55 protein-coding genes and 2 pseudogenes (1 of these 57 cut by a window edge) are annotated in these 56,269 nt (G+C 60.1%); 30 read left to right on the top strand and 27 right to left on the bottom strand.

What is annotated here, in order from left to right; translation table 11 throughout:
• Both RT21_RS13295 and RT21_RS13290 read left to right on the top strand, forming a co-directional pair.
• On the top strand, positions 1–709 hold the 3' portion of the coding sequence (locus RT21_RS13295; protein WP_046163102.1) for an alkaline phosphatase D family protein. Its footprint begins 872 nt before the window's first position; the window shows 709 of its 1,581 coding nt (coding positions 873–1,581); its start codon lies beyond the left edge, outside the window; the stop codon is at positions 707–709.
• 18 nt (positions 710–727) lie between these two features.
• Complete coding sequence (locus RT21_RS13290) at positions 728–3,064, top strand: ExeM/NucH family extracellular endonuclease (protein ID WP_046163101.1); 2,337 nt, start codon at positions 728–730, stop codon at positions 3,062–3,064.
• Between the two features lie 248 nt (positions 3,065–3,312).
• On the opposite strand, the gene RT21_RS13285 is transcribed toward RT21_RS13290, so the two are convergent.
• Together RT21_RS13285 and RT21_RS13280 are read right to left on the bottom strand one after the other, a co-directional pair.
• On the bottom strand, positions 3,313–3,780 hold the full coding sequence (locus tag RT21_RS13285; protein WP_046163100.1) for an REP-associated tyrosine transposase: 468 nt from the start codon (positions 3,778–3,780) through the stop codon (positions 3,313–3,315).
• 181 nt (positions 3,781–3,961) lie between these two features.
• On the bottom strand, positions 3,962–5,545 hold the full coding sequence (locus RT21_RS13280) for a peptide chain release factor 3 (protein WP_045424651.1): 1,584 nt from the start codon (positions 5,543–5,545) through the stop codon (positions 3,962–3,964).
• Positions 5,546–6,017: 472 nt separating this feature from the next.
• Between RT21_RS13280 and RT21_RS13275 the strand changes: the two genes are divergently transcribed.
• Positions 6,018–7,181, top strand: a complete 1,164-nt coding sequence (locus RT21_RS13275; protein WP_045424653.1) for a type III PLP-dependent enzyme — start codon at positions 6,018–6,020, stop codon at positions 7,179–7,181.
• Positions 7,182–7,347: 166 nt separating this feature from the next.
• On the opposite strand, the gene RT21_RS13270 is transcribed toward RT21_RS13275, so the two are convergent.
• On the bottom strand, positions 7,348–8,043 hold the full coding sequence (locus RT21_RS13270) for an SIMPL domain-containing protein (RefSeq protein ID WP_046163099.1): 696 nt from the start codon (positions 8,041–8,043) through the stop codon (positions 7,348–7,350).
• Positions 8,044–8,193: 150 nt separating this feature from the next.
• On the opposite strand from RT21_RS13270, the gene RT21_RS13265 reads away from it, so the two are divergent.
• The 3 genes from RT21_RS13265 (at position 8,194) to RT21_RS13255 (ending at position 11,123) form a co-directional block, all read left to right on the top strand.
• Entirely contained in the window at positions 8,194–9,450 is a 1,257-nt protein-coding gene (locus RT21_RS13265; protein WP_045424657.1) for an ATP-binding protein, read from the top strand.
• Positions 9,451–9,482: 32 nt separating this feature from the next.
• Positions 9,483–10,043: a response regulator transcription factor gene (locus tag RT21_RS13260; protein ID WP_045424659.1), complete on the top strand. Its 561-nt coding sequence runs from the start codon at positions 9,483–9,485 to the stop codon at positions 10,041–10,043.
• 138 nt (positions 10,044–10,181) lie between these two features.
• Positions 10,182–11,123, top strand: a complete 942-nt coding sequence (locus RT21_RS13255; protein ID WP_046163098.1) for an AEC family transporter — start codon at positions 10,182–10,184, stop codon at positions 11,121–11,123.
• Positions 11,124–11,139: 16 nt separating this feature from the next.
• On the opposite strand, the gene RT21_RS13250 is transcribed toward RT21_RS13255, so the two are convergent.
• From RT21_RS13250 to gatC, 6 genes are all read right to left on the bottom strand, one after another.
• Positions 11,140–12,231 (bottom strand): calcium/sodium antiporter, encoded by a 1,092-nt coding sequence (locus RT21_RS13250; RefSeq protein ID WP_046163097.1) that lies wholly within the window; start codon positions 12,229–12,231, stop codon positions 11,140–11,142.
• A 34-nt stretch (positions 12,232–12,265) separates the two neighbouring features.
• On the bottom strand, positions 12,266–13,348 hold the full coding sequence (locus tag RT21_RS13245; protein WP_046163096.1) for a calcium/sodium antiporter: 1,083 nt from the start codon (positions 13,346–13,348) through the stop codon (positions 12,266–12,268).
• A gap of 29 nt (positions 13,349–13,377) precedes the next feature.
• Entirely contained in the window at positions 13,378–13,758 is a 381-nt protein-coding gene (locus RT21_RS13240) for a septal ring lytic transglycosylase RlpA family protein (RefSeq protein ID WP_046163095.1), read from the bottom strand.
• Between the two features lie 152 nt (positions 13,759–13,910).
• A complete protein-coding gene (gene gatB / locus RT21_RS13235; RefSeq protein WP_046163094.1) occupies positions 13,911–15,356 on the bottom strand; it encodes an Asp-tRNA(Asn)/Glu-tRNA(Gln) amidotransferase subunit GatB in 1,446 nt (481 codons plus the stop codon).
• Positions 15,357–15,366: 10 nt separating this feature from the next.
• Positions 15,367–16,818, bottom strand: a complete 1,452-nt coding sequence (gatA, locus tag RT21_RS13230) for an Asp-tRNA(Asn)/Glu-tRNA(Gln) amidotransferase subunit GatA (RefSeq protein WP_045431598.1) — start codon at positions 16,816–16,818, stop codon at positions 15,367–15,369.
• 14 nt (positions 16,819–16,832) lie between these two features.
• Positions 16,833–17,120 (bottom strand): Asp-tRNA(Asn)/Glu-tRNA(Gln) amidotransferase subunit GatC, encoded by a 288-nt coding sequence (gene gatC / locus RT21_RS13225; RefSeq protein ID WP_045424670.1) that lies wholly within the window; start codon positions 17,118–17,120, stop codon positions 16,833–16,835.
• 302 nt (positions 17,121–17,422) lie between these two features.
• Between gatC and mreB the strand changes: the two genes are divergently transcribed.
• The 8 genes from mreB (at position 17,423) to tldD (ending at position 28,443) form a co-directional block, all read left to right on the top strand.
• The gene (mreB, locus tag RT21_RS13220) at positions 17,423–18,460 is read left to right on the top strand and encodes a rod shape-determining protein MreB (RefSeq protein ID WP_045424672.1); all 1,038 of its coding nucleotides are present in this window, start codon (positions 17,423–17,425) and stop codon (positions 18,458–18,460) included.
• Positions 18,461–18,581: 121 nt separating this feature from the next.
• Positions 18,582–19,565 (top strand): rod shape-determining protein MreC, encoded by a 984-nt coding sequence (gene mreC / locus RT21_RS13215; protein WP_046163093.1) that lies wholly within the window; start codon positions 18,582–18,584, stop codon positions 19,563–19,565.
• Positions 19,562–20,050 (top strand): rod shape-determining protein MreD, encoded by a 489-nt coding sequence (mreD, locus tag RT21_RS13210; RefSeq protein ID WP_045424678.1) that lies wholly within the window; start codon positions 19,562–19,564, stop codon positions 20,048–20,050. Before mreC ends, mreD begins: the two co-directional genes overlap by 4 nt.
• A gap of 69 nt (positions 20,051–20,119) precedes the next feature.
• On the top strand, positions 20,120–20,710 hold the full coding sequence (locus RT21_RS13205) for a Maf family protein (RefSeq protein WP_046163092.1): 591 nt from the start codon (positions 20,120–20,122) through the stop codon (positions 20,708–20,710).
• Between the two features lie 89 nt (positions 20,711–20,799).
• Positions 20,800–22,257, top strand: a complete 1,458-nt coding sequence (rng, locus tag RT21_RS13200) for a ribonuclease G (RefSeq protein ID WP_045424684.1) — start codon at positions 20,800–20,802, stop codon at positions 22,255–22,257.
• A gap of 49 nt (positions 22,258–22,306) precedes the next feature.
• A complete protein-coding gene (locus tag RT21_RS13195; RefSeq protein ID WP_046163221.1) occupies positions 22,307–26,107 on the top strand; it encodes a YhdP family protein in 3,801 nt (1,266 codons plus the stop codon).
• Positions 26,108–26,152: 45 nt separating this feature from the next.
• On the top strand, positions 26,153–26,998 hold the full coding sequence (locus RT21_RS13190) for a carbon-nitrogen hydrolase family protein (protein ID WP_046163091.1): 846 nt from the start codon (positions 26,153–26,155) through the stop codon (positions 26,996–26,998).
• A 2-nt stretch (positions 26,999–27,000) separates the two neighbouring features.
• Positions 27,001–28,443 carry a metalloprotease TldD gene (gene tldD / locus RT21_RS13185; RefSeq protein ID WP_046163090.1) on the top strand — a complete coding sequence of 481 codons (1,443 nt, stop codon included), beginning with the start codon at positions 27,001–27,003 and terminating at the stop codon, positions 28,441–28,443.
• 67 nt (positions 28,444–28,510) lie between these two features.
• Here tldD and yjgA read toward each other — a convergent pair whose 3' ends face one another.
• The gene (yjgA, locus tag RT21_RS13180; RefSeq protein ID WP_046163089.1) at positions 28,511–29,032 is read right to left on the bottom strand and encodes a ribosome biogenesis factor YjgA; all 522 of its coding nucleotides are present in this window, start codon (positions 29,030–29,032) and stop codon (positions 28,511–28,513) included.
• A 106-nt stretch (positions 29,033–29,138) separates the two neighbouring features.
• Here yjgA and pmbA point away from each other — a divergent pair, with 106 nt between their 5' ends.
• Entirely contained in the window at positions 29,139–30,485 is a 1,347-nt protein-coding gene (gene pmbA / locus RT21_RS13175) for a metalloprotease PmbA (RefSeq protein ID WP_046163088.1), read from the top strand.
• A gap of 95 nt (positions 30,486–30,580) precedes the next feature.
• Here pmbA and RT21_RS13170 read toward each other — a convergent pair whose 3' ends face one another.
• The 10 genes from RT21_RS13170 to RT21_RS13125 all read right to left on the bottom strand — a co-directional run bounded on the left by RT21_RS13170 (position 30,581) and on the right by RT21_RS13125 (position 37,907).
• Positions 30,581–30,853, bottom strand: coding sequence for an HPr family phosphocarrier protein (locus tag RT21_RS13170; protein ID WP_046163087.1), 273 nt, complete (start codon positions 30,851–30,853; stop codon positions 30,581–30,583).
• Positions 30,854–30,861: 8 nt separating this feature from the next.
• Complete coding sequence (gene rapZ, locus RT21_RS13165; RefSeq protein WP_046163086.1) at positions 30,862–31,719, bottom strand: RNase adapter RapZ; 858 nt, start codon at positions 31,717–31,719, stop codon at positions 30,862–30,864.
• A 329-nt stretch (positions 31,720–32,048) separates the two neighbouring features.
• The gene (gene ptsN / locus RT21_RS13160; protein WP_046163085.1) at positions 32,049–32,513 is read right to left on the bottom strand and encodes a PTS IIA-like nitrogen regulatory protein PtsN; all 465 of its coding nucleotides are present in this window, start codon (positions 32,511–32,513) and stop codon (positions 32,049–32,051) included.
• Positions 32,514–32,519: 6 nt separating this feature from the next.
• On the bottom strand, positions 32,520–32,828 hold the full coding sequence (gene hpf / locus RT21_RS13155; protein ID WP_046163084.1) for a ribosome hibernation-promoting factor, HPF/YfiA family: 309 nt from the start codon (positions 32,826–32,828) through the stop codon (positions 32,520–32,522).
• Positions 32,829–32,906: 78 nt separating this feature from the next.
• Positions 32,907–34,424 carry an RNA polymerase factor sigma-54 gene (locus RT21_RS13150; protein WP_046163083.1) on the bottom strand — a complete coding sequence of 506 codons (1,518 nt, stop codon included), beginning with the start codon at positions 34,422–34,424 and terminating at the stop codon, positions 32,907–32,909.
• A 145-nt stretch (positions 34,425–34,569) separates the two neighbouring features.
• A complete protein-coding gene (gene lptB / locus RT21_RS13145) occupies positions 34,570–35,295 on the bottom strand; it encodes an LPS export ABC transporter ATP-binding protein (RefSeq protein WP_045424713.1) in 726 nt (241 codons plus the stop codon).
• Entirely contained in the window at positions 35,295–35,843 is a 549-nt protein-coding gene (gene lptA / locus RT21_RS13140; RefSeq protein WP_046163082.1) for a lipopolysaccharide transport periplasmic protein LptA, read from the bottom strand. Before lptA ends, lptB begins: the two co-directional genes overlap by 1 nt.
• Positions 35,830–36,402: an LPS export ABC transporter periplasmic protein LptC gene (gene lptC, locus RT21_RS13135; protein ID WP_046163081.1), complete on the bottom strand. Its 573-nt coding sequence runs from the start codon at positions 36,400–36,402 to the stop codon at positions 35,830–35,832. Before lptC ends, lptA begins: the two co-directional genes overlap by 14 nt.
• Before the next feature lie 8 nt (positions 36,403–36,410).
• A complete protein-coding gene (locus RT21_RS13130) occupies positions 36,411–36,932 on the bottom strand; it encodes a KdsC family phosphatase (RefSeq protein WP_046163080.1) in 522 nt (173 codons plus the stop codon).
• Positions 36,933–37,907 (bottom strand): KpsF/GutQ family sugar-phosphate isomerase, encoded by a 975-nt coding sequence (locus tag RT21_RS13125; protein ID WP_046163079.1) that lies wholly within the window; start codon positions 37,905–37,907, stop codon positions 36,933–36,935.
• A 260-nt stretch (positions 37,908–38,167) separates the two neighbouring features.
• Between RT21_RS13125 and RT21_RS13120 the strand changes: the two genes are divergently transcribed.
• From RT21_RS13120 to hisC, 12 genes and pseudogenes are all read left to right on the top strand, one after another.
• On the top strand, positions 38,168–38,983 hold the full coding sequence (locus RT21_RS13120; RefSeq protein ID WP_046163078.1) for an ATP-binding cassette domain-containing protein: 816 nt from the start codon (positions 38,168–38,170) through the stop codon (positions 38,981–38,983).
• Positions 38,976–39,773: a lipid asymmetry maintenance ABC transporter permease subunit MlaE gene (mlaE, locus tag RT21_RS13115; protein WP_045424727.1), complete on the top strand. Its 798-nt coding sequence runs from the start codon at positions 38,976–38,978 to the stop codon at positions 39,771–39,773. Before RT21_RS13120 ends, mlaE begins: the two co-directional genes overlap by 8 nt.
• Positions 39,773–40,231: an outer membrane lipid asymmetry maintenance protein MlaD gene (gene mlaD / locus RT21_RS13110; RefSeq protein WP_046163077.1), complete on the top strand. Its 459-nt coding sequence runs from the start codon at positions 39,773–39,775 to the stop codon at positions 40,229–40,231. The genes mlaE and mlaD overlap by 1 nt, the downstream gene beginning before the upstream one ends.
• A 10-nt stretch (positions 40,232–40,241) precedes the next feature.
• On the top strand, positions 40,242–40,892 hold the full coding sequence (locus RT21_RS13105; RefSeq protein WP_046163220.1) for an MlaC/ttg2D family ABC transporter substrate-binding protein: 651 nt from the start codon (positions 40,242–40,244) through the stop codon (positions 40,890–40,892).
• Positions 40,885–41,211 (top strand): STAS domain-containing protein, encoded by a 327-nt coding sequence (locus RT21_RS13100; RefSeq protein WP_046163076.1) that lies wholly within the window; start codon positions 40,885–40,887, stop codon positions 41,209–41,211. Before RT21_RS13105 ends, RT21_RS13100 begins: the two co-directional genes overlap by 8 nt.
• Positions 41,211–41,693, top strand: coding sequence for a phosphate-starvation-inducible protein PsiE (locus RT21_RS13095; protein ID WP_045424739.1), 483 nt, complete (start codon positions 41,211–41,213; stop codon positions 41,691–41,693). The genes RT21_RS13100 and RT21_RS13095 overlap by 1 nt, the downstream gene beginning before the upstream one ends.
• A 99-nt stretch (positions 41,694–41,792) precedes the next feature.
• Complete coding sequence (locus RT21_RS13090) at positions 41,793–42,032, top strand: BolA family protein (RefSeq protein WP_045424742.1); 240 nt, start codon at positions 41,793–41,795, stop codon at positions 42,030–42,032.
• Between the two features lie 102 nt (positions 42,033–42,134).
• Complete coding sequence (gene murA, locus RT21_RS13085) at positions 42,135–43,400, top strand: UDP-N-acetylglucosamine 1-carboxyvinyltransferase (RefSeq protein ID WP_046163075.1); 1,266 nt, start codon at positions 42,135–42,137, stop codon at positions 43,398–43,400.
• A gap of 116 nt (positions 43,401–43,516) precedes the next feature.
• Positions 43,517–43,724, top strand: a pseudogene (gene hisG / locus RT21_RS24165) (ATP phosphoribosyltransferase); the annotation flags it as partial.
• A gap of 1 nt (position 43,725) precedes the next feature.
• On the top strand, positions 43,726–44,108 hold a 383-nt coding region (hisG, locus tag RT21_RS24160; protein ID WP_256203890.1), incomplete at its 5' end, for an ATP phosphoribosyltransferase.
• Positions 44,109–44,239: 131 nt separating this feature from the next.
• Positions 44,240–45,550 (top strand): histidinol dehydrogenase, encoded by a 1,311-nt coding sequence (gene hisD, locus RT21_RS13075; RefSeq protein WP_046163074.1) that lies wholly within the window; start codon positions 44,240–44,242, stop codon positions 45,548–45,550.
• A gap of 118 nt (positions 45,551–45,668) precedes the next feature.
• Positions 45,669–46,724, top strand: coding sequence for a histidinol-phosphate transaminase (gene hisC, locus RT21_RS13070; RefSeq protein WP_046163073.1), 1,056 nt, complete (start codon positions 45,669–45,671; stop codon positions 46,722–46,724).
• A 255-nt stretch (positions 46,725–46,979) separates the two neighbouring features.
• On the opposite strand, the gene algW is transcribed toward hisC, so the two are convergent.
• Positions 46,980–48,137 carry a Do family serine endopeptidase AlgW gene (algW, locus tag RT21_RS13065; RefSeq protein WP_045424755.1) on the bottom strand — a complete coding sequence of 386 codons (1,158 nt, stop codon included), beginning with the start codon at positions 48,135–48,137 and terminating at the stop codon, positions 46,980–46,982.
• 214 nt (positions 48,138–48,351) lie between these two features.
• On the opposite strand from algW, the gene RT21_RS13060 reads away from it, so the two are divergent.
• From RT21_RS13060 to cysN, 3 genes are all read left to right on the top strand, one after another.
• Positions 48,352–49,110, top strand: coding sequence for a Nif3-like dinuclear metal center hexameric protein (locus RT21_RS13060; protein ID WP_046163072.1), 759 nt, complete (start codon positions 48,352–48,354; stop codon positions 49,108–49,110).
• A gap of 182 nt (positions 49,111–49,292) precedes the next feature.
• On the top strand, positions 49,293–50,210 hold the full coding sequence (cysD, locus tag RT21_RS13055) for a sulfate adenylyltransferase subunit CysD (RefSeq protein WP_046163071.1): 918 nt from the start codon (positions 49,293–49,295) through the stop codon (positions 50,208–50,210).
• 12 nt (positions 50,211–50,222) lie between these two features.
• Complete coding sequence (gene cysN, locus RT21_RS13050; protein ID WP_046163070.1) at positions 50,223–52,121, top strand: sulfate adenylyltransferase subunit CysN; 1,899 nt, start codon at positions 50,223–50,225, stop codon at positions 52,119–52,121.
• A gap of 153 nt (positions 52,122–52,274) precedes the next feature.
• Here the strand turns inward: cysN and RT21_RS13045 are convergent, their stop codons facing one another.
• The 6 genes and pseudogenes from RT21_RS13045 to RT21_RS24155 all read right to left on the bottom strand — a co-directional run.
• Positions 52,275–52,712 (bottom strand): YtoQ family protein, encoded by a 438-nt coding sequence (locus RT21_RS13045; RefSeq protein WP_046163069.1) that lies wholly within the window; start codon positions 52,710–52,712, stop codon positions 52,275–52,277.
• Positions 52,713–53,058: 346 nt separating this feature from the next.
• Positions 53,059–53,946: an ABC transporter ATP-binding protein gene (locus RT21_RS13040; protein ID WP_046163068.1), complete on the bottom strand. Its 888-nt coding sequence runs from the start codon at positions 53,944–53,946 to the stop codon at positions 53,059–53,061.
• Positions 53,933–54,766 (bottom strand): hypothetical protein, encoded by an 834-nt coding sequence (locus RT21_RS23045; protein WP_052724752.1) that lies wholly within the window; start codon positions 54,764–54,766, stop codon positions 53,933–53,935. Before RT21_RS23045 ends, RT21_RS13040 begins: the two co-directional genes overlap by 14 nt.
• Positions 54,763–55,566, bottom strand: coding sequence for an ABC transporter permease subunit (locus RT21_RS13030; protein ID WP_336511857.1), 804 nt, complete (start codon positions 55,564–55,566; stop codon positions 54,763–54,765). Before RT21_RS13030 ends, RT21_RS23045 begins: the two co-directional genes overlap by 4 nt.
• A gap of 54 nt (positions 55,567–55,620) precedes the next feature.
• On the bottom strand, positions 55,621–56,061 hold the full coding sequence (locus RT21_RS23595; protein ID WP_156155718.1) for a hypothetical protein: 441 nt from the start codon (positions 56,059–56,061) through the stop codon (positions 55,621–55,623).
• An 86-nt stretch (positions 56,062–56,147) separates the two neighbouring features.
• Positions 56,148–56,217 (bottom strand): annotated as a pseudogene (locus RT21_RS24155) (Tfp structural protein); the annotation flags it as partial.
• Between the last annotated feature and the right edge of the window lie 52 nt (positions 56,218–56,269).

The following is a 56,269-nucleotide window of genomic DNA, read 5'->3' as shown; positions in this document are numbered from 1 at the left end:
GCGCATCACCGGCCGCGACGCGACGGGCCGTGTCTACCGCAAGATCGCCTACGGCCCGCAGCTGGACGTGTTCGTGCTGGACATGCGCAGCTATCGCGGCCCCAACACCCACAATCTGCAACCCGAGCAAGGGCCGGATACGACCTTCCTTGGCCGGGAACAGCTGGCTTGGCTAAAGCGCGAGCTGCGCCGCTCACGCGCCACCTGGAAGGTGATCGCAGCCGACATGCCCATTGGCTTGCACGTACCAGACGGTAAGGACGCGGCCGGCAGGGCGCGCTGGGAGGCGATCGCCAACGGACAGGACGGGCCGGCAGCCGGGCGCGAGCTGGAAATCGCCGAACTGCTGGGTTACCTGCGCAAATACCGCGTGCGCAACACTGTCTGGCTGACTGCTGACGTTCACTATTGCGCAGCCCACCACTACCATCCAAACCGCGCGCTATTTCAGGATTTCGATCCGTTCTGGGAGTTCGTTGCCGGGCCCCTCAATGCGGGCAGCTTCGGCCCCAATCCGCTGGATGCCACCTTTGGCCCCGAGCTGGTGTTCCAGAAAGCACCCGCTTATGCCAACGCATCGCCCTACGCCGGTTTTCAGTTCTTCGGTGAAGTGGAGATCGATTCACGCAGCGGCGCCCTGAGCGTCACCCTTCGCGATATCGACGGTGCGTCTGTCTTTTCCAAAACCCTCGAACCCCAACACGCCTGATACCAGGGAGCGACATCCATGCGCCGCAACGACCGCTTCAAGCCGCACCCGCTCACCGCCGCCCTGCTGGCAATCGCCGCGATGGGCGTGCACTCCATGGCATCCGCCGAGCTGCTGATTTCCGAGTACGTAGAGGGCAGCGGCAATAACAAAGCGCTGGAGTTCTACAACGCTGGCGAGACGGCGATTGCCCTCGACGGCTACCGTGTCGACTTCTACTTCAATGGCTCGACCAGCAGCGGCCGGAGCATCAGCCTGGCGGGCGAGGTGGCGCCGGGTGGCGTGCATGTCCTGGCGCACGAGAGCGGCGTCCCTGAGTTGCAGGCCACGGCGAACCAGCGCGGTAGCGGCAGTTGGTACAACGGCGACGATGCGATTGTGCTGCGCGGGCCGTCCGGTGAGATTCTCGACAGCTTCGGCCAGCTCGGCGTCGATCCGGGCAGCAAGTGGGGCTCCGGGCAGACGCAGACGGCTGATCGCACGCTGACCCGCAAAACGTCGGTCCGGGTCGGCGATCAGGACCCCAGTGATGCCTTCGATCCGGCCACCGAATGGCTGGGCTATGCGGCCAACACCTTCGCCCAGCTTGGCCAGTACGGCGAAGGTGAACCGGGTGGAGACGACGCAGGCCGGCGTTCCATTGCCGAAGTGCAAGGCGCTGGCGACCTCAGCCCGCTGATCAACCAGCGCGTCACGGTGGAAGGCGTCGTGGTCGCCGACTTCCAGGGTGAGAGCGAACTGGGCGGCTTCTTCATCCAGGCGCCGGACAGCGAGACCGATGGCGACCCGCTCACCTCCGAAGGTCTGTTCGTCTACGGCACCGGCAACGGTGTCGATGTAACGGTGGGCGATCGCGTTCAGGTACGCGCGATGGTCGCCGAATACAACGGCCTCACCGAGCTGACCGCGCCTCAGGTCAGTGTTCTGGCCCGCGCGCAGCCCCTGCCAAGCATGGTGCAGATCAGCTTGCCGCTGTCGGCGCCCGATGCACTGGAGCGTTACGAGGGCATGCAGGTCCGCTTCGCCCAGCCGCTTACGGTCAGCGAGGTCTACAACCTGGGACGTTACGGCGAGCTGGTGCTGTCGTCCGGTGGACGGCTGTGGATTCCCACCAACAAGGTCTCGCCCGGCGAGCCGGCGCGACAGCTACAGGCACAGAACGACCTCAACCGGATCGTTCTGGATGACGGCCGCAGCGGTCAGAATCCCGACCCGGTCCGCTACCCCTCACCGGAACTCGACGCCTACCGCACGCTGCGTGTGGGCTATGAAGTCACTGACGTGCAGGGTGTGCTGCATTACCTGGCCGGAAGCTATCGCGTCCAGCCGACCCAGGCTCCGAACTTCGTTGCGGCAAACCCCAGGCCGGAGGCGCCAAAGCCCATCGAAGGTCGCTTGCGTGTAGCGAGTTTCAACGTCCTCAACTACTTCAACGGCGACGGTCGTGGCGCAGGTTTCCCCACCTCGCGGGGCGCGGATACCCGTGAAGAGTTCAACCGCCAGCGCGACAAGATCATTGCGGCGATTCTGGGTGCCGATGCCCACATCATCGGGCTGATGGAAATCGAGAATGACGGATATGGCGAGCACAGCGCCATCGTCGATCTGGTGGCCGGCCTCAATGCGGCGTCACGGAGCGGGGACCGCTACGCGTTCATCGATCCGAAACGCGAACGGCTCGGCACCGATGCAATTGCCGTCGGCCTGATCTACCGCCAAGACATGGTCAGCCCGCACAAGGATGCGGCGGTGCTGGATGGTTCGGTCGACCCGCGCTTCAACGACACGCGCAATCGCCCGGTGCTGGCGCAGACCTTCCGTGAACGCCGTACGGGTGAGCGTTTGACGGTGGCGGTCAATCACCTCAAATCCAAGGGCTCCAGCTGCGACGACCTGGGTGACAAGGACATGGGTGACGGCCAGGGCAACTGCAACCTGACCCGTGTCAAAGCCGCCCAGGCGCTGGTCGCCTGGTTGGGCCGCGATCCTACGCGCTCCTACGATCCGGACCGGCTGATCATCGGCGACCTGAACGCCTATGCGAAGGAGGATCCGATCAATGTGATCAGGGCGTCCGGTTACACTGATCTGCTGGCCACCTTCGGTGGCGGAGACGCGTATTCCTACGTGTTCTCCGGCGAGTCCGGCTACCTCGACCACGGCCTGGCCAGCGCCAGCCTGACCCCGCAGGTGCGCGGCGCAACCGAATGGCACATCAACGCCGATGAGCCGCGGGTGCTCGATTACAACCTCGAGTTCAAGACGCCACGCCAGCAATCGATGCTGTACAGCACCGAGCCATACCGGGCGTCTGACCACGATCCGCTGGTGATTGGGGTTGATTTGGGGCGGTAGTAACGGCTTCCGATAGGCTTGTCGCCCTTGACGTCTCGGTTGTACGAGACGTTTGGGATCGCCAGCAAGCTGGCTCCTACAAGGTGAATGCAATCGCCTTAGCTTTCCGCAGGAGCCAGCTCGCTGGCGATCATGGATCACTCCCACTGGATGCGTCTTTATAGTGGCTTCAGGCTAGAAGAGCCGCGCAACTAGGTAAAACATCTGCTTTCGTAGGAGCCAGCTTGCTGGCGATCATAGCTACGGGATTACAACCAAACCGCATCCCACCATGGATAATCGCCAATCCGGTTCACCAATCCCGCTCGCAATGGATTAGCGACGACATACCGCGCAGTGGCGATCAAATCCTCCTCCTGGCGCAGCGCACGATCGTGAAACCCCCGCTGCCAAATCCGTGTGCCCGTTTCGCCTGTAATTCGATTAATGGCCACCGCGCTGCGGGACTTGAAACGCTGGACCACTTTTGGCAACGGCGCCGAACCCAGTTCGATCAGCCAGTGAACATGATCCGGCATGACGACCCAGGCCAGAGATTCGACGTGGCGTTCGTCATGGAGGTGGCGCATTTCCCTCACCAGCACTCGGGCTAGCAGCGGGTCGGTGAAGACGGCTTTGCGTCGCTCTGTAACTGCGGTCACCAAGTAAACCTGACCCAGCTCGGAATGCCTGCCGCGACGCAGTGCATGGCCGCGGTGGTTGAATTTGCTTGGCATATCCACCTCCATGTGGATCCAGCTATTCAGTCGTGCGTTGAGGTGGCCCGGTTCGCCAGCAAGCTGGCTCCTACGAAAAGCCAGCGTGGTCACATCCTGTAGGAGCCAGCTTGCTGGCGATCATGGGGATACCGAAGCGCTCATGATCCCGGACGAAGCCGCCCCGGCAAAACCGGTCCCCTTAATGATGCTCGCGCGTCGCTCTGAATTTCACATCCGGCCAGCGTTCTTCCATTAGGCTCAGGTTGACCCGCGTCGGCGCCAGGTAGGTCAGGTGACCGCCGCCGTCGAGGGCTAGGTTTTCGTAGGCCTTGTCGCTGAATTCCTTCAGCTTCTTCTCGTTATCGCATTCGATCCAGCGCGCTGACCAGACGTTGATCGCCTCGTAGGCGCACTCGACTTTGTATTCCTCTTTCAGGCGGCTGGCGACGACGTCGAACTGCAGCACGCCCACCGCGCCAAGGATGATGTCGTTGTTGCGCTCGGGGAAGAACACCTGGGTGGCGCCTTCCTCGGCCAGCTCCTGCAAGCCCTGGCGCAGCTGCTTGGATTTCAGCGGGTCCTTCAGACGCACGCGCCGGAACAATTCCGGGGCGAAGTGCGGGATCCCGGTGAAGCCGAGGTTCTCGCCTTCGGTGAAGGTGTCGCCGATCTGGATGGTGCCGTGGTTGTGCAAGCCGATGATGTCGCCGGCCCAGGCTTCTTCCAGCTGTTCACGTTCGCTGGAGAAGAAGGTCAGGGCGTCGGCGATGCGGATGTCCTTGCCGATGCGCGCGTGGCGCAGCTTCATGCCTTTCTCGTACTTGCCCGAGCAGATGCGCATGAAGGCGATGCGGTCGCGGTGCTTGGGGTCCATGTTCGCCTGGATCTTGAAGACGAAGCCGGTGAATTTTTCTTCAACCGGCTCGACCACGCGCTCGTTGGCCGCGCGCGGCAGCGGGCGCGGGGCCCAGTCGACGACCGCATCGAGCACGTGGTCGACGCCGAAGTTGCCCAGCGCGGTGCCGAAGAACACCGGGGTCAGCTGGCCCTTGATGAACTCGTCCTGGTCGAACTCGTGGCAGGCACCCTGGACCAGCTCTAGCTGTTCGACGAAGCGGTCGTACTCGTCGCCGATGTGCTGGCGCGCTTCGTCTGAATCCAGGTTCTGGATGATCTTGACGTCGGTGCGTTCGTGGCCGTGGCCTGGCGTGTAGACGATGATGTAGTCATCAGCCAGGTGATACACGCCTTTGAAGTCACGGTAGCAACCAATCGGCCAGGTGATTGGCGCGGCCTTGATCTTGAGCACCGCCTCGATCTCGTCGAGCAGTTCAATGGGGTCGCGGATGTCGCGGTCGAGCTTGTTGATGAAGCTGACGATGGGCGTGTCGCGCAGGCGACAGACGTCCATCAGCGCGATGGTGCGCGGCTCGACGCCTTTACCACCGTCGAGGACCATCAGTGCCGAGTCCACCGCGGTCAGGGTGCGGTAGGTGTCTTCCGAGAAGTCTTCGTGGCCGGGGGTGTCGAGCAGGTTGATCATGTGCTCGCGGTAGGGGAACTGCATCACCGAGGTGGTGATGGAGATGCCGCGCTGCTTTTCCATTTCCATCCAGTCGGAGGTCGCGTGACGGTCGGATTTGCGCGACTTCACGGTACCGGCCACGGCAATGGCCTTGCCCATCAGCAGCAGCTTCTCGGTGATGGTGGTCTTGCCCGCGTCGGGGTGGGAAATGATGGCGAAGGTGCGGCGCTTCGCGACTTCGGCGGCCTGAGAGGTCATGGCGGTCCCGGTATAGAAAGCGTGTCGGAAAAAGCCGGCGATTATAGCGCAAAGGGCGCCTGAGGACTGCCGCGGCCGTGGCGCGGTTAGTCGCGACGGGACGAGACGAACGGAACATCCCCGCTGCGTATCTGTCGGTTTGAATACGGTAGGTTTGCCGAGCGGATAAAAAAGGAGCTGAGTGCGGATTTTTCATTGATCTCAACCAGCTGTGGTTCTAAAGTTCGCGCCCGAACGTCCATGCTGGCAACGATCCATCCGGCTCAAGTACTGACGACGAGAGATCAGGATTCACCAGGTCGCCGCCCCGTTGCGATGACCTGGCCGATACTCGGCGACATGCCTTGGGAAGTAGGCGAACCAAAGTGGGGAAACTGATCAGGCGTTCTTGTTAGGTCTGTCCGCTTCGCAGTGAAGCCGCGCAGAAGCTAGTCCCCAATCCGACTTTACGTTTCCCGATTTGGAGCCATGCATGTCGATCAAGATCGAAGATTACTATTCCCGATCCACCTTCCAGAAGATGAAGGCCTTCGCTGACCAGCACGAAACACCGTTCGTTGTCATCGATACCGAAACCATCGACAAGGCGTACGACGATCTGCGCGCCGGTTTCGATTTCGCCAAGGTCTACTACGCGGTGAAGGCCAACCCTGCGGTCGAAATCATCGATCTGCTGCGCGACAAGGGCTCGAGCTTCGACATCGCTTCTATCTATGAGCTGGACAAGGTGATGTCCCGCGGTGTCGGCCCGGAGCGCATCAGCTACGGCAACACCATCAAGAAAGCCAAGGACATTCGCTACTTCTACGAAAAGGGTGTGCGCATGTTCGCCACCGACTCGGAAGCCGACCTGCGCAACATCGCCAAGGCCGCACCGGGTTCGAAAGTCTATGTGCGCATCCTGACCGAAGGTTCGACTACCGCCGATTGGCCCTTGTCGCGCAAGTTCGGCTGCCAGACCGACATGGCGATGGATCTGTTGATTCTGGCCCGTCAGCTGAAGCTCGAGCCCTACGGCATCTCCTTCCACGTCGGTTCGCAGCAGCGCGACATTTCCGTATGGGACGCCGCGATTGCCAAGGTCAAGGTGATCTTCGAGCGTCTGAAAGAAGAAGACGGCATCGAGCTGAAGATGATCAACATGGGTGGCGGCTTCCCGGCCAACTACATTACCCGTACCAACAGCCTGGAAACCTACGCCGAGGAAATCATCCGCTTCCTCAAGGAAGACTTCGGCGACGAGTTGCCGGAAATCATTCTCGAACCGGGCCGCTCGCTGATTGCCAACGCCGGCATTCTGGTCAGCGAAGTGGTGCTGGTGGCGCGTAAGTCGCGTACTGCCGTTGAACGCTGGGTCTACACCGACGTCGGCATGTTCTCCGGCCTGATCGAAACCATGGGCGAAGCCATCAAGTTCCCGATCTGGACCGAGAAGAAGGGCGAGATGGAAGAGGTGGTCATCGCCGGCCCGACTTGCGACAGCGCCGACATCATGTACGAGAACTACAAGTACGGCCTGCCGCTGAACCTGGCCATCGGGGATCGCATGTACTGGCTGTCCACCGGTGCTTACACCACCAGCTACAGCGCCGTGGAGTTCAATGGCTTCCCGCCGCTGAAGGCCTACTACATCTAAGCGTCATCGCCATGCAAAACGCCGCGAAGTTCGCGGCGTTTTTGTGTCTGGCATCAGGCTGGTTCTAGCGTTTTATCAACGTGGTCTGGTGACCATCCCCGACGTTTGTTGCTAGCCGTAATGTCTGGTTAAAGACGCGGCCCATTGTGGGCCGCGCGGCATGGCTTCAGGGCATCCGCACTTCGATCACACCGTCGGCATTGATACTGATCTGCCGGGTGCCGGCTTCTACATCCGGCGTAGGCATGGCGTCCATGCTCTTCATCGACACGCTGCGCATCATCTCCGGCTGAAAATTGCCGGCGCTAGTGAGGTTGAGGCTGACGATCTTGTAGTCGTTGCCGCCCAGCGCCTCGGTCGCCAGCTGCGCGCGGGCGCGGAAGGCGGTTACCGCATCTTTGAGCAAGGCGTCTTCGTTCTGTTGGCGGATCGAGTCAGACACGCTGAAATACATGCTGCCCATCTTCAGGTCTTGCATCAGCTCTCCGGTGAGCTTGGAGAGCGCGGCGAAGTCTCCACTTTCCAGGCGCAGTTCGGCGCGTTCACGCCAAGCGGTGATCTGCTGACCCTTTTCCTCATAGACGGGGTAACTGCTGCGGCTGCCCTGACTGACTTCGACCTCTTTCGCCTGCCGGGCGCGTTGCAGTGCCTTGTTCATCGTCCTAGTCGTCTGCGCTGCTAGCTGCGCCGGGTCCTCGTGTTGCGACTCGGTGAAAAGCGTTACATGCATGCGGTCCTGGGCGACCTCGCTGCTGGCCTCGGCGCGCAGGGAAATCTGATTGTAATGTTGCTCGTCGGCTACAGCGGGAAGGCAGGCTATGCAGGCCAACAGCGCAATGCTGCGCAGAACGGAAACGAACATGGAAACTCCTGAATTCGAGGGCACCAACGGTGCGGCGCAAAGACTTTAGCCCTTTGCTCGCCAGTGCGCAGTTTTTCCGTGCGGCGCGTTGCCGCAGACAGGCTGTGTTTCGGGCGGCTTGGTTATACTCGTCGCTCCTTTGGAGACCCCATGTACGCATCCGTTCACCTGCTGTCTGCCAGCCGCCAGAATCTCCGTCTGCTTACCCTGATCCGCGTCCTCGTGCTGGCTGCCCAGGCCGGTGCGGTAGGGCTCGCCTACGCCACCCAGCTGTTCGGTCTGCCGTGGTTTCACCTGGGGGTCACGCTTGGTGTTTCAGCGCTGATCTGTCTGGGTACGGCGTTGCGGCTGCGCGGACCTTGGCCGGTGACGGAGCTTGAATATGCCGGGCACCTGGCGACCGATCTGTTGATTCACAGCGCCCTGCTGTATTACTCCGGCGGCTCGACCAATCCGTTCGTTTCTTACTACCTGGTGCCGCTTACCATTGCGGCGGCAACGTTGCCGTGGCTGTATTCGGTGGCGTTGTCTGGACTCGCGCTGGCTGGATACACCTTGATGCTGGTGTGGTACGACCCGGTCATCGTGCCACCGGTCGATCGCACCACGTTGCTGGTCTATGGCATGTGGCTGAGTTTCGCGCTGGCGGCGGCGCTGATCACTTTTTTCGTGGCGCGCATGGCCGAACAACTGCGCCGTCAGGAGCAGCTTCAAGCTCAGCGTCGTGAAGAAAGCATGCGCGACCAGCAGCTGTTGGCCGTGGCGACACAGGCCGCGGGAGCCGCTCATGAACTGGGCACGCCATTGGCGACCATGAGTGTGCTGCTCAAGGAGTTGCGTCAGGATTACAAGGAGCCTGCGGAGCTCAGCGAGGACTTGGCATTGCTGCAATCGCAGGTTCAGTTGTGCAAGGACAGCCTGCGCCAGCTGGTCCGTGCGGCTGAAGCCGATCGTCGTCAGGCCATCGTCGAACAGACCGTACGTGAATGGGTCGAGTCGGTGTTGCAGCGCTGGCATCTGATGCATCCGGAAGCCACCTATCGTTTCCAGTGTCTGGGCAAAGGCACTCCGCCGCGCCTGATGCCCCCGGCGGATCTAGGGCAATCGCTGCTCAACCTGTTGAACAACGCCACCGATGCCAGCCCGGACAACCTGGACATTCGTCTGGATTGGGACGCACAGTGGATCAGATTGACCATCCGCGACCACGGCGCGGGTGTACCGCTGGCGATCGCCGAACAGATCGGCAGGCCGTTCATCACAACCAAGGGCAAGGGGTTTGGTCTTGGCCTGTTCCTGAGTCAGGCGAGCGTTACGCGCGCCGGTGGCACTGTGAAGCTTTACAATCACGAAGAGGGTGGCACCCTGACCGAGCTGCGTCTGCCGCATGGCTCGGTTCGGGCCTGACCAGACGTGATCATTACGCGAGGAATGCAAACATGACCGAAGAGTTGCAGCACGAAGGCGAAGAACAGCCTCATCTGCTGCTGGTAGACGACGACCCGACCTTTACTCGCGTCATGGCACGCGCCATGAGCCGCCGCGGTCTGCACGTCAGCATTGCCGGGTCGGCGGAAGAAGGCCTGGAGATGGCCAAGCAGGAGCTACCTGATTACGCGGTGCTGGACCTGAAAATGGAGGGGGACTCCGGGCTGGTGCTGCTCCCTAAGCTTCTCGAGCTGGACCCGGAAATGAAGGTGCTGATCCTGACCGGGTATTCGAGCATCGCCACTGCCGTGGAAGCGATCAAGCGTGGGGCATGCAACTACCTGTGCAAGCCCGCCGACGCAGACGACGTGCTGGCGGCATTGCTCTCCAAACATGCCGATCTGGATACGCTGGTGCCGGAAAACCCCATGTCGGTGGATCGCCTGCAGTGGGAGCACATCCAGCGAGTGCTTGCCGAGCACGACGGCAATATTTCCGCTACCGCTCGCGCGCTAGGGATGCACCGTCGCACCCTGCAGCGCAAACTGCAGAAGCGCCCCGTGCGCCGCTGATCGCCATACAAGCCAGCGCCAATGGTTTCTCCCTTGGCGCAGCGCTCGTTCAATGCCGGATCGATAGCTGGCCATGGCTCGATCCGGCATGTTCATTCCCGTATCGTCCCGTCCTGACTCTACTTTTCGAGCCTCGCCATGCTGCCCATGGTTCTGCAGACCCTGAGCGTGACCGCTCCGGTATTCGTGATGCTGTTCATCGGCGTCGCATTGATGCGTCTGCGCTTGATCGATGGCGCGTTCATTCACACCGCATCGACGCTGGTGTTCAAGGCCACGATGCCAACCCTGCTGTTCCTTTCGGTCATCAAGGCTGACCTTAGCGCCGCGCTTCAGCCAACACTGCTCGTCTATTACGTTGCCGCTACGGTGGGAGGATTTCTGCTGGCGTGGGCCTGGGCGCTTTGGCGCTGCCCGGTCGCCGACCGCGGCGTCTATGTACAAGGCGCCTTCCGCGGCAACAATGGGGTGGTAGGGTTGGCGTTGGCGACCAGCCTCTACGGAGACTACGGGCTGTCACTAGGCGGTGTGCTGGCTGGTTTGGTAATCCTCTTGTACAACAGCCTGTCCGCGGTGGTGCTGGCCATCTATAGCCCGGATGGCCAGGCCGATGCCGGGGCGATCATTCGCAGCATCTTGCGCAACCCGCTGATTATCGGGGTGACTTCGGCAATCCCTTTCGCCTACTGGCAAATCGCATTGCCCGACTGGCTGATGACATCAGGTCAGTATTTCGCCCAGCTGACGTTGCCGCTGGCTCTGATCTGCATCGGCGGCACCCTGTCGATTTCGGTGTTGCGCGAAAGCAGCAGCGTCGCGATGAGCTCAAGCCTGATGAAGATGGTCTGGTTTCCGGCGTTGGCGACGCTAGGCGCCTGGCTATGCGGCTTTCGCGGCGCTGAACTGGGGATTCTGTTTCTCTACTTCGGCTGCCCGACGGCATCGTCCAGCTTCGTTATGGCGCGGGCGGTTAATTCCAACCATCAGCTGGCCGCTACCATCATCGTCATCACCACGCTTGGCGCGGCGTTGACGATCAATGTCGGGTTGTTCCTCCTGGGCTGGGCCGGCTGGATCTGACCAGCCGGCGTGAGCATCAGGCGCGCTGGGCCTTCCAGGCCCGACCGGCTATTACCACCAGGGTCACCGCAGTCAGTGGCAGCACATAGCCGATCATGGCGTCGCCGAACACCTCGGCCAACGGGCGGCCGGTGCTGACCAGCACAAGATAGACCGTATAGGCCACGTAGTAGGCGAGGAAGAGCAGACCTTCCCAACGTTTGATGGTGTAACCGCTGAAGAAGATCGGCAGACAGGCCAGGGCAACGGCAATCATGACCGGGAAGTCGAATGCCAATGCGTTGGCGGCCACGCTGATCGCGTCCGGTGATACCAGCGAGGCCAGCCCCAGCACGCACAGTAGGTTGAAGATATTGCTGCCGACGATGTTGCCGACCGCGATATCCCGTTCGCCGCGTATGGCAGCGAGGATGGAAGTGGCCAGCTCGGGGAGCGACGTGCCGACGGCGATGACCGTCAGGCCGATAACCAGTTCCGATAGGCCCAGCGCGCGAGCCAGGGACACGGCACCTTCCACCAGAAAATTCGAGCCGGTCACCAGCAGAACCAGGCCGGCAACCACCAGGCCTGCGTTAATCAGAGAGGCATAACGCTTGGGTGTTTCGTCGAGACCGAACTCCTTGGCGAACTCGTCGTCGGCAGTGGCCGCAGCAGTGGCACGACGGCTGCTAATGATCAGAAACAGCGTGTAGGCGATCACCGCTGAAAACAGCAGTGCACCGTCAAGGCGGCTAAGCGAGCCGTCCCACGCCAGGGCGTAGGTGACCAGGCTGGCACCAATCATGATGGGCACGTCGAGTCGAATCAGCTGGCGGGAGACGATCAGCGGTGCGACCAGCGACGTCACGCCGAGAATCAGCAGAACGTTGGCGATGTTGCTGCCCAGTACGTTGCCGATGGCGATGTCGCCGCTGCCGTTGAGAGCAGCCTGCACGCTAACTGCGGTTTCCGGTGCGCTGGTGCCAAAGGCGACCACGGTGAGACCGATGATCAGCGGTGGGATACCGAACTGAGCGGCCAGTTTGGCAGCGCCCCGCACCAACACCTCGGCCCCGGCTACGAGAAGTACCAGACCGGCTATCAGATAAACAAAGGTCATTGCGGACACGAAAATAAGGCTCCAGAAGGGGGAGGAATGTTGCTCAGCGCTGGCGTTTCCAGGCGCGCAGGAAGATCACCAAAAGCGTGATGGCGGTCAAGGGCAATACGTACCAAGTCATTGCATGGCGCAGCAGATTGATCGCCGGTAGCCCAGTGGAAAACATGATCAGGTAGAGCGTATAGGCGACGTAATAGCCAAAGAACATGGTGCCTTCCCACCGATTGATGCGGTACCCGGAAAAGAAGATCGGCAGGCAGGCTGCGAACACGGCAAGCATCACGGGCAGGTCGAACGCTAAGGCATTTGGCGAAATGGAAAGGCCTTCGGGCGAAATCGCAGCTCCGGCACCCAGCACCAACAACAGGTTGAAGATGCAACTGCCGACGATATTGCCCACGGCGATGTCCCGTTCGCCGCGGTAGACCGCCAGCAGCGAGGTGGCGAGTTCGGGCATGGATGTTCCGACGGCGATGACGGTCAGGCCAATGACCAGCTCCGACAATCCCAGCGTTCGAGCCAGGGCCACCGCGCCTTCGATGAGCAGGTTGGAGCCCAGAATCAGCAAACCGAGGCCGAGCAGCACCAAAGTCAATTGGAGAATCCACCCGAGCGGCTTGGCGCTACGGTCTGCGCCGTATTCATCGCGGAACTCATCGGACGGCAGGCGCGCTTCTCGCTTGCTTGCGACCACGAGAAAGCCCGTATAGACCAGCAGCAGCGCGAGCAGGATCAGGCCGTCTATCTGGCTGATGCGGCCATTCCACGCCAGCGCGAAGGTCAGCAGACCTGCACCGATCATTACCGGTACGTCGAGGCGTACCAATTGGCGAGACACAACCAGCGGCGCTATCAGGGCCGACAGGCCGAGAATGAGCAGAATGTTGGCGATGTTGCTGCCGATCACATTGCCGACGGCGATATCCCCGTTGCCATTCAGAGAGGCTTGGATGCTCACCGCCGTTTCCGGTGCGCTGGTGCCGAACGCAACCACGGTCAGGCCGATGATCAGTGGCGAAACGCCGAAGCGTGCAGCCAGTTTGGAGGCGCCACGTACCAGCGCTTCAGCGCCAACGACCAGCAGCACAAGGCCGCCGATCAGGTAGGCCAGGGTCATCAAACTCATCTGTGTTCCTTTGAAGGCAATCCGGGCAATCAGTCCAGCGTTTCGATCTTCACCGGGGCGATGCCCTCGTCGAGCAGATCGATTCGATTCGCCGCCACTCGTGACAGATCGATGATTCGGCCCGGCTTGAAAGGTCCGCGGTCATTGATTCGCACGGTGACTTGCTTGCCATTTTCCAGGTTAGTGACTTGCACACGCGTGTCGAAGGGCAGCGTTTTGTGTGCGGCCACCAATTCGTTCTGGTTGAACGTTTCTCCGCTGGCCGTTTCTTTCCCTTGGAAGCTGCGGGCGTAATACGACGCCTTGCCCTTCTGGGTGACGGTGCTTTCGGTGGCGTCTGCCTCTGGCGACTCGGTACAGCCGGCGGCAAAGGCAAGCAGGATCGGGACGGTCAGTATTCGGGTTTGCATAAGCAATCCTTCCTGAACGGATCAGGCTGCGGTTACTGGTTCGGTCTTGTCAGCTTTGGATCGCCGACCTGCGCCACCGTTCACTCGACAATGAGGTTGCAGTGGCCAAGGTGGGCTTCAACAAGGAACGGGCCCTGTCGGGCCCGTGTCGGTCAGCCTTCCAGTTTGCTCTTGAGCAACTGGTTGACCTGAGCGGGGTTGGCCTTGCCCTTTGAGGCTTTCATGGCCTGGCCGACGAAGAAGCCGAACATCTTGCCGCGCTTGGCCTCGTCGCTGGCGCGGTACTGCTCGACCTGCTCGGCGTTGGCGGCTAGCACCTCGTCCAACATCTTTTCGATGGCACCGGAATCGGTGACCTGCTTGAGGCCTTTCTTCTCGATGATCTCGTCCGCCGAGCCTTCGCCGGCGGCCATCGCTTCGAAGACCATCTTGGCGATTTTGCCGCTGATGGTGTTGTCCTTGATGCGCTGGATCATGCCACCCAGTTGCTTGGCCGATACCGGAGACTGCTCGATGTCCAGCCCTTCCTTGTTCAGCAAGCTGGACAGCTCGCCCATGACCCAGTTGGCTGACAGCTTGGCGTCACCACAGGTCTTCTGCACCGCTTCGAAGTAGTCGGCCATCTCGCGGCTGGCCGCCAGCACGTCGGCGTCGTAAGTGGACAGGCCGAACTCGCGCTCGAAACGCTCGCGCTTCTGCACCGGCAGTTCCGGCAGACTGGCACGAATTTCATCGAGAAAGCTCTGTTCGATCACGACCGGTAGCAGGTCGGGGCAGGGGAAGTAGCGGTAGTCGTTGGCTTCTTCCTTGCTGCGCATGGAGCGCGTCTCGTCCTTGTTCGGGTCGTACAGGCGGGTTTCCTGGACCACCTTGCCGCCGTCTTCGATCAACTCGATTTGACGCTGCACTTCGTGGTTGATCGCCTTTTCGATGAAGCGGAAGGAGTTGACGTTCTTGATCTCGGCGCGCGTGCCGAACTCGGCTTGGCCTTTCGGGCGCACCGAAACGTTGCAGTCGCAGCGCAGCGAGCCTTCGGCCATGTTGCCGTCGCAGATGCCGAGGTAGCGCACCAGGGCGTGAATGGCTTTGACATAGGCCACCGCTTCCTTGGCCGAACGAATGTCCGGCTCGGAAACGATTTCCAGCAGTGGCGTGCCGGCGCGGTTCAGGTCGATGCCACTCATGCCCTGGAAGTCTTCGTGCAGGCTCTTGCCGGCGTCTTCTTCCAGGTGGGCACGGGTGATGCCGATACGGCGGGTGGTGCCATCTTCCAGGGTAATGTCCAGATAACCCTTGCCGACGATGGGGTGATCCATCTGGCTGGTCTGGTAGCCCTTGGGAAGATCCGGGTAGAAGTAGTTCTTGCGCGCAAAGACGTTCTTGTCGGCGATCTCGGCATCAATCGCCAAGCCGAACTTGCAGGCCATGCGCACCGCTTCTGCGTTGAGCACCGGCAAGGTGCCGGGCATGCCTAGGTCGATCAGGCTGGCCTGGGTGTTGGGCTCGGCACCAAAGGTGGTGGCGCTGCCGGAAAAGATCTTCGATTGAGTCGCGAGCTGTGCGTGGATTTCCAGCCCGATCACGGTTTCCCATTGCATGTGTTCGTCCTCAGAATCCGCTCGGTGCTTGTTTATGCCACTCGGTGACCTGCTGGTACTGGTGAGCAACGTTGAGCAGGCGGCTTTCCTGGAAATATGGGGCCAGCAACTGCACGCCCACCGGCAGGCCGTCGATGAAGCCAGCCGGCATCGAGAGGCCGGGGATGCCCGCAAGGTTGGCGGTGATGGTGTAGATGTCTTCGAGGTAGGCCGAGACCGGGTCGTTGTTCTTCTCGCCAAGCTTCCATGCCAGATTCGGTGTGGTCGGACCGAGGATCACATCCACCTCATCGAAGGCGCTGACGAAGTCGTTCTTGATCAGGCGGCGGATCTTCTGTGCCTTCAAGTAGTAGGCGTCGTAATAGCCCGCTGAAAGCGCATAGGTGCCGACCATGATGCGGCGGCGGACTTCGTCACCGAAGCCTTCGGCGCGGGAGCGCTTGTAGAGGTCGGTCAGGTCGACCGGGTTCTCGCAGCGATAGCCGAAGCGCACGCCGTCGAAGCGGGACAGGTTAGAGCTGGCCTCGGCTGGCGCGATCACGTAGTAAGACGGGATCGCGTGCTGCATGTTCGGCAGGCTGATCTCCTTCACCGTGGCACCGAGCTTCTTCAGCTCCTCGACCGCCACCATTACCGCGTCGGCGATCTTGCTATCGAGACCATCACCGAAATACTCCTTCGGCAGGCCGACACGCAGGCCGGTCAACGGCTTGGTCAGTGCGCCGAGATAGTCGTCCAGAGGCTGGTCGACACTGGTTGAATCCTTCGGGTCGAAACCCGCCATGGCGCCGAGCATCAAAGCGCAGTCTTCAGCCGTGCGGGCAATTGGGCCGCCTTGGTCGAGGCTGGAGGCGTAGGCGATCATGCCCCAGCGTGAAACACGTCCGTAGGTTGGCTTGAGGCCGGTCAGGTTGGTCAGCGCAGCCGGTTGACGAATCGAGCCGCCGGTATCGCTGCCGGTCGCCGCAGGCAGCAAGCGCGCCGCGACGGCTGCAGCGGAACCACCGGACGAGCCGCCGGGTACGCGGCTCGTGTCCCAAGGGTTCTTCACGGCGCCGTAGTAGCTCGACTCGTTGGCCGAGCCCATGGCGAATTCATCCATGTTCAGCTTGCCCAGCGAGACTGCGCCAGCAGCAGAGAGACGTTCGACGACCGTGGCGTCGTAGGGTGCTTGAAAATTGTCGAGAATCTTCGAGCCGCAACTGGTGCGAATGCCCTGGGTGCAGAACAGGTCTTTATGGCCGATCGGTGCGCCAAGCAGCGCGCCGTTCTCGCCATTGGCACGGCGCGCATCGGCTGCCTTGGCCTGGTCAAACGCCCGCTCTTCGGTCACGGTGATGAAACTGTTCAGTTGCGGATCGAGCTGCTGGATGCGTGCCAGCAGCGAGCGGGTCAGCTCCTCGGCGGAGAACTGCTTGTCTGTCAGCGCGCGGGCGATCTCGGCGAGGGTCAGTTGATGCATGTCGGCGTCCTTCATTACTCGATCACCCGCGGAACCAGATACAGACCGTCTTCTACGGCTGGGGCGATGGCCTGGTAGGCGTCGCGCTGATTGGTCTCGGTGACCGCGTCGGCACGCAGACGCTGGCTGGTTTCCAGTGGGTGGGCCAAGGGCTCGACGCCCGTGGTGTCCACGGCTTGCATGCGATCGATCAGGCCGAGGATGTTGTTCAGGGTCTCGGTGGTGCGGGGCAGGTCGTCTTCATTCAGACCCAGGCGGGCCAGATGAGCGATCTTTTCCACCTCGGAGCGTTCAAGCGCCATCGGGATTCTCCAGCGGGAAGCGAGTCGGGTGCGCCTTTCGTCGGCAAAGCACGACGAGGGGCGGCGGGTTCGAGCCGCAGCAGTGGGCATTCGAGCCCGGAAAAGCCGTCAATCTTACATGCCTGGGGGGCTTCTCGGTAGCATGGCTGCGCCTTGCGGGGTTTTTCCGGGGCGCATGCATTTCGCGCAATGGCTCACGTATGGCCCGATAACCACGGACTCTCGCCTTGCCCTAACTTCGCACCATTGTTAGAGTTTGCGGCACTTTTTTCCCCACGCGTTTGCCCCAGGGCCCTTTACCCATGTTCAAGAAACTGCGTGGCATGTTTTCCAGCGATTTGTCGATCGACCTGGGCACTGCCAATACCCTTATTTATGTGCGCGATCGCGGCATCGTCTTGAACGAGCCCTCGGTCGTTGCCATCCGTACCCATGGCAACCAGAAGAGTGTTGTCGCCGTGGGTACCGACGCCAAGCGCATGCTTGGTCGCACGCCAGGTAACATCAACGCCATCCGCCCGATGAAAGATGGCGTCATCGCCGACTTCAGCGTCTGCGAAAAGATGCTTCAGTACTTTATCAACAAGGTTCACGAAAACAGCTTTCTGCAGCCCAGCCCACGGGTGTTGATCTGCGTGCCCTGCAAGTCCACGCAAGTTGAGCGTCGTGCGATCCGCGAGTCCGCCTTGGGTGCGGGCGCGCGTGAAGTGTTCCTGATCGAAGAGCCCATGGCCGCCGCTATCGGTGCCGGCCTGCCAGTAGACGAAGCGCGCGGCTCCATGGTCGTGGATATCGGTGGCGGCACCACCGAAATCGCCCTGATTTCGCTGAATGGCGTGGTCTACGCTGAATCCGTTCGCGTCGGTGGTGACCGTTTCGACGAATCCATCGTGACCTACGTGCGCCGTAACTACGGCAGCCTGATCGGCGAGTCCACTGCCGAGCGCATCAAGCAGGAAATCGGTACCGCATTTCCAAGCAGCGATATCCGAGAAGTCGACGTACGTGGCCGCAATCTGGCCGAAGGCGTACCGCGCAGCTTTACCCTCAATTCCAATGAAGTGCTCGAGGCGCTGCAAGAGTCCCTGGCCACCATCGTTCAGGCGGTCAAGAGTGCGCTGGAGCAGTCTCCACCAGAACTCGCTTCCGATATCGCCGAGCGCGGCCTGGTCCTGACTGGCGGCGGCGCCCTGCTGCGTGACCTGGACAAGCTGCTGGCGCAGGAAACCGGCTTGCCGGTCATCGTCGCTGAAGAGCCGCTGACCTGCGTCGCGCGCGGCGGCGGCCGTGCACTGGAAATGATGGACCGTCACGCCATGGATTTGCTGTCCACGGAGTGAGCTAACAGGCTCTAATTACAAGCCGATGACAGGGCCTGCCCTGCTCTCGGCTTTTCGCGTTTAGTGTGAAGCCTGCAGCTGCGAGGACCCGCCCATCAAACCGCTTTTCGCCAAAGGACCCTTGCTCGGTGTGCGCCTGCTGGTGCTCTCCGTGCTCTGTGTCGTGCTGATGGTGGTGGATGCGCGTTTCGAGACGCTGAAGCCTTTGCGTAGCCAGATGGGGCTGGTGCTCACCCCCTTTTACTGGCTGGCTGATTTACCGGTTCGCACCTGGCAGCGGGCGACCGAACAGATCAGCAGCAGCACCAGCCTGGTAGCCGAAAACGAAAAATTGAAGGCCGAAGCATTGCTCATGCAGCGGCGCCTGCAAAAGCTGGCGATGCTGACGGAGCAGAATGTGCGCCTGCGCGAATTGCTCAACTCTGCCGCGCTGGTTGACGACAAGGTGATCGTCAGCGAGCTGATCGGGCTGGACCCGAATCCTTTCACCCACCGCATCCTGATTGACAAGGGTGAGCGCGACGGCGTGTTTCTCGGCCAGCCAGTGCTCGACGCCAGCGGGCTGATGGGCCAGGTCGTCGAGGTCATGCCCTACGCCGCACGCGTGCTGCTGTTGACAGACGTCACGCATAGCATTCCGGTGCAGGTCAATCGCAATGGGTTGCGCGCCATTGCAGTAGGCACCGGGAGCCCGGATTATCTCGAGTTACGCCATGTCGCCGAGACGGCGGACATCAAGGAAGGCGATCTTTTGGTCAGTTCCGGTTTAGGGCAACGCTTTCCCAGTGGCTATCCGGTTGCCCAAGTCACGGAGGTGGTTCGCGGCTCCGGTCAGCCCTTCCTGATCGTTCGTGCCATTCCAACCGCCATGCTCAATCGTAGCCGTTACCTGTTGCTGGTCTTCAGCGATTCAAGGACGCCTGAAGAGCGAGCGACTGCTGCGGCCCAGGCCCAGGAGTCCGCCGACCGCAAGGCGGAAGAGGCAACGGTTGGCGACAGTGCGGTTTCGGAGCAGCCGGCGCCCACCGCGCCCGCTGCACCAACAGCGTCCGATACGCCACCGCCACCGCCACCGCCATCCCCGGAACCGGAGGAGCGACCATGATTCATGGTCGTTCAAACAATGGCTGGGTTATCTGGCTGTCGCTGTTGCTGGCGCTGCTGCTCAGCGTGGCCCCCATGCCCCAGAGTTTCGGCCTGGCGCGTCCGCTCTGGCTCGGCATGTTCATCGCCTACTGGGCAATTGCCCTGCCGCATCGTGGAGGGATGGCAGCGGCCTTCTTCTTTGGGCTGATGCTGGATGTATTGTCGGGCACTTTGCTTGGGCAGAACGGCTTACCACTGCTGCTGATTACCTTTCTGGTGCTGAGCCTGCAACAGCGCCTGCGTATGTTCCCGTTGCTTCAGCAAAGCCTGGTGCTGCTGGTGATTCTAGGGATCGGGCAACTGGTGCAGTTGTGGCTCAATACACTGACCGGCAACCGTCCACCGACACTGTTGTTTCTGGTCCCCGTGCCGGTCAGTGCACTCTTTTGGCCCTGGGTGTTTGTCGGGCTGGAATGGGCGCGGCGGCGCTTCAACGTCTATTGAGCCTCCAGACGGCTTTCGATCGTTGTTCGGATGTGTGAATCTGCTGCGCTCGCCCACCAAGGAGCCGGCATGCCCATTTTGTTTCTTGCCTCCGCGTCGCCACGACGCCGCGAATTGCTGACTCAGATCGGCGTTCCATTCTCTCTTCTTTCCGTTGCTATCGACGAAACGCCCGGCGCGGCGGAAGCGCCTGACGTCTATGTCCAGCGCCTGGCGCGGGAGAAGGCCCTGGCTGGCCTGTCGCTCGTCAGCGACGACTCGGCCTGCGTGATGGGCGCAGACACGACGGTTGTGCTGGATCAGCAAATTCTGGGCAAGCCTGCCGATAAGGTAAATGCGCTGGCGATGCTGCGCGCCCTCTCTGGGCGTGAGCACGAGGTGATGACGGCCGTTGCATTGGCTAACCGGTCGGGTTGCGAGGTGCGTCTGGTTACCAGTCGGGTGCGCTTCCGTCCGATCAGTGTCGACGAAGCCGAAGCCTACTGGGCCAGCGGCGAGCCGCAGGACAAGGCTGGCAGTTACGCGATTCAGGGCTGGGGTGCGGTCTTCGTAAGCGCGCTGGAAGGCAGCTATTCGGCAGTGGTTGGGCTGCCGTTGTGTGAAACGGCCCAGCTGCTCGACGCGTATGGGCTCCGTTACTGGTGTAAAAGCTCGGTATAGAGCCTGGGGCTTGGCGGCTTATGCCGTTAGAATCGAGCCAACTCGTCAGCTTCGGCTGCTATACCCACCGCCATCGGCCGAGAACAATAATGAGCGAAGAAATCCTGATGAACATCACCCCCATGGAGTCGCGGGTGGCGGTGGTGGAAAACGGTGTCCTGCAGGAAGTGCACGTTGAGCGCACCCAGCGTCGGGGCATCGTCGGCAACATCTACAAAGGCAAGGTGGTGCGGGTCCTGCCCGGCATGCAGGCAGCTTTCGTCGACATCGGGCTGGAACGAGCGGCTTTCATCCATGCCTCGGAGATCTCCAGCCGTGAAGGCAATGCTGTCGAACCGATCAGCGCCTTGGTCCATGATGGGCAGGCTCTGATCGTGCAGGTGACCAAGGACCCGATCGGCACCAAGGGCGCGCGGCTGACGACTCAGTTATCGATACCTTCGCGCTACCTCGTGTACATGCCCAAAACCAGCCATGTCGGAATTTCTCTGCGCATCGAGGATGAGGGCGAGCGCGAGCGACTCAAGCAAGTAGTGGCTGAGTGCGTTGCAGCAGAAGGCATCAAGGAAACCGGTGGCTTCATTCTGCGCACCGCAGCGGAGGGCGCCGGCAGCGATGAGATTCTGATGGACATCCGCTACTTGCGCCGCTTATGGGAGCAAATCGACGGACAAATGAAAACGGCCGGCGCGCCCTCGGTCATCTACGAGGACTTGTCTCTGGCCATGCGCACCCTGCGTGATCTGGTCAATCCGCGTATCGAGAAGATTCGCATCGACTCGCGGGAGAACTTTCAGAAAGTCAGCCAGTTCGTCGGTGAGCTGATGCCCGAGCTCGGCGAGCACCTTGAGCATTACCCCGGTGAGCGGCCGATCTTCGACCTGTACAGCGTTGAGGACGAGATCCAGAAAGCGCTCGAGCGCAAGGTCATGCTCAAGTCTGGCGGTTATCTGATCATTGATCCGGCCGAAGCGATGACCACCATCGACGTCAACACCGGTGCCTTCGTCGGTCATCGCACCCTCGAAGAAACCATTTTCAAGACCAACCTCGAGTCGGCCACCGCGATTGCACGCCAGCTGCGACTGCGCAACATCGGCGGCATCATCATCATCGATTTCATCGACATGGAAGATGAAGAACACCGGCGCCAGGTTTTGCGTACGCTGGAAAAGCAGCTTGAACGCGATCACGCCAAAACCAACATCATCGGCATTACCGAGCTGGGCCTGGTGCAGATGACCCGCAAACGCACCCGCGAAAGCCTTGAGCAGGTGTTGTGCGAGCCCTGCATGTGTTGCCAAGGACGGGGCAAATTGAAAACCCCGGAAACTGTCTGCTACGAGATCTTCCGGGAAATCCTCCGTGAAGCGCGCGCGTACCAGCCTGAAGGCTATAGGGTACTGGCGAATCAGAAGGTCATTGATCGGCTGCTGGACGAGGAGTCGGGCAACGTCGCTGACCTCGAGAGCTTCATCGGCCGCTCGATCAAATTCCAGGTGGAAACCATGTATTCCCAGGAACAGTACGACGTGGTGCTGCTCTGAATAGATGCAAGCCTGGCCGCTCGGGCCTGGGCGTGCGGGGCGTATCCGTATGAGTCGGCTCTTGGCTATCGTACTGGCCGTTTTGCGCCGCAGCCTCTGGCTGGGTGCAATGGGCCTGATATTGCTTGCGCTCTATGTGAGCCTTGGGCGGCAGTTGGTGCCGCTAGTGGCTGAATATCGCCTTGAGGTTCAGGACAAAGCGCGCGACCTGCTCAATATGCCGGTTACGCTCGGCCAGCTGGAAGGCCGCTGGGAGGGTTTCGCTCCCCAACTGGTGGCCCTCAACGTGATTCTTGGTGAGGGCGACGGGGCGGTGCGCCTGGATCGTCTGGCTCTGGTGCCTGACGTTTCGGGCAGTCTTCTGGCGCGGCAGCTAAAACTGAATACCGTTGAATTGGCCGGCCTACACCTCGGTCTGGTGCAGACGGCTGAAGGTAAATGGCGCGTCGATGGCCTGCCCGAGCGTGCTGACCAACCGCCTCTGAACCTGTCGAAGTTGATAACTCGATTACAAAGTATCGGGCATCTTCGGTTGCTGGATAGCCAGATTACCGTTGAGGCGCTCGACGAAGCGCCTCTGACGTTGACCTATGCCAATCTCGAATTGCACAGCCTGGGACAGCGTCTAGCGCTGGATGGTCGCCTGTTGCTTCCCGATGGGCAGCCGCTGAGCCTGCATGCCGAGGCGCAGGTGCAGCCGACGGATTGGCTGGCCAGCGACGCTGAGCTGTACCTCAGCTTGCCGCAAAGTGACTGGGCGGCCTGGTTGCCTGCAAGCCTGACTGGAAGCTGGAACCTCGAGCAGCTCCAGGCGGGCGGCGAGGTGTGGCTCGACTGGCGCGAGCGCGGACTGTTTCGAGCAGTTGCTCGGCTGAATGCGCCCGCGGTGCGGTTGGGCCGGCAGCCCGATGGTCCGCTAACGATCGAGGATCTCGTGGTAAATGCCTACCTTGACCGAGCGAGCGAGGGCTACCGGCTCCAGCTCGACGGGCTGGCGTTCACCTTCGATGATGATCGTTGGCGGGATACAACACTGGTTGCTCAGCAGAATCTTGCTGAAGAGAGCTGGCGATTGCAGGCTGATCGCATCGCTGTCGCGCCGGTGGCAAAACTGGTTGAGGCGATACTGCCACTGCCCGAGTTGGCCAGCGAGTATCTGCGAGGTCTGGCTCCCAGCGGAACGCTGCGCAATCTGCAAGTCGATTACCGGCCCGCGGCGACCAGTGACGAGCGCCTGGCCTTCACTGCCAACCTCGATGCAGTCAGCATCGCTGCTCATCAGTGGGTGCCGGCTGTGCGCAACGTCAGCGGCGCGGTGCGGGGCAATCTGGGCGGGGGCGAGCTGCGCTTCGACAATCGGGATTTCGCGCTGCATCTGGCTAAACTGTTTCCGCGCCCCTGGGATTATCAGCGTGCCCGTGGAAGCCTGCGTTGGACCCTCGACGATCAGGCGTTCACCCTCGCCGCGCCCTACCTGCAGGTGGAAGGCGAGGAGGGCCATATCGCTGGCGATTTCCTCATCCGTCTGATGCGCGATCCAGCGGCTGAGGACTACATGGATTTGCGTGTTGGCCTCTCAGATGGGGACGCGCGCTACACGGAGAAGTATTTACCAACACGCTCGCCAGCACTGAGCCCGGCATTGACCGAGTGGCTGAACACCGCGATTCGCGGCGGCACCGTCGAGCAGGGTTATTTTCAGTATCAGGGCTCGCTGAACAAGGACGCTGCGGTTACAGCACGCAGCCTGAGCCTGTACTTCAAGGTGAAAGATGCCGAGTTAGCGTTCCAGCCGGGCTGGCCGGTGTTGCGTGAAGGTCGCGCAGAGGTGCTCATCGAGAACAGCGGGGTACGCGTGCGCCTGGCCGATGCACGGATGCTCGACAGCCGTGTGCACGACGCGACGGCTGAGATCCTTCGCAACCACGATGCCCAGGCGCCAATGCTAAAAATCAACGGGCAGGTCGACGGCTATGTTCGGGATGTATTGACCCTGATGCAGGTAGCGCCAATCGGCACGAATACATTATTCGCCGGCTGGCACGGCGATGGGCCGTTGAGCGGCACGCTCAGGCTGGGCATTCCTCTAGCCAAAGGCGGGCAGCCTCAGGTCGATGCCGAGTTTTCGACGGCTGATGCTTCTCTATTCATCGCACAGGCGGATCTGCAAATCGGGGCGCTGGAAGGCGCCTTTCGCTACGACAGCGAACGTGGCTTCAGTGCAAAGGCTTTTGAGGGCCGCTCGCTGGGCAGTGCGATCAAGGGGCGGGCATTTGCGTCCGGCGAACCGGGCAGACCATCCACGCGGATCGAAGCGACTGGGACGGTCGGCGTGTCTCCACTTCTGGCCTGGCGCAACATTGAACAACCCTTGCCTGCCTCAGGGACGCTGCCCCTGCGGCTGAGCCTTTTTCTGAGCAGTACGGACAACCACCTGCAGGTGGACTCTTCGCTGTTGGGTACCACGTTGGCGCTTCCTGCGCCGTTCGGCAAAACGGCCGGGGAGCGGCGCGACACGACGTTACGTATGACTTTCGGTGGTGAGCGGCAGCGCTATACGCTCCGATATGACGCGCTGGCAGCACTGACCTTCGTCGCGCCGAACAACGACTGGCGCGAGGGCGGCGGTGAGTTGGTGCTCGGTGGCGCTGCGGCGAACCTGCGCACCGATGAGGGCTTCTATGTGCGCGGCAGCGTGCCGCGCTTCGATCTGAGCGAGTGGCAGACCTTGCTGGACCAATATGGCGGAGCGGCAACGGCTCCAGGCGGTTCGATGTTACGGCGCGCTCAACTCGAAATCGGTGTCTTTTCTGGGCTTGGTACAGAGGTCGAAAATATTCACGTCGACCTGCAGCGCCGGCGAGCAGGCTGGCGGCTTGGCTTGCAGAGCGACACGGTGGCGGGGACCGTTCGCTTGCCAGATGCCGAGGGCGAGCCGATCGCGGTTGACCTGTCGCGCTTGCGCTTTCCGGGCGCCGAACCAAAGGACCCTGAGGCGCCGCTTCAGGATCCCCTGGCTGGCGTCGATCCGAAGGCTCTGCCTGCGGTTGATATTGCCGTAGCCGAACTGCTGCGGGGCGATGAGCTGCTGGGAGCGGGCGCATTGAAGATGCGACCCAGCGCAGAGGGCGTCACATTCCTTGACCTCGACCTGAATCTCAAGGGGCTGAAGATCGGTGGTACTGGCGGATGGAACGGTTCGCGGACCTGGTACAAGGGTCGGTTGGAGGGTAAGGATCTTGCCGATGTTTTGCTGGCCTGGGGCTTCGCGCCCTCGACCACCAGCGAGGATTTCCGGCTGGACGTGGATGGCGGCTGGTCGGGCTCACCGGCGGTCTTCGCGCTAAATCGGTTCTCCGGCCGGCTCGACGCTCGGTTACGCAAGGGCCAGCTCCGTGAAGTAGACGGCGGCGCGCAGGCGCTACGGGTATTTGGCTTGCTGAATTTCGATTCGATTGGGCGGCGGCTGCGGCTGGATTTTTCGGACCTGTTCAGCAAGGGCCTGAGCTACGACCGAATCAAGGCCGAGTTGCGTGCGACGAACGGCGTCTACGTGACGACCGAGCCGCTGACAGTCGCAGGGCCCTCCAGCAACCTCGAGCTGGATGGCCGCCTGGATCTGGTCGAGGATCGCATCGACGCCAAGCTGTTGGTGACGCTCCCAGTGAGCAACAACTTACCGTTGGCCGCGCTGATTGTCGGCGCACCGGCCATCGGTGGCGCCCTGTTCGTCGTCGATAAATTGTTGGGCGACAAGGTCGCACGCTTTGCGACTGTTCAATACAGCGTCGAGGGGCCTTGGCAGGCACCGAAAATCAGTTTCGATAAGCCCTTCGAAAAGCCCAACTGATCCGCGTTCCGACAGATGGAAGCGTGCTGCAGAGAGAGTCCCAATGTGACCCTAGCGGTAATTCAGATGGCCAGCCAGGCCGACATCCTGGCGAACCTCGCTAACGCCAGACGGCTGCTGGAGCGAGCCGCTGAGGCGGGCGCACAGCTTGCGGTGCTGCCAGAGAACTTCGCAGCCATGGGCCGCACCGATCTGCCGGCAGTCGGGCGTGCCGAAGCCGAAGGGATCGGGCCGATACTGCCCTGGTTGAAACGGACTGCCATCGACCTCAGGTTATGGATAGTTGCCGGCACGCTACCGCTGCCGGCGGATCGTCAGCCGCAGTCCAAGGTTCGGGCTTGCTCGCTGCTGGTGGATGATCAGGGGCAGCGAGTAGCACGCTACGACAAGTTGCATCTGTTCGATGCGCAAGTCAGCGATGCGCGTGGCCGCTATCAGGAGTCGAATGACTATGCGGCGGGCGACCGCTTGGTGGTCGTCGACACGCCGGTTGGTCGGCTGGGCATGAGTGTCTGTTACGACCTGCGATTCGCTGAGTTGTACACGGCTCTGCGCCTGGCTGGAGCCGAGCTGATCAGTGTTCCGTCGGCATTTACTGAAGTGACCGGCCAGGCGCATTGGGAGATGTTGTTGCGCGCGCGGGCCATCGAGACGCAATGCTATATGCTGGCGGCAGCGCAGGGTGGCGAACACCCAGGCGGGCGGTTGACCCACGGCCATTCATCTATTGTTGATTACTGGGGGCGAGTGATGCGCGAGCAAACCACCGGCGAGGCTGCATTGGTCGTTGAGCGAGACACGGCTGGTCAGGCCGAGACGCGCCAACGTATGCCGGTGCTGGATCATCGTCGTTTTACCGCGCCCCGTATCGTTTCGGGGACATTGGAGTAGATATGAGTGAACTGTTGTTACCTGTCACCGAGCGTTTGCTAACCCCGGGCGGGTTGGGCCTCGATGACTTGCCTGAGTTGCTTGGCGAGTTGGCGGGCCCCGGGATCGATGCCGCCGACCTTTATTTCCAAGATCAGGTGACCGAGTCCTGGGTGTTGGAAGATGGGATCGTCAAGGAAGGCGGTTTCCATCTGGAGCAAGGCGTAGGTGTCCGCGCGCTGTCCGGTGAAAAGACCGGCTTCGCCTACAGCAATGCGATCACTGCCGAGGCGCTACGCCAGGCCGCCGAAGCGGCTCGTTCGATTGCCAGAAACGGCCAGCATGGGCGTGTCAAAGTGCTGTCCAAAGCAGCTTTTTCGCCGCTGTACGGTCAGGACAATCCACTGGACGGGCTCGGTCGAGCAGAAAAGGTCGAGCTGCTCAAGCGTATCGATGTCGCCACACGGGCGCTGGATCCGCGTATCAAGCAAGTCACCGTAAGCCTGGCGGGCGTATGGGAACACATTCTGGTGGCTGGCCTGGATGGCGGAATGGCGGCCGACATACGTCCGTTGGTGCGCTTCAACGTCAGCGTTATCGTTGAGCAGAACGGGCGTCGTGAGCGCGGTGGCCAGGGCGGCGGCGGACGTACCGGTTACGAGTATTTTCTCAGCGAGGACCGGGCAATGGGCTATGCCCGCGAGGCCTTGCGTCAAGCGCTGGTGAATCTGGATGCCGTTGCCGCTCCCGCCGGGACGCTCCCGGTAGTGTTGGCGCCGGGCTGGTCGGGCGTATTGCTGCACGAGGCAGTCGGACATGGCCTGGAAGGCGACTTCAATCGCAAGGGTAGCTCGGCCTACAGCGGCCGGATAGGTCAGCAGGTCGCCTCCAAGCTGTGCACCATCGTCGATGACGGCACACTGGCCAATCGGCGTGGCTCATTGAGCGTTGATGACGAGGGCACGCCGACGCAGTGCACTACGCTGATCGAGAACGGAATACTCAAGGGCTACATTCAGGACAAGCTCAACGCACGCTTGATGGGGGTTGCACCCACCGGCAACGGACGGCGCGAATCCTATGCTCACCTGCCAATGCCGCGGATGACCAATACCTACATGTTGGCGGGCGAAAGCGACCCCGAGGAAATCATTCGCTCGGTAAAGAAGGGTATCTACTGCGCGAGCCTCGGTGGTGGGCAGGTGGACATCACCAGCGGTAAGTTCGTGTTCTCGACCAGCGAGGCGTATCTGATCGAGGACGGCAAGATTACCGCGCCAGTGAAGGGGGCGACCCTGATCGGTAGCGGGCCGGAGGTGATGAATAGAGTGTCGATGGTAGGTACCGATCTGGCCCTGGACAGCGGCGTCGGTACCTGTGGAAAGGATGGCCAGTCGGTCCCGGTCGGCGTAGGTCAGCCGACCGTGAAAATCGACGGGATTACGGTCGGAGGAACCGGGGCCTGAAGGCAGCCGCAGGCTAGAGACCTGCGGCGCGGTGCTTATGGATTGGGGTTGCGGCCTGCAGCTTGGTTTAACGCAATCCCCGTTGGGTTTCGTCCAGCTCGCGGATGTACTTGAAGATCTTGCGGCTGGCGGCCGGCGGCTTGTCCCGCGCAGCTTCGTGTTGGGCATGGCGGATCAGGCCGCGCAGGTGCTGACGGTCTGTTTCGGGATATTCGATGATGAAGGCTTCGAGTGTCTCGTCATTGCCAGCGATCAAGCGGTCGCGCCAGCGCTCTAAAGCGTGGAAGCGTTCGTTGTACTGGCGGGTCGAGGCATCGAGCTGGTCGACCAGGGCGAGGATGGCATCGACATCCTGATCACGCATCAGTTTGCCGATGTATTGCAGGTGGCGTTTGCGCGCGATATGAGCAGTGTGTTTCGGTGCGTCGGCAAGCGCCTTGCGCAGTGCATCGGTAAGTGGCAGGCGGTCTAGCACATCGGGTTTTAAGGTAGCGAGGCGTTCACCCAGATCCTGGAGAGCATGCAGTTCGCGCTTGACCTGGGTTTTGCTTTTTTCCTCGAAACCGTCGAGATCGGAAATATCAGACATGGGGCTGGTCCAGTAGGTAATGCCGCCATGATAACAGTAGCCTAGCGACGGAGCTCAGCCGAGCACCGCTGGCTGCAACTTGATCGAATCAGTTGTTGGAGTATGTATGAGTGAAGTCGAGGGGATCGGTCCGCATGCGTTGCCAGGCTTGCGCGAAAAGGTCGCGAGGATCTTAGAGGAGGCCAGCCGACAGGGTGCCAGTGCCTGCGAAGTCTCCGTCTCGATGGAGCAGGGCCTGTCCACAACGGTCCGCCAGCGGGAAGTGGAAACGGTCGAATTCAATCGCGATCAGGGCTTCGGCATCACGCTTTACGTCGGCCAGCGCAAAGGCTCGGCGAGCACGACTGGCAGCGGCGACGAAGCGGTCCGCGAAACCGTAGCGGCCGCTTTGGCGATCGCCAAACACGCGTCTGCCGACGAGTTTGCCGGGCTTGCTGATCCGGCGTTGATGGCGAAGGACGTGCCGGACCTGGATCTCTATCATCCTTGGGGGATCTCTCCTGACGAAGCGATTGAGGTGGCGCTCAGTTGCGAAGCGGCGGCTTTCGCTACGGACAAACGCATTCTCAACGCCGACGGCACCAGCCTGAGCACCCACCAGGGGTGCCGTGGTTATGGCAACAGCAATGGCTTCATCGGTGCTTACTGCAGTTCTCGTCACAGCCTCAGCAGCGTGATGATTGCCGAGGCCGACGGGCAGATGCAGCGGGATTATCACTACGATGTCTCGCGTGTGGCAGCTGACCTGGCCTCTGCTGAGTCGATTGGCCGGCGTGCCGCTGAGCGTGCCGTTCGCCGACTGGGTGCGCGCCCTGTACCGACCTGCGATGTGCCAGTGTTGTTTTCTGCGGACCTCGCGACGGGGCTATTTGGACATTTTCTCGCGGCGATCTCCGGTGGGAATCTCTATCGGAACTCGTCCTATCTAGAAGGCGCACTGGGGCAGACGCTGTTTCCGGAATGGCTGAATCTCGATGAACGTCCGCATCTGCCTCGCGGGCTGGCCAGTTCGGCTTATGACGGCGATGGCCTGGCGACCTATGCCAAGCCGTTCGTCGAGAATGGCAAACTGGTCTCTTATGTGCTTGGCACCTATTCCGGGCGCAAGCTGGGTATGCCCAGCACTGCCAATGCGGGTGGGGTACACAACCTCTTCGTGAGCCAAGGTGATGAAGACCAGGCCGCATTGATCCGCCGTATGGGGCGCGGGCTATTGGTCACCGAACTGATGGGGCAGGGCTTGAACCTGGTGACTGGTGACTATTCGCGCGGCGCCGGGGGTTATTGGGTCGAGAACGGCGAGATTCAGTTTCCGGTGCAGGAGGTCACCATCGCGGGAAACCTGCGGGACATGTTCCGGCAGATCGTTGCGGTTGGCTGTGATGTTGAGTCGCGCAGCAGCATTCACACTGGGTCGGTGCTGATCGAGCGCATGAAGGTGGCGGGTCAGTAGGTAATCAGTAGCAAGCAAAGCGGAAAGATAACGTACAGGGAAACACTTGGCGTTATCTGGACTGAAGCCCCTTTTTCGGCCGCGCTTGCCGCTTGCTATTCGCCTTCTTCGAAATAGTCTTCGATCAGGGCGATCAGCGCCTGGAGCGCTTCATGCTCCTGCTCGCCCTCTGTCTGCATGTGCAAACGGGTGCCTTTGCTGGCAGCGAGCATCATCACCGCCATGATGCTTTTGCCATCTATGAGGCTGGACGGGCAGCGCCCCAACCGGATGTCGCAAGGGAAGCGATTAGCGACTCCGACAAACTTGGCAGCTGCCCGGGCATGCAGACCGAGCTTGTTGATGATGGTGATCTCGCACGACGGCATGTGTATTCCTAAGCCAGGTCGCGGTGGCGGACCTGGACGTTCTTTAGAGGTTCGCGCAGCGCATGACCGAGCCGCTCAGCCAGATAGACCGAGCGGTGGTGTCCACCGGTGCAGCCAATGGCGACTGTGACATAGGCGCGGTTGCTGGCGGCGAAGCGGGGAAGCCATTTGCTCAAGTAGGCCAGGATGTCTTGGAACATTTCCTCGACGTCCGTTTGTGCGGCGAGATAATCGACAACAGGCTGATCCAGTCCGGAGAAATCGCGCAGATCGGCCTTCCAGTAGGGGTTGGGCAGGCAGCGCACATCGAATACCAGATCGGCGTCCACCGGCATACCACGTTTAAAGCCAAAGGACTCGAAGAGAAAAGCCGTACCCGGCTCTGGCTTGTCCAGCAGGCGCAGCTTCAGGGTGTCTCGTAGCTGATAAAGATTCAGGTGTGTGGTGTCGATCTTCAGGTCGGCGTGATCGATGATAGGCGCTAGAAGCAGTTCTTCGTCACGGATGGCTTCGGCCAGGGAGCGGTTCTGGTTGGTCAGCGGATGCCGCCTACGGGTCTCCGAAAAGCGCTTGAGCAATGTCTCGTCGGCGGCATCGAGATACAGTACATCGCACTGGATATATCGGGCACGGACATCTTCGAGCAGCTCGGGAAAGCGTTTTAGTTGACTCGGCAGGTTGCGCGCATCGATAGATACCGCGACTTGTGGCTGCAGCAGTTCTGTGTGCAACAGTGCCCTTTCTGCCAGCTCTGGCAGAAGGCCGGCGGGAAGGTTGTCGATACAGTAGAAACCATTGTCTTCAAGGACATTTAGCGCAGTGCTCTTGCCCGATCCAGAGCGCCCACTGACGATGATTAACCGCATCGAGCTTTACCATTCAGCAGGGCTTGGCCTTGAACACCTTTTTTCGCGTCGCGCCGGCAGGGTGTGTTTTGGCAGATAAGGGGCACGTTTCTTCCTCACTCAGCGTAGGGCGACAGAATATTGCTCTGTCCTAGCAGGCTGTTGGAAAACCACTCGAGCAGACATGTCTCGTTAAAACAGCCACGGCCGCCACCCCAGTCAGAACGCATCTTTAGCCAATCAAAGTGCGTTTTTTCGGTCTGTTAACCTCGGTCCAGCCTTCGGCTTTCTTTCACGGAACCCGGCCGTTGGGCTTGCCAACCACCGCTGATGTTGTCCCGGACGGCCAACTAACGACCGTTCTGAATATCCACCACAGCCTGATACAGTTGCTGGCCCGACGTGGTCCCGCGCAGCCGTTCACGGACCTCTTCACGATCCAGCATGCTGGCAATCTGGCGAAGCAGCTCCAGATGCTCATCGGTGGCTGCTTCTGGCACCAGCAATACGAACAATAGATCGACGGGAGCGCCGTCGATTGCGTCGAAATCTACTGGCGTATTGAGCCTCAGCACTGCACTGAGCGGCGAAGTGCAGCCGGGCATACGGCAGTGCGGGATCGCAATGCCATTGCCGAAGCCGGTTGAGCCAAGCTTTTCGCGGGCGATGAAGCTTTCAAAGATTGCTTGGTCATCAAGATCTGGCAGATCCCCACCAAGCACCTTGGCGATCTGCTCCAGGACGCGCTTCTTGCTGCCGCCCGGTACGCCCACTAGGGCGCGGCCGGGGGTTAGGATATTTTCGATTCGGATCATGATGGGTTAGCGAGCCAGGGCGCCCTGATGGTGGTCGAGCTGTTTTTCTTTGTGTTTGATGAGCTGCCGATCAAGCTTGTCCGCAAGCAGATCGATCGCGGCGTACATGTCGCTGTGCTCGGCGTTGGCAACAACTTCGCGGCCAGCTACATGCAACGTCGCTTCGGCCTTCTGCCTCAGCTTCTCGACTTGAAGAATGACTTGAATGGCAATGATGCGATCGAAATGCCGTTCTAACCGCTCGAATTTTTCCTCGACGTAGTCACGCAGGGGTTCTGTGATTTCCAGGTGAAGGCCAGTGATGTTGACTTGCATACTGCATCTCCTTTTTGCCACGTGCGGATTGGTGGGCAGCAAGCCCGCCATCGGAAGAACTCGACCAGTGCTCTGGTGTTACATCAGCCGCTTGCGCTCGCTGGATGGCGCGATACCGAGTGATTCGCGGTACTTTGCGACGGTGCGGCGTGCGACCTGAATCCCCTGTTCTTCCAGTAGACCAGCGATCTTGCTGTCGCTCAATGGCTTTTTCTGGTTTTCCGCGGCCACCAGTTTCTTGATGATTGCGCGGATGGCGGTAGACGAGCACTCGCCGCCTTCGGCAGTGCTCACATGGCTCGAAAAGAAGTACTTGAGTTCGTAGATGCCCCGGGGCGTGTGCATGAACTTTTGCGTCGTGACACGCGAAATGGTCGACTCATGCATGCCCACCGCTTCGGCGATGTCGTGCAGAACTAGCGGCTTCATGGCCTCGTCGCCGTGCTCGAAAAAGCCCCGCTGATGCTCGACGATCTGGGTGGCCACCTTCATCAGCGTTTCGTTGCGGCTGAGCAGGCTTTTGATGAACCAGCGTGCTTCTTGCAGCTGGTTTCGCATGAAGGTGTTATCCGCGCTGGAGTCGGCGCGTTTGACGAACCCGGCGTATTGCGCGTTTACCCTCAGGCGCGGCATTGCCTCCTGATTCAGCTCCACCAGCCAGCGGCCATTGTGCTTGCGCACGATCACGTCAGGCACCACGTATTCGGGCTCGCCCGCTTCGATCTGCGAGCCGGGGCGTGGATTGAGCGTTTGGATCAAGTCGATGATCTGGCGCAATTCGTCTTCTTTGAGCTTCATCCTGCGCATCAGCAAGTTGTAATCGCGCCCGCCAAGAATATCCAGGTGGTCACTCACCAGCCGGATGGCCTCACTCAGCCACTCGGTGCGTTCGGGCAGTTGACGAAGCTGCAACAACAAGCATTCGCGTAGATCCCGCGCACCTATACCTGCGGGCTCGAACTGTTGGATGCGGCGCAGAACCACTTCGATCTCATCGAGTTCAATTTCAAGTTCTGGATCGAAGGATTCGAGGACTTCTTCAAGCGTTTCGTCGAGATAACCCTGTGGATTGATGCAATCGATCAGGGTGGCCGCGATGAGACGGTCGGTATCGCTCATCGGGGCGAGGTTGAGTTGCCAAAGCAGGTGGCTTTGCAGGCTCTCGCCGCTGGACGTGCGGCTGGTGAAATCCCACTCATCGTCATCGCTGCTCGGCAAGCTGCTGGCGCTGGTCTGATAGATGTCTTCCCAAGCGGTGTCTACCGGCAGCTCATTGGGGATGCGGTCGCCCCAGTCGCCTTCTTCGAGGTTCTCAACGGTATTGATGGGCTCGTCATAGTGATTGTCCGGCTCGCTCTGCTCGGGCGAGTCGGCTGAAGGGCTTTCGCTTTTCTTTTCGATCGACTCGGCCATTGGATCGGAGTTGTCGAAATCATCCCCGTCTTCTTCGCGCTCGAGCATGGGATTGGAATCCAGCGCTTCCTGAATCTCTTGTTGGAGATCAAGCGTGGATAGCTGGAGCAATCGTATGGCTTGTTGCAGCTGCGGTGTCATCGTCAGCTGCTGGCCCATCTTCAGGACTAGCGATGGTTTCATGGCAGAGGACTTCGAACCTTTTTTGCCGGCGCAACCGCGCCTGTTCCGATTTCGCTGGCGCCGCGCGCCCGTGTAAGCAAATTATATGCCTGCCAATGAAGCCTTTGCCTAGCCCTGTAGGTTCGTCCGGGCAGAAAAAACAACTTCAAAGTCGGAATTCGTGTCCCAGATAGACTTCCTTGACCAGCTGATTGGCCAGGATGGTTTCTGCGTCGCCCTCAGCGATCAATTGACCGTCATTAACGATGTAAGCGGTTTCGCAGATATCCAACGTTTCGCGGACGTTGTGATCGGTGATCAGTACGCCGATGCCCTTGGCCTTCAGGTGATGAATGATCTGCTTGATGTCGCCGACCGAGATCGGGTCGACGCCAGCGAAGGGTTCGTCAAGAAGAATGAACTTGGGTGCCGTGGCCAGGGCGCGGGCTATCTCGACGCGGCGTCGTTCGCCACCGGACAGGCTCATGCCGAGGCTGTCGCGGATGTGGTGAATGTGAAACTCCTGCAGCAGGCCTTCTAAGGCTTGTTGCCGACCGCTGCGATCAAGGTCCTTGCGCGTTTCCAAGATCGCCATAATGTTGTCGGCTACCGACAGCTTGCGAAAGATCGAGGCTTCCTGCGGCAGATAGCCAATACCGGCTCGGGCTCGGCCGTGCATGGGCAGGTGCGTCACGTCCTGGTCGTCGATCAAGACCCGGCCCTGATCCGCTTTTACCAAACCGACAATCATGTAGAAGCAGGTGGTCTTGCCGGCACCATTTGGGCCCAGCAGGCCAACGATCTGTCCGCTTTCGATGGACAGACTGACATCACGCACGACCTGACGACTCTTATAGCTCTTCGCTAAATGCTGGGCCTTGAGAATTGCCATTACTCGGTCTGCTCCGTTGCCGGCTGTTCTTTATTACGCGGCTGGATGACCATGTCCACACGAGGGCGTGGCGTGGTGACGTCGGTATTGGTGGCGCGACCAGCATTGACGATCTGCCGCTGGGTGTCATAGACGATCTTTTCGCCTTCGAAAGTGTTGCCTTCCTGTACGACCTTGGCCTGGTCGATCAGCACGATCCTTTCGTTCGCGGCGAAATACTGGATGGTTAGCCCGTACGCCTTGACGATTTCCTTGTCTACCGCTGGTTTTTGCTCGTAGTAGGCCGGCTTGCCGATGGCGGTGAAAACCTCGACATCACCGTTATCGTCCTGGGTGATGGTGACCGTGTCGCCGGTAATTTTCATGGTGCCCTGGGTGATGACCACATCGCCGCGATAAACGGCAACGCCCTGTCGGTCGTCCAGTTCGGCGGTGTCGGCCTGTACACGGATAGGCTGGTTGCGGTCCTCTGGGAGCGCATGGGCGTTCGAACCGAGCAGGAAGATAGTCAAACCGATCAAAAGGGGGAGGGTCTTAACGCAGCTCATGCTGGCCTCTTACGTTGGATAGCAGGAGCATCCTGCCTTCATCTAGATACGCTTTCATGCCCGTAGCGGTCGTTACACCGTTTGCGGCGACGATTCTAACGGGTTGGCGGGTCTCGGCATAATCCTTCTCGGGGAGCACCGTCATCCTGCTGGTGGTAATGATCGTCGGACGGCCCTTGGCGTCATTGCGTTCGATCCTGACGTTATCGATCAGCTCGACTTCCTCGCCTTGCGGGCCCACTTCGCCGCGCTCGCTGGTGACATGCCACGGCAGCTCGGAACCTCGAAAGGAACGAAGGTCGGGGCGGGTCAGCAAGCTGATATCGCTGGCCTTGATATGCTCCACCTTTTCGGCAGTCAGCTCATAGTTGCGCTTGCCGTCCGGCTGGTATTGCACGGTACGGGAGTTGGTGACGTAGAAGTCGATGGGCGACTCTTTGCCCTGAGTCACTGGTGCGTCCTGCATGAAGCTCTCGGGGCGAATGTTCCAGTAGCCAATCGCGATCAGAAGCAGAGCGATCAATAGCAGAATGACGGGGAAGCGGAGTCTGCTTAGCATGGGTGCCTCTAGAGGTAAGCGGTCTGAGCGGCTTCGAGGCTGCCCTGGGCCCGCATGATCAGTTCGCAGAATTCTCGCGCTGCGCCTTCGCCACCACGGGCGGTGGTGACGCCGTGAGCATGCTGACGAACGAACGCGTCGGCACTGGCGACCGCCATGCCCAGGCCTACCCGGCGAATCACTGGCAGGTCCGGCAGGTCATCGCCGAGATAGGCGACCTCGGCGTAGTCGAGACCGAGTTCGCCGAGCAATTCATCGAGCACCACGAGCTTGTCCTCACGCCCCTGATAAAGGTGCTGGATGCCCAGGTTTTGCGCCCGGCGTTCAACCACAGGCGTCTTGCGGCCGCTGATGATCGCGGTGCGTACGCCGGAGTTGATCAGCATCTTGATGCCGTGGCCGTCCAGGGTATTGAAGGTCTTGAATTCGCTGCCGTCGACAAGAAAGTACAGCTTGCCGTCAGTTAGCACGCCGTCCACATCGAATATGGCCAGGCGAATGTCGCGGGCACGTCGTAACAAGTCGTTCACTTACATCACTCCTGCGCGCAACAGATCGTGCATGTTCAACGCGCCAATCGGTCGGTCGTTTTCATCAACCACCACGAGCGCGTTGATCTTGTTGTCTTCCATGATTTTCAGTGCTTCGGCCGCAAGCATGTCGGCGTCAGCGGTCTTACCATGCAGTGTCATGACCTGATCGATGCTGGCCTGACGAACATCGATGCCCTTGTCCAGCGTACGACGCAAGTCGCCGTCAGTGAATATCCCCGCCAGGCGGCCGTCTGCCTCTACCACGGCCGTCATCCCAAGTCCTTTCTGGGTCATTTCCAGCAGGGCCTCGCGGAGGGATGTGCCACGATTGATCAGCGGCAGGCGATCACCGGCGTGCATCACATGCTCCACCTTCAGCAGTAGGCGTCTGCCCAAAGCGCCGCCCGGATGTGAGAAGGCGAAATCCTCGGCAGTAAAGCCGCGCGCTTCCAGCAGCGCAATCGCCAGCGCGTCACCCAGTACCAGGCTGACGGTCGTCGATGAAGTTGGTGCCAGGTTCAGGGGGCAGGCCTCGATGGCGACGCTCGCGTCGATGTTGACCTCCGCCGCCTTTGCGAGCACTGACTCGGGATTGCCCGTCATGCTGATCAGCGTGATGCCGAGGCGCTTGATCAGTGGCAGCAGGGTGACGATCTCGCTGGTGGTTCCCGAATTGGAAAGCGCCAGCACCACGTCATCATGCGTGATCATCCCCATGTCACCATGGCTGGCCTCGGCCGGATGGACGAAGAACGCCGTGGTACCGGTGCTGGCGAGCGTGGCGGCGATCTTGTTGCCGATGTGCCCGGACTTACCCATGCCGACGACGACGACTCGGCCCTTACTCTGAAGGATCAGTTCGCAGGCTTTGACGAAGTGTTCATCGATACGTGTGCTGAGCTGTTCCACCGCCTCCATTTCCATGCGGATGGTCCGCTGGGCAGTCTCGATCAACTGGCTGCTCTGGCTCATGTCTGGGTCATCGCCTGAATGAAAACGCGGGATTATAGCGGTAAACCGGGCGCCGCTCACTGAAAAGCGTGGCGCGGATCGTCGCGTTTGAAGCTGAACCCAGGCTGAACGAATGTGCGCTCGTTCATGCAACGATACAGAGACCAGCTTGGGACGCCCATGGCGCGGTGCTATAGTTCGCGCCGCCAAAAACGGCTCTGCGAAGTATCTCCGAAAGAACGGGGGGCGTCTGATTCGCAAGCTGTATCCGAGGAGATCCGATGAGCGCCGCCAACGCTAACGCCGTCGAGCTGAAGGGTGTGACCTTCAAGCGCGGTGAGCGGAGCATTTTCAACAACGTCGACATTGTCATTCCCCGTGGCAAGGTGACGGCCATCATGGGCCCTTCCGGCTGTGGCAAGACGACTTTGCTGCGCCTGATCGCCGCCCAACTCAAACCGACCCGCGGTGAAGTCTGGGTGTCTGGAACTAATTTGCCGACGCTGTCGCGTCGCGAGTTGTTCGACATGCGCAAGCAGATGGGCGTGCTGTTCCAGAGCGGCGCCTTGTTCACGGACCTTGATGTGTTCGAGAACGTCGCCTTCCCGCTACGCGTCCACACCAAGCTGCCCGAAGAGATGATTCGCGACATCGTGCTGATGAAGCTGCAGGCGGTTGGCTTGCGTGGGGCAGTCGAGCTGATGCCAGAAGAGCTGTCTGGAGGAATGAAACGGCGGGTGGCGCTGGCGCGTGCGATCGCGCTCGACCCGCAGATCCTGATGTACGACGAGCCGTTCGCGGGGCAGGACCCCATTGCAATGGGCGTTCTGGTACAGCTGATTCGATTGCTAACCGACGCGCTGGGAATCACCAGTATCGTGGTCTCCCACGACCTGGCCGAAACCGCGAGCATCGCTGACTACATCTACGTGGTGGGCGACGCCCAGGTATTGGGGCAGGGGACGCCAGCGGAGCTTCATGAATCGACCAATCCGCGGATTCGGCAATTCATGAAAGGGGCCGCGGATGGTCCGGTACCGTTCCATTTTCCGGCGCCGGCCTATGCCGAGGATCTTTTGCGAGGCTCAGATGCGTAAGCGTTCTTTGATCGAGCGTGTCCGCCGGGTAGGCGAGGCTGGAATGGACGTGGTCGCGGCTCAGGGGCGCGCGACGCTGTTTCTTTTCCACGCATTGTTCGGCCCCAGCGGGCTGGACGGTCGATTCTCTCTACTGATCAGGCAGTTGTATTCGGTTGGCGTGTTGTCTCTCGCGATCGTAGTGGTATCGGGAGTATTCATCGGCATGGTGCTTGCGCTTCAGGGCTATAGCATTCTCAGCAGCTACGGCTCCGAGCAGGCCGTGGGTCAGATGGTGGCGCTGACACTGTTGCGCGAATTGGGACCAGTGGTCACAGCATTGCTGTTTGCCGGTCGTGCGGGCTCGGCGCTGGCGGCCGAGATCGGCAACATGAAGTCCACCGAGCAGCTGTCCAGCCTGGAGATGATCGGTGTCGACCCGTTGAAGTACATCGTTGCACCGCGGTTATGGGCCGGCTTCATATCGCTTCCATTGCTCACCGTAATCTTCAACGTCGTCGGCATCTGGGGCGGCGCCATGGTTGCGGTGGACTGGCTCGGCGTCTATGAAGGCTCGTTCTGGGCCAACATGCAGAACAGTGTCACCTTCTCTACCGACGTGTTGAACGGCGTCATCAAAAGCATGGTGTTTGCCGTCGTGGTGACCTGGATAGCGGTATTTCAGGGCTACGACTGCGAACCGACGTCCGAAGGGATCAGTCGCGCCACCACCCGGACCGTGGTTTACGCCTCGTTGGCAGTACTCGGTCTCGACTTTATTCTGACCGCCTTGATGTTTGGAGATTTCTGATGCGTATCCGCACCCTGGAAATAGGTGTTGGTCTGTTTCTGCTGGCGGGCGTTCTGGCCTTGCTGCTGCTGTCGCTGCGGGTCAGCGGTCTGAACGTCGCCAGTACCGACACCTACAAGCTGTACGCCTATTTCGACAATATTGCCGGTTTGAGTGTCCGATCCAAGGTCACCATGGCTGGTGTGACCATCGGCAAGGTGACGGCGATCGATCTGGATCGCGAAAGCTATACCGGCCGTGTCACCCTGGAAGTTCAGAAAGACGTCGACATCCTGCCGACCGACTCCACCGCTTCTATCCTGACTGCCGGGTTGCTCGGCGAGAAATACATTGGCATCAGCGTCGGTGGCGAAGAGGAAACACTCGGCGACGGCGACACGATCCGCGATACCCAGTCGTCGCTGGTGCTGGAAGAGCTGATCGGCAAGTTTCTACTCAATTCGGTTAATAGAGAGTGAGGTGCAACCCATGATGACTGCCCTGCGTCGCGGCTTGCTGGTGCTGCTGGCTGCCTTTCCCTTCCTGGTTCAGGCGGCGCCCAGCGCCCATGAAGTGATCGAGCGCACCACTGATGAATTGCTTGCTGATCTCAAGGCGAACAAGGAGCAATACCGGCAGGATCCGAGCGCGTTTTACGAGTCGCTCAACAATATTCTGGGGCCAGTGGTGGATGCCGAAGGAATTTCACGGAGCATCATGACCGTGAAGTACTCGCGTAATGCGAGCCCTGCCCAGATGACTCGTTTCCAAGAAAACTTCAAACGCAGCCTGATGCAGTTCTACGGAAATGCGCTGCTGGAATACAACAATCAGCAGATCAAGGTCCTTCCCGCCAGTGGCAAGCAGGACCCGGAGCGCACCAGTGTCGGTATGGAAGTGACGGGTCGTCAGGGCGAGATTTATCCCGTGTCCTACACCATGGTCAATCACGATGGGGTTTGGATGGTTCGCAACGTCATCATCAATGGAATCAATATCGGCAAGCTGTTCCGAGATCAATTTGCCGATTCGATGCAGAAGAACAATGACGATCTGGATAAGACCATCGATGGTTGGGCCGAGGTAGTGGCGCGAGCCAAGGACACCGAGGCGGGTCAACGGGCGGCGGGCGATGAGTGACGGGCGGGTTGAGCGGGGCGCTGACGGCGAGATTCGCCTGTCGGGCGTGCTCGACTACCAGTCCGGCCCAGCCTTGCGTCGGCAGGGGCAGGCGCTGATTCGTCAGGCCAAGGGCACGCGCGTGTTGGTCGATTGCTCCGAGGTTGAACGATCCAGTAGCGTCGGCTTGTCTTTGCTTTTGGCCTTCACCCGGGATGTGCAGAAACAGGGCGATGAGCTTGTTATTACTGGTTTGCCCGCTGACATGCGGGACCTAGCGCAGGTATCCGGTTTGCTGGATGTTCTTTCGCTGGCGGACGAAACAGAAGGAGCTGTGTAATGTTGCTGCGATGGGCGGAAGCGACGCGGGCCAAGGTGCACTTGGCCGCTGAGTCGTTGGGTAATCTTCTGGTCGAGACCTTTCACTACCTGTCGCTGTTCGCGATCGGTGCCGTCACCGCCTGGGCTGGGTTGGTTGCGTTTCTAGGCATGGTCGAGAAAGGCAGCATCAGCGTTGATGACATTCTGCTGCTGTTCATCTATCTCGAGCTCGGTGCGATGGTGGGTATCTACTTCAAGACCAACCATATGCCGGTGCGCTTTTTGATCTATGTCGCAATCACCGCGTTGACCCGGCTGCTGATCTCCGACGTCTCGCACCACCACCGTCCGGATATGGGTGTCGTCTATATTTCCGGCGCGATCCTGCTACTGGCGGTGGCTATTCTGGTGGTGCGCTTCGCGTCATCTCGTTTCCCCGCGGTGGCGCCCAGCAGCCGACATCCGCAGCGCCGCGACGCCGATGCCGAAACGCTCGACTGAATGCAGCTTCGTCAGTCAGCGCGGCTTCGGGGTTCGCAGCCTCCGGGCTTTTTTGTATGATGACCGGCCGTGCGCGTCCGGCGCCGATCGAGGTTGAACATGCAGGCCGTAGAAGTTAAGAATTTTCTGGAAGAGAAGCTTTCAGGCGCTCAGGTGGAAGTCGAAGGCGAGGGCTGCAACTTCCAATTGAATGTGATCAGCGACGAGTTGGCGGGCATGAGTCCGGTCAAGCGTCAGCAACAGATTTATGCTCATCTGAATCCGTGGATCGCCGACGGCAGCATCCACGCCGTTACGATGAAATTCTTCAGTCGTGCCGACTGGCTCGCGCGTGGCTGATCGCCGGTCATAACAGGCATCTCTCAGTCCTTGCGCGACCGACAAAGTCGTGCACGGCTCTTCTTCGCCAGTGCTTCGAGCCTGCGGGTTACGGGAACATTCATGGATAAACTGATCATCACCGGCGGTGCCCGCCTTAACGGCGAGATCCGCATCTCCGGCGCCAAGAACTCGGCCCTTCCGATTCTGGCCGCTACCTTGCTGGCCGATACTCCAGTGACCGTCTGCAACCTGCCGCACTTGCACGACATTACCACCATGATCGAGCTGTTCGGCCGTATGGGCGTGCAACCGGTCATCGACGAAAAACTCAGCGTTGAAGTCGACGCCAGCAGCATCCAGACGCTGGTCGCGCCCTACGAGCTGGTCAAGACCATGCGTGCTTCGATTCTCGTGCTGGGGCCAATGGTGGCTCGGTTCGGCGAAGCCGAGGTGGCCCTGCCCGGCGGCTGTGCCATCGGCTCGCGTCCGGTGGATCTGCACATACGTGGTCTGGAGGCAATGGGCGCGAAGATCGACGTCGAAGGCGGCTACATCAAGGCCAAGGCGCCAGCTGGCGGCCTGCGCGGTGCACATTTCTTCTTCGATATCGTCAGCGTGACCGGTACCGAAAACATCATGATGGCGGCGGCATTGGCCAATGGCCGCTCCGTGCTGGAGAACGCCGCGCGTGAGCCGGAGGTAGTCGACCTGGCCAACTTCCTCAACGCCATGGGTGCACAAGTATCCGGCGCCGGTACCGACACCATCACCATCGACGGTGTGAAGCGCCTGGGTGGCGGCCGTTATAGCGTGATGCCCGACCGCATCGAGACGGGCACCTATCTGGTGGCCGCTGCCGCCACTGGCGGACGCGTAAAGCTCAAGGACACGGATGCGACGCTGCTCGAGGCGGTGTTGCACAAGCTCGAAGAGGCCGGTGCCCACATCGACACCGGGAGCAACTGGATCGAGCTGGACATGAAGGGCAATCGGCCCAAAGCGGTAAATATTCGCACAGCGCCTTATCCTGCGTTTCCGACCGATATGCAGGCGCAGTTCATTGCCATGAACGCGATCGCTGAAGGCACTGGGACGGTTATCGAGACGGTGTTCGAGAACCGCTTCATGCACGTTTACGAAATGAATCGCATGGGTTCGCAGATTCTTGTCGAGGGCAATACCGCTATCGTGACCGGCGTACCCAAGCTCAAGGGTGCTCCGGTCATGGCGACCGACCTGCGCGCATCAGCGAGCCTGGTCATCGCGGGCCTGGTGGCTGAGGGCGATACATTGATCGACCGCATCTACCACATCGACCGCGGTTACGAGTGCATCGAGGAAAAGCTGCAATTGCTGGGCGCCAAGATTCGCCGCGTACCGGGCTAACTGAGGGAATAGGCTAGGGTTGCCGGCTCGATTTTTGGCAGCCCATCGCCGAGGTCTGCAAACGCCCGGGCCGATGCCAAGGTCGCCATCAATAGGCTTCAAGGAATAAACCGTTCATGCTCACCATCGCCCTGTCCAAAGGCCGCATCCTCGACGATACGCTGCCGCTGCTCGCCGCCGCCGGTATCGTCCCCACCGAGAATCCGGAAAAAAGCCGTAAGCTGATCATCCCGACTACGCAGGACGACGTGCGTCTGCTGATCGTGCGTGCCACGGATGTACCGACCTATGTCGAGCACGGCGCCGCGGACCTTGGCGTCGCGGNACGAGCCGCTGGACCTGCGGATCGCCAACTGCAAGTTGATGACGGCCGGAAAGGTCGGTGCAGCAGAGCCCAAGGGGCGTCTGCGGGTTGCGACCAAATTCGTCAATGTCGCCAAGCGCTACTACGCCGAGCAGGGGCGGCAGGTCGATATCATCAAGCTCTACGGCTCAATGGAGCTTGCGCCTCTGGTGGGGTTGGCAGACAAGATTATCGACGTCGTCGACACCGGTAATACGCTGCGCGCCAATGGGTTGGAGCCCCAGGAACTGATCGCCATGATCAGCTCGCGCCTGGTGGTCAACAAGGCCTCAATGAAGATGCAGCATGCGCGCATCCAGGCCCTGATCGATGCGCTCCAGAGCGCCATTGCCCACCACGAGTGATCAACAGCCGGGCGGTACACGGCCGGCCAGCCTATCCGCGTCATAGCCTAAATATCCAGGTGCCCGCGCGGTCGGCTTGTTAGTCTAGGGCGCCTGACTATCGCTGTACTCATCCCTTCATGAGGCCCGTTATGACCGCTCCCATCGACATCCGCCGACTCAATGCAGCTGATCCCGATTTCGCGCGACACCTGGATCATCTGTTGAGCTGGGAAAGCGTGTCTGATGATGGTGTCAATCAGCGGGTGCTGGAGATCATCAAGGCCGTCCGCGAGCGTGGCGATGCCGCCCTGGTGGAGCTGACCCAGCGTTTTGATGGCCTTGAAGTCGCCTCCATGGCTGACCTGATCCTACCGCGTGAGCGGCTTGAGCTGGCGCTTACACGGATCAGCCCGGCCCAGCGCCAAGCGCTGGAAGCTGCCGCCGAACGTGTCCGCCTCTATCATGAAAGGCAAAAGCAGGACTCCTGGACCTACACCGAAGCTGACGGCACCGTGCTTGGTCAGAAAGTCACGCCGCTTGATCGCGCGGGCCTGTACGTGCCAGGTGGCAAGGCATCGTATCCATCGTCAGTGCTCATGAACGCCATCCCTGCGAAGGTTGCAGGGGTGCCGGAGGTCGTGATGGTGGTCCCCACTCCGCGCGGTGAAATCAACGAGCTGGTGCTGGCTGCTGCGTGCATCGCTGGCGTCGATCGGGTATTCACCATCGGTGGGGCTCAGGCTGTCGCTGCGCTGGCCTACGGAACCGAAAGCGTCCCGCCAGTCGACAAGATTGTCGGGCCAGGCAACATCTATGTCGCGACGGCCAAGCGCCACGTGTTCGGCAAGGTCGGTATCGACATGATCGCCGGCCCCTCCGAGATTCTGGTGGTATGCGACGGCCAGACCGATCCCGACTGGATCGCCATGGATCTGTTTTCCCAGGCCGAGCACGACGAAGATGCGCAGTCCATTCTGGTCAGCCCGGATGCAGCTTTCCTCGACCGGGTCGCTGAAAGCATCTCCCGTTTGCTGCCGACCCTTGAACGTAGCGAAATCGCTCGCGCCTCGCTGCAGGGGCGCGGGGCATTGATTCAGGTTGCTGACATGCAGCAGGCGATTGATGTCGCTAATCGCATCGCGCCCGAGCACCTCGAGCTATCAGTGGCTGATCCCGATGCGTGGCTGCCGCAGATTCGACATGCGGGAGCGATTTTCATGGGGCGTTACACGGCCGAGGCGTTGGGCGATTACTGCGCTGGGCCGAATCATGTCTTGCCAACCTCGGGCACTGCGCGATTCTCCTCACCCTTGGGCGTGTACGATTTCCAGAAACGCTCCTCGATCATCAACTGTTCGGCTGAAGGTGCATCCGAGCTGGGCAAGGTCGCCTCGGTACTGGCGCGCGGTGAGTCTCTCACCGCTCACGCACGCAGCGCCGAGTACCGAATCAAGGGGTAACTGTAACCAAGCGGAGCGGATGAGGCTTCGCTTGTTCTGTCTTGCCACCCGACCGGTAGGGAACGCCTCACCGATTCCACCGGCGGCAATCGATCATTTTCTGAGGAGAGAAGGGCGGATGAGCAAATTCTGGAGCCCCTTCGTAAAAGAGCTAGTTCCCTATGTGCCCGGTGAGCAGCCGAAGCTGACCAATTTGGTCAAGCTCAACACCAATGAGAACCCCTACGGCCCTTCGCCCAAGGCGCTCGCAGCGATGCAGGCCGAGCTGACCGACAACCTGCGCCTGTATCCAGATCCGAACGGTGAGCGACTCAAGCGCGCCGTCGCTGATTACTATCACGTCCGGCCGGACCAGGTTTTCGTCGGCAATGGCTCGGATGAGGTACTGGCCCACGTCTTTCACGGACTCTTCCAGCATGGCAAGCCGCTGCTGTTTCCCGACGTAACCTACAGCTTCTACCCGGTCTATTGCGCCCTGTATGGCATCGCCTATGAGGCTATCGCGCTGGATGACAAGTTTCAGATCGAGGTGGCCGATTACGCTCGGCCAAACGGGGGAATCATTTTTCCCAATCCCAACGCGCCGACAGGTTGCCTGCTGCCGCTTGAGGTCATCGAGCGGCTGCTGCAGAAAAACGCCGATTCGGTCGTTGTGGTCGATGAAGCCTATATCGACTTCGGCGGTGAGTCGGCAATCGCATTAGTGGATCGTTACCCGAACCTGCTGGTTACCCAGACATTATCCAAATCTCGCTCGCTGGCAGGGCTGCGTGTCGGTCTGGCGGTAGGGCATCCGGATCTGATTGAGGCGCTGGAGCGCATCAAGAACAGTTTCAACTCCTACCCGCTGGACCGCATCGCCATTGCCGGCGCTGCGGCTGCGTTCGAAGACCGCGCTTATTTCGAGCAAACCTGCCAGCAGGTGATCGCCAGCCGCGAAGCCGTGACGGTTGCGATGCAGGAGTTAGGCTTTGAGGTGCTGCCCTCGGCAGCGAACTTCATCTTCGCCCGGCATCCGCAGCGCGACGCTGCTGCGCTGGCAGCCGGGCTTCGCGAACACGGCGTTATCGTGCGGCACTTCAAGCAGGGGCGCATCGAGCAGTTTCTGCGGATCAGTATCGGGGCGCCGGAGCAGAATCAGGCATTGCTCGATGCGCTAAAGCACATCGGCTAATCCCGTGCGCTGCAAGCGTCCAGTCACATGCAGCTGCTATCTCCGGCGTCGGTGGTAGCAGCGGCCAGTTTGATCGTATCGCCGTCCCCGAACAATCTGCTCGGCATAGACCGGGCAGGAGTGTTTCGTTCCTACGGTGGCCTCTCTGCTCAGTTGAATCACCGCTACGGTTTTCGCCTCACTGAGGACGCAAAGCCTATGCCTGCTCGAGCGTCGAGTACGCCACCCGCTTGATTGCTTGCCCGAACGAGCGGGCTATTGCGGAGCTTTCTCCACCAGTGGCCGCATGCCCACCTCGGCCGTCAGCGTCAGCGGCTTGCCGTTGCGCAGAATGTCGATATCGATTTTGTCCCCGGGTCGCACCTGGGCAACCTGGTTCATTGAACTGCGACCATCGCTTGCCTGCGCACCATCGATGCTGAGGATGAGGTCGCCCGGCAGCAGACCAGCGCGTTCAGCCGGCCCATCGCGGTAGACACCAGCAACAACGATTCCGGGTCGACCGGCCTGGCCGAAGGACTCTGCCAGTTCCGGCGTAAGGGATTGCACCTCGACACCTAGCCAGCCGCGAATGACCTGGCCATGCTCGATGATGGATTTCATCACGTCCATGGCGAGCTTCACTGGGATGGCGAAGCCGATGCCCTGCGATCCGCCGGACTCGGAGATGATTGCCGTGTTTATGCCGATCAGGTGGCCGGCAGTATCCACCAGCGCACCACCCGAGTTACCGCGGTTGATCGCCGCGTCGGTCTGGATGAAGTCCTCGTAAGTATTGAGACCCAGCTGGTTACGGCCGGTTGCGCTGATAATGCCCATCGTCACGGTCTGCCCCACGCCGAACGGATTACCGATCGCCAGCGTCACGTCCCCGATGCGAATGCCATCCGAGCGGCCGATGGTGATCGCAGGCAGGTCCGCCAGGTCGATCTTGAGCACCGCTAGATCGGTCTCAGGGTCGCTGCCGATTACCCGTGCCAGGGTCTCCCGACCATCGCGCAATGCCACGACGATCTGTTCCGCATTCGCCGTGACGTGGTTGTTGGTCAGCAGGTAGCCTTCCGGGCTCATGATCACCGCCGAGCCCAGGCTCGATTCCATGCGGCGTTGACGCGGCAGGTTGTCCCCGTAGAAGCGCCGGAACAGCGGATCGTCCTTAAGCATGGGCGGCTGGCTGGCGCTATCGATCACCTTGGTGGTGTAGAGATTAGCCACTGCGGGCGCAGCGCTGCTGACTGCGTTGGCATAGGAGTAAGGGCCTTGCTGGGGGATGCCGATCAGCGGCGCTTGCTGCAGGCTGTACTCCGGCTCGGCGCCGAGCCCTACCAGATGCGGGTAGCGCTGAATGATCAGCAGGGCCACTAGCAGGCCTACCAGCAACGGCCAGCCAAAAAAACGCAGGGCATTGATCATCGCGATGGGACGTCCGAGCAGGTTGCGGAAGGCGAGAGCGCCTCTTAAGGTGGCGCATTATACGAAGCTGGCCGTGAAATGCAGCCTTGCCGGCGGCAAAACTGCAACGCACCGTCTAGAACGGTTAATCCGCAACAGTTTCTGATGTTTGTCTCGTCTATTTTTTCGTAAATGACGCCGCTTTCTAGTTACTAATTCCGTAGGAGGATGTTGCATGGCCGTCGCGCTGACCACCCTGGTCGATGAATCCGACCGCTTCCTAAACGCCGCGAAGATTCCTGATTATTGTCCTAACGGCTTGCAGGTGGAGGGGCGGCCGCAGGTACAGCGCATCGTCAGTGGCGTGACCGCTAGCCAGGCTCTGCTGGATGCGGCAGTCGAGGCGCGAGCCGATGTGGTGCTGGTGCACCACGGCTATTTCTGGAAGAACGAAGATGCGCGTGTAGTTGGGATGAAACAGCGCCGCTTGAAAACCCTGCTCAGCCACGACATCAGCCTGCTCGCCTACCACCTGCCGCTCGACGTTCATCCTGAGGTAGGCAACAACGTGCAGCTGGCTCGTCTGCTCGGGCTAACGGTCGAGGGCACCCTGGAGCCAGATAATCCTCGTTCCGTCGGGCTTGTGGGCTCCCTTGACACGCCGCTCACGCCTGTCGACTTCATGCGTCGGATCCACGCTGCGCTTGGGCGCGAACCGCTGATGGTCGAAGGCCCGGGTTTGATCAGGCGGGTCGCTTGGTGCACTGGCGGCGCGCAGGGCTATATCGATCAAGCGGTAACTGCCGGCGTCGATGCGTACCTGACCGGCGAAATTTCAGAGCCTACGGCTCATATCGCACGTGAAAACGGACTTAGCTTTTTTGCCGCCGGGCATCATGCCACTGAGCGGTACGGGGTTCAGGCCCTGGGTGAACATCTGGCGAAGCGATTCGCCATTGAGCACCTGTTTATCGATTGCCCTAATCCAGCCTGATTCGGCCGTGTTGAGCCCGCGGCTAAGCGAATCCCGGTAGGGCAAGATCAGGGTTTCGGTCGGCATAAAGCTAGAGCATTTAGATCTAAGTAGCGGCCTGATTAGAATTTAATGCCGTGTTAGAGTTGCGCCTCGTTCCGGCCGCGCCGGCCGTTCCACCTGCAAAAAATTCGTGAGTAGCCATGGTCGACAAACTGACGCATCTGAAACAGCTGGAGGCGGAAAGCATCCACATCATTCGTGAGGTGGCCGCCGAGTTCGATAATCCGGTGATGCTCTATTCCATCGGCAAGGATTCGGCCGTAATGCTGCATCTGGCGCGCAAGGCCTTCTTCCCTGGGCGTCTGCCGTTCCCGGTGATGCACGTCGATACGCGCTGGAAATTCCAGGAGATGTACAGCTTCCGCGAGAAGATGGTCTCGGAGATGGACCTGGATCTGATTACGCACATCAATCCGGACGGCGTGGCGCAGGACATCAATCCGTTCACCCATGGCAGCGCCAAGCACACGGACATCATGAAGACCGAAGGCCTCAAGCAGGCACTCGACAAGCATGGCTTCGATGCAGCTTTCGGCGGCGCCCGGCGTGACGAAGAAAAGTCCCGCGCCAAGGAACGCGTCTATTCGTTTCGTGACAGCAAGCACCGCTGGGACCCGAAGAATCAGCGTCCTGAACTCTGGAACGTTTACAACGGCAAGGTGAAGAAAGGCGAATCCATCCGCGTCTTCCCGCTGTCGAACTGGACCGAGCTGGACATCTGGCAGTACATCTATCTGGAACAGATCCCGATCGTGCCGCTGTACTTCGCTGCCGAGCGCGAGGTCATCGAGAAGAACGGCACGCTGATCATGATTGATGACCAGCGCATCCTCGAGCACCTGTCTGACGAGGAAAAGGGCCGCATCGAAAAACGCATGGTCCGCTTCCGTACGCTCGGTTGCTACCCGTTGACCGGTGCGGTGGAGTCGACTGCATCAAGCCTGCCCGAGATCATCCAGGAAATGCTCCTGACGCGTACTTCCGAACGTCAGGGCCGCGTTATCGATCACGATGGCGCAGGTTCGATGGAAGAAAAGAAACGTCAGGGCTACTTCTAAGGATTCCGCACCATGTCTCATCAGTCTGATTTGATCAGCGAGGACATCCTCGCGTACCTGGCCCAGCACGAACGCAAAGAGCTGCTGCGCTTTCTCACCTGCGGCAACGTCGACGACGGCAAGAGCACCCTGATCGGGCGTCTGCTGCACGACTCGAAGATGATCTATGAAGATCACCTCGAAGCCATTACCCGCGATTCGAAGAAATCCGGCACCACAGGTGATGATGTCGACCTGGCGTTGCTGGTCGACGGCCTGCAGGCCGAGCGTGAGCAGGGCATCACCATCGATGTCGCGTACCGCTATTTCTCCACCGCCAAGCGCAAGTTCATCATTGCCGACACCCCCGGCCATGAGCAGTACACGCGCAACATGGCGACCGGCGCCTCGACCTGCGACCTGGCGATCATCCTGGTCGACGCCCGCTACGGCGTGCAGACCCAGACCAAGCGCCACAGCTTCATCACCTCGTTGCTGGGCATCAAGCACATCGTCGTGGCCATCAACAAGATGGACCTGATGGACTTCGACCAGTCCGTATTCGAGCGCATCAAGGCCGATTACCTGGGCTTTGCCGAACGTATCGAGCTCAAGCCGTCGTCTCTGCATTTTGTGCCGATGTCCGCGCTCAAGGGCGATAACGTGGTCAACCGTTCCGAGCGCGCGCCTTGGTATGAAGGGCAGTCGCTGATGGAGATTCTCGAGAGCGTCGAGATCGCCGGCGACCGCAATTTCGACGACCTGCGCTTCCCCGTGCAGTACGTCAACCGCCCCAACCTCAACTTCCGCGGCTTTGCTGGCACGCTGGCCAGCGGCATCGTGCGCAAGGGCGATGAAATCGTTGTGCTGCCGTCCGGCAAGCGCAGCACGGTCAAATCCATCGTGACCTACGACGGCGAGCTGGAGCAGGCGACACCAGGCGAAGCGATCACTCTGACGCTGGAAGACGAGATCGACGTCTCCCGTGGTGACATGCTCGTGCATGCCGACAACCTGCCCCGCATCACTGACAGTTTCGACGCCATGCTGGTTTGGATGGCCGAGGAACCGATGCTGCCCGGCAAGAAATACGACATCAAACGTGCCACCAGCTACGTGCCGGGCTCCATCGCCAGCATCACTCATCGCGTGGACGTGAACACGTTGGAGCATGGCCCGGCCAGCAGCTTGCAGCTCAACGAGATCGGACGGGTCAAAGTCAGTCTGGACGCTGCGATTGCGCTGGATGGATATGCGCGGAATCCAGCTACTGGCTCGTTCATCATCATTGACCGCCTCACCAACGGCACCGTTGGCGCAGGCATGATCATCGCCGAGCCTGTTGCTCATGGTTCGTCCGGCCATCACGGTGCGCTGGCCCATGTCTCTACTGAAGAGCGTGCAAGCCGCTTCGGTCAGCAGCCCGCCACTGTGCTGTTCACCGGGCTTTCCGGCGCCGGCAAGAGCACGCTGGCCTATGCGGTCGAACGCAGGCTGTTCGACATGGGCCGTGCGGTTTACGTGCTGGACGGCCAGAACCTGCGCCATGACCTGAACAAGGGTCTGCCGCAGGATCGCGCCGGTCGCACCGAGAATTGGCGCCGTGCTGCCCATGTGGCGCGTCAGTTCAACGAAGCCGGTTTGCTGACCCTCGCCGCGTTCGTCGCTCCAGATGCCGAAGGCCGCGAACAGGCCAAGGCGCTGATCGGCACTGATCGGGCTATCACCGTTTATGTTCAGGCTTCACCGCAGGCCTGCCAGCAGCGCGATCCGCAAGGGCTGTATGCAGCTGGCGGCGACAACATTCCGGGTGAGTCCTTCCCCTACGATGTGCCGGTGAACGCTGATCTGGTGATCGACACGGAGTCGCTTACGGTCGAGGAGAGCGCCAAGCAGGTGATCGATCTGCTGCGTAAGCGTGGTGCTATCTGATCGATCTACTAAGACGTTCCGCCTAGGCTAGCCAGGGCGATCAGACTGATGATCAACCCCGTCCATGTGGCGGGGTTTCTTTGTTGGGGCAGGCGGATCGCCTAAGAATGATCCACGGATTTGATACGTGGCACTTGCAAGTCACTCCGGGTCTTACTGCACCACGTATTTCAGAATTTCCACGACCTGTTCGGTGGTGGTGGCCCAAGCCATGGCTGCCGCATCGACTTCCTTCAGCGGGTGCACGATGTCGTCGTCATGCAGTGTGACATAAGGCTTGCCCAGCGCCGCGCAGTAGCCGGCATCGAACGCCGCGTTCCACTGCTTGTACTTGTCGCCGAAACGCACCACCACGAGGTCCGCTTGCTGGATCAGCGTCTTGGTGCGGATTGCATTGACCTTGGACGACTTGTGGTCGCGCCAGAAGGCGTTGGGCTCGGCGCCTAGGCAATCACCGGCGGCATCGCTCGCTTCGTGATCGGTTACGGCTGAGGTGAATTGCACATCCAATCCAGCTGCGGCGGCGCCACGCTTGATCTCGTCACGCCAGTCGGTGTGAATTTCGCCGGACAGATAAACGGTAAAGCTCATGGCTGCTCCCAAAAAGTTGATATCGGCTGCGATGTGTCTCGAGGCAAGCAGGGGGCGATGCTACCCCAGCGACCTGTGTGCGGGCCAGGATGGATAGCCCAAGGCATGATCTAACGCCCCAAACAAGTCAATGCTGTTGCTACGTTGGAGCGATTAACCAGGTCGGTATGGCGCGCGGAACTCTCACGAACGTCCGGAAGAAAAGTTCGCCATGGTTCGATGTTCAGAGCTGTCAGCCCGACGCAACCATGAAGGCACGAAACTCCGTCGGAAAGAATGGCGTTTCAATTTCAGAGGGTGGGTGTTGTGCGAATTTCCCCCGCCTAGCTGGGCTTTAGAATGGCTTTTAGCCTGTAAACCCAGTGATCGAGTCAAATAAGGCTTCCAGTGAGTTTCGCGGATGAATGTCCAACAGTGTTCCGCTGGCTTGAATTATGGCGCTGAGCACTTTCTCTATTTCGCCGCGTTGAAACCGGCCGCGCCAGACTTGCCCAGCGTCTCGCTCGAAGCCTTCCACTGCCTTTGTCCCGTAGTAGCGAACAATCATGTCGCCTTGGCTTGTCAGCATGTCTGAGATGCTTTGCTGCGCTTGGATTTTGCCTCGATGGATCATTACGAAACGATCAGCCAGGCGCTCGACGTCATGTAGGATGTGTGAAGAAAAAAACAAGGTCCCGCCACCTTGGCGATACTCTTGCATCAGGTCGGCAACTTGTCGCCGGCCAACGGGGTCGAGGCCTGACATGGGCTCGTCAAGTATGAGTAGTTCCGGCTCAATCGCAAAAGCGTGGGCCAGCGCGGTACGTTGGGTCATACCTTTCGAAAGGCTGCGGATGCGTTTGTCCGCAGCGTAGCTAATCTCGAGCTTGTCGAGCCATCGCTCCGTCCTGCAGGTGTTTTCCTCGCCTCGGACTCCGTGCAGTCTGAGTCCGCTAGAAATAATTTCCCTAGGCGTCAGCAATTCGTACAGATAAGGATTCTCCGGCACGTATCCAACGCCCTTGCGCGATTGAGGGTCGCTCGAGTGCCGTCCCCTTAGCAGTGACTCGCCGCTATCCGGCCGCATGGCGCCGAACAGAAGCTTGATAGTGGTGCTCTTGCCTGCGCCGTTCTGGCCGATAAAGCCTACGGAGTCTCCATTAGCCACTTCGAAGCTGATGCCGTCCAATGCCTTGATCGGCTTACCCTTGAGTTTGAACGACTTGGTCAACTCCCGAATTTCAATCGGTTTCATTGGCTGGCTCATTTAACAGACGAAGAACGGGACGTCCATCGGAGGCAAGACGGTAGCCTAGCCCGGCGGGATCGATAGGCAGGGATCGCAGTTCACCGTAGCCAACCAGTTGCTGTAGCGAATCGGCGGGACGGCTGTGTTTGGCTAAGAATGCGCTATGCGCGTCGCGTAGTTGTACCAGACCGTCCAGGCGCTCTACGCGCACTTGGAGTTGGCGTCTGAGCTCTGGATCACGCGTCTGCTCTTGCATCGCAATAATCAAGCCTCGGGCCAATCGTGGATCATCCCCTTGCTCGTACCAACGGCCTGCCATTGCCCGCAGTGCGCGAGCATTGGTTGGGCTGGAGCGAGCTGCGGCAACATCAGCCCATTTACCTGCTCCGACCATGTTGTGCTCGAAATACCAGTTGCCAAATGCATAAAAGAACGCCGGCATCCAGTCCCATTCACGGCTATCAGCCGCCATCTGGAGTATCTGCTGTGCCGGTGCTACATAGCCATTCCAAGGCAGGATCGCCGCTGCGATGTAGTAATTATCCTCATGGCGGGGGTTGAACAGCGCTGCATCTAGTTGTAACTGCGCTTGTACACGGTATGTCTCCGCTTCGGTAACGGAGCCGCCGACCATCATGCTGCGAAATACATTGAGGTTGGACGCCAGGTAGGGATCGCCAACAGCGTAAGCAAGTTGTACCGGTGCTGGAAGCCGAACCCGGAGCGTGCTTGTTTCGTCCGGGCGCGGTCGATCCTGAAGTTGAAGTCCCGCCTGCCAAAACGCAAACCACGCCAGAAGTATAAACGCAGCATTCCGCCATTTCATGCAAGGTCGCGCCTTTGCAGCACTAAGCCAGCTGAAATAAGAGCCATAAGGGCGTAAGCCACTGCCATCAGCGTTGCATAGCCGAAGTCCAAGTAATTTACCGGTAGGTTGTAAAGCACCCAGGCTCGAAAATCCAGACGAGAGAGATCAGGTAACCATGCATAGGAATATTCGAGCACCGGCGCAAGCAGGCTTGCCTGCTGCTGGTCTGCAAGGGGGTTGTTACGTAGATAGTCAAGCGTCGGACCAAGGCCTCGAGCAGCCATTGCGAACCCCAGTCCCATGAGTATGGGAAGAAACGGAGTGGTGCTGAATGTACTGACCAAGATGGAAAAGGCCATCACCACTATTAGATCCAGCCAGATGCCGGCCAGGACGAAGCCAATACGGCTGTCCAGAGCTGGGGGGGTGACTTGCTGGTAAGAGGAACCGAGATAAAAAATAGCAGCCCAGAGCAGCCCGCCGACGGAAAGTACCGCTAATGCCATCAGCAGTGCGGCGCTTGTAAAACGAGAAAAAAGATACTGTTGCCTGGTTATCGGATAAGCCAACACAAAGTACAGAGTCTTGCGCTCTAGGTCTTTAGTGAAAAGCTCCTGTACCCAAAAAAGAGCCATCAACAGCAAGATCATGCGTAGTCCGCTAAAGCCTACATCCAGCGCAACCGTTACAGGTTGCCGACCAGAAAAGCTTCCTGCTAACAACGTCGAGCCCAGCAGTGCTAGTGCGACGACTAGTAGAAGCTTTACGCCTTGTGAGCGAAGCCCACTGAGGAGGCCTTGCCAAGTAAGTTCTCTCACATTTGTACCTTGCAAAAAAAGCCCTCGCGGGCGAGGGCTTTTCGCGCTCAATTATCAGTTGGCAGCTGGCGCAGCTGGCGCAGCTGCAGTGGTGCATGCGTTGGCGCTGGCAATTGCGAGGCGTGCAGCTACTTGAGAAGCAGCCTTGTTGGTAACGCTATCGTCAACTAGATCGCCGCACTGCGTCACGCTGCCTCCATCAGAGTGTCCAGTATAAACACCGCGACCACGATTGGAGCCGGCAGAAACGCCGAATGCGGTGGCGTTATCAATAACTGACAAGGCAGTATTGGCGGAGAGCGTGATATCAAATGTATTTTTCACGAACCCGGCGCGATTAGCAATTGCGGTTAGTTCGATAGTCTGAGCAGTATTACTTGCAGCGCCGGCCGCAACTACCGGTACAGCGGTATTGGCGGTAAGCTGCACGGCATTAACGCCGCTGGCCGAAAACGTGGCTGCGCAAAACAGAGATGCGACTAAGAGCTTGTTCATCTTGATTCCCTTCCCTTAGTTGGAGTTGGCGATGGCGCCAGTCAGAACGTTGCGAGCGTCGGATTGTGCCGACTTGTCATAGCCCTTCGCCTGATATTCCTGAAACTGAGGAATCGCGATAGCGGCCAGGATGCCAATGATCGCAACCACGATCATCAGCTCAATCAGGGTAAAACCCGGCGGTTGCAGGAGCTGAGTGCAACACGGT

It is taken from the genome of Pseudomonas sp. 10B238, assembly GCF_000970615.1.
Lineage (GTDB): Bacteria > Pseudomonadota > Gammaproteobacteria > Pseudomonadales > Pseudomonadaceae > Stutzerimonas.
The sequence above is the reverse complement of the archived record's forward strand: the minus strand, read 5'-3'. Positions and strand labels throughout refer to the sequence as shown.

Bases quoted from the DNA above. Each gene is read 5' to 3' on its own strand.
- RT21_RS13290 (WP_046163101.1), top strand. From the start codon at position 728: ATGCGCCGCAACGACCGCTTCAAGCCGCACCCGCTCACCGCCGCCCTG.
- RT21_RS13285 (WP_046163100.1), bottom strand. From the start codon at position 3,780: ATGCCAAGCAAATTCAACCACCGCGGCCATGCACTGCGTCGCGGCAGG.
- RT21_RS13280 (WP_045424651.1), bottom strand. From the start codon at position 5,545: ATGACCTCTCAGGCCGCCGAAGTCGCGAAGCGCCGCACCTTCGCCATC.
- RT21_RS13275 (WP_045424653.1), top strand. From the start codon at position 6,018: ATGTCGATCAAGATCGAAGATTACTATTCCCGATCCACCTTCCAGAAG.
- RT21_RS13270 (WP_046163099.1), bottom strand. From the start codon at position 8,043: ATGTTCGTTTCCGTTCTGCGCAGCATTGCGCTGTTGGCCTGCATAGCC.
- RT21_RS13265 (WP_045424657.1), top strand. From the start codon at position 8,194: ATGTACGCATCCGTTCACCTGCTGTCTGCCAGCCGCCAGAATCTCCGT.
- RT21_RS13260 (WP_045424659.1), top strand. From the start codon at position 9,483: ATGACCGAAGAGTTGCAGCACGAAGGCGAAGAACAGCCTCATCTGCTG.
- RT21_RS13255 (WP_046163098.1), top strand. From the start codon at position 10,182: ATGCTGCCCATGGTTCTGCAGACCCTGAGCGTGACCGCTCCGGTATTC.
- RT21_RS13245 (WP_046163096.1), bottom strand. From the start codon at position 13,348: ATGAGTTTGATGACCCTGGCCTACCTGATCGGCGGCCTTGTGCTGCTG.
- RT21_RS13240 (WP_046163095.1), bottom strand. From the start codon at position 13,758: ATGCAAACCCGAATACTGACCGTCCCGATCCTGCTTGCCTTTGCCGCC.
- gatB (WP_046163094.1), bottom strand. From the start codon at position 15,356: ATGCAATGGGAAACCGTGATCGGGCTGGAAATCCACGCACAGCTCGCG.
- gatA (WP_045431598.1), bottom strand. From the start codon at position 16,818: ATGCATCAACTGACCCTCGCCGAGATCGCCCGCGCGCTGACAGACAAG.
- gatC (WP_045424670.1), bottom strand. From the start codon at position 17,120: ATGGCGCTTGAACGCTCCGAGGTGGAAAAGATCGCTCATCTGGCCCGC.
- mreB (WP_045424672.1), top strand. From the start codon at position 17,423: ATGTTCAAGAAACTGCGTGGCATGTTTTCCAGCGATTTGTCGATCGAC.
- mreD (WP_045424678.1), top strand. From the start codon at position 19,562: ATGATTCATGGTCGTTCAAACAATGGCTGGGTTATCTGGCTGTCGCTG.
- RT21_RS13205 (WP_046163092.1), top strand. From the start codon at position 20,120: ATGCCCATTTTGTTTCTTGCCTCCGCGTCGCCACGACGCCGCGAATTG.
- rng (WP_045424684.1), top strand. From the start codon at position 20,800: ATGAGCGAAGAAATCCTGATGAACATCACCCCCATGGAGTCGCGGGTG.
- RT21_RS13195 (WP_046163221.1), top strand. From the start codon at position 22,307: ATGAGTCGGCTCTTGGCTATCGTACTGGCCGTTTTGCGCCGCAGCCTC.
- tldD (WP_046163090.1), top strand. From the start codon at position 27,001: ATGAGTGAACTGTTGTTACCTGTCACCGAGCGTTTGCTAACCCCGGGC.
- yjgA (WP_046163089.1), bottom strand. From the start codon at position 29,032: ATGTCTGATATTTCCGATCTCGACGGTTTCGAGGAAAAAAGCAAAACC.
- pmbA (WP_046163088.1), top strand. From the start codon at position 29,139: ATGAGTGAAGTCGAGGGGATCGGTCCGCATGCGTTGCCAGGCTTGCGC.
- RT21_RS13170 (WP_046163087.1), bottom strand. From the start codon at position 30,853: ATGCCGTCGTGCGAGATCACCATCATCAACAAGCTCGGTCTGCATGCC.
- rapZ (WP_046163086.1), bottom strand. From the start codon at position 31,719: ATGCGGTTAATCATCGTCAGTGGGCGCTCTGGATCGGGCAAGAGCACT.
- ptsN (WP_046163085.1), bottom strand. From the start codon at position 32,513: ATGATCCGAATCGAAAATATCCTAACCCCCGGCCGCGCCCTAGTGGGC.
- hpf (WP_046163084.1), bottom strand. From the start codon at position 32,828: ATGCAAGTCAACATCACTGGCCTTCACCTGGAAATCACAGAACCCCTG.
- RT21_RS13150 (WP_046163083.1), bottom strand. From the start codon at position 34,424: ATGAAACCATCGCTAGTCCTGAAGATGGGCCAGCAGCTGACGATGACA.
- lptB (WP_045424713.1), bottom strand. From the start codon at position 35,295: ATGGCAATTCTCAAGGCCCAGCATTTAGCGAAGAGCTATAAGAGTCGT.
- lptA (WP_046163082.1), bottom strand. From the start codon at position 35,843: ATGAGCTGCGTTAAGACCCTCCCCCTTTTGATCGGTTTGACTATCTTC.
- lptC (WP_046163081.1), bottom strand. From the start codon at position 36,402: ATGCTAAGCAGACTCCGCTTCCCCGTCATTCTGCTATTGATCGCTCTG.
- RT21_RS13125 (WP_046163079.1), bottom strand. From the start codon at position 37,907: ATGAGCCAGAGCAGCCAGTTGATCGAGACTGCCCAGCGGACCATCCGC.
- RT21_RS13120 (WP_046163078.1), top strand. From the start codon at position 38,168: ATGAGCGCCGCCAACGCTAACGCCGTCGAGCTGAAGGGTGTGACCTTC.
- mlaE (WP_045424727.1), top strand. From the start codon at position 38,976: ATGCGTAAGCGTTCTTTGATCGAGCGTGTCCGCCGGGTAGGCGAGGCT.
- mlaD (WP_046163077.1), top strand. From the start codon at position 39,773: ATGCGTATCCGCACCCTGGAAATAGGTGTTGGTCTGTTTCTGCTGGCG.
- RT21_RS13105 (WP_046163220.1), top strand. From the start codon at position 40,242: ATGATGACTGCCCTGCGTCGCGGCTTGCTGGTGCTGCTGGCTGCCTTT.
- RT21_RS13100 (WP_046163076.1), top strand. From the start codon at position 40,885: ATGAGTGACGGGCGGGTTGAGCGGGGCGCTGACGGCGAGATTCGCCTG.
- RT21_RS13095 (WP_045424739.1), top strand. From the start codon at position 41,211: ATGTTGCTGCGATGGGCGGAAGCGACGCGGGCCAAGGTGCACTTGGCC.
- RT21_RS13090 (WP_045424742.1), top strand. From the start codon at position 41,793: ATGCAGGCCGTAGAAGTTAAGAATTTTCTGGAAGAGAAGCTTTCAGGC.
- murA (WP_046163075.1), top strand. From the start codon at position 42,135: ATGGATAAACTGATCATCACCGGCGGTGCCCGCCTTAACGGCGAGATC.
- hisD (WP_046163074.1), top strand. From the start codon at position 44,240: ATGACCGCTCCCATCGACATCCGCCGACTCAATGCAGCTGATCCCGAT.
- hisC (WP_046163073.1), top strand. From the start codon at position 45,669: ATGAGCAAATTCTGGAGCCCCTTCGTAAAAGAGCTAGTTCCCTATGTG.
- algW (WP_045424755.1), bottom strand. From the start codon at position 48,137: ATGATCAATGCCCTGCGTTTTTTTGGCTGGCCGTTGCTGGTAGGCCTG.
- RT21_RS13060 (WP_046163072.1), top strand. From the start codon at position 48,352: ATGGCCGTCGCGCTGACCACCCTGGTCGATGAATCCGACCGCTTCCTA.
- cysD (WP_046163071.1), top strand. From the start codon at position 49,293: ATGGTCGACAAACTGACGCATCTGAAACAGCTGGAGGCGGAAAGCATC.
- cysN (WP_046163070.1), top strand. From the start codon at position 50,223: ATGTCTCATCAGTCTGATTTGATCAGCGAGGACATCCTCGCGTACCTG.
- RT21_RS13045 (WP_046163069.1), bottom strand. From the start codon at position 52,712: ATGAGCTTTACCGTTTATCTGTCCGGCGAAATTCACACCGACTGGCGT.
- RT21_RS13040 (WP_046163068.1), bottom strand. From the start codon at position 53,946: ATGAAACCGATTGAAATTCGGGAGTTGACCAAGTCGTTCAAACTCAAG.
- RT21_RS23045 (WP_052724752.1), bottom strand. From the start codon at position 54,766: ATGAAATGGCGGAATGCTGCGTTTATACTTCTGGCGTGGTTTGCGTTT.
- RT21_RS23595 (WP_156155718.1), bottom strand. From the start codon at position 56,061: ATGAACAAGCTCTTAGTCGCATCTCTGTTTTGCGCAGCCACGTTTTCG.